Source organism: Pseudomonas sp. URMO17WK12:I9 (assembly GCF_900230165.1).
Taxonomy (GTDB): Bacteria; Pseudomonadota; Gammaproteobacteria; order Pseudomonadales; family Pseudomonadaceae; genus Aquipseudomonas; species Aquipseudomonas fulva.
The window spans coordinates 229,275-284,839 of the sequence record NZ_OCMQ01000002.1; the positions used below are offsets into that span (position 1 = coordinate 229,275).

54 protein-coding genes (1 of these 54 only partly in view) are annotated in these 55,565 nt (G+C 61.2%); 27 read left to right on the forward strand and 27 right to left on the reverse strand.

Annotated elements, in window-relative coordinates; translation table 11 throughout:
• Nucleotides 1-187 carry the end of a monofunctional biosynthetic peptidoglycan transglycosylase gene (mtgA, locus tag CRP40_RS05680; RefSeq protein WP_027913491.1) on the forward strand. Its footprint begins 524 nt before the window's first position, so the window shows 187 of its 711 coding nt (coding positions 525-711); its start codon lies beyond the left edge, outside the window; its stop codon occupies nucleotides 185-187.
• Nucleotides 188-268: 81 nt separating this feature from the next.
• On the opposite strand, the gene rpoH is transcribed toward mtgA, so the two are convergent.
• The 4 genes from rpoH to ftsY form a co-directional block, all read right to left on the reverse strand.
• Entirely contained in the window at nucleotides 269-1,123 is an 855-nt protein-coding gene (rpoH, locus tag CRP40_RS05685; RefSeq protein ID WP_023532728.1) for an RNA polymerase sigma factor RpoH, read from the reverse strand.
• Nucleotides 1,124-1,235: 112 nt separating this feature from the next.
• Nucleotides 1,236-2,264: a permease-like cell division protein FtsX gene (gene ftsX, locus CRP40_RS05690; protein WP_027913490.1), complete on the reverse strand. Its 1,029-nt coding sequence runs from the start codon at nucleotides 2,262-2,264 to the stop codon at nucleotides 1,236-1,238.
• Entirely contained in the window at nucleotides 2,261-2,932 is a 672-nt protein-coding gene (gene ftsE, locus CRP40_RS05695) for a cell division ATP-binding protein FtsE (RefSeq protein ID WP_023532835.1), read from the reverse strand. Before ftsE ends, ftsX begins: the two co-directional genes overlap by 4 nt.
• A 2-nt stretch (nucleotides 2,933-2,934) precedes the next feature.
• Nucleotides 2,935-4,434: a signal recognition particle-docking protein FtsY gene (gene ftsY, locus CRP40_RS05700; RefSeq protein WP_027913489.1), complete on the reverse strand. Its 1,500-nt coding sequence runs from the start codon at nucleotides 4,432-4,434 to the stop codon at nucleotides 2,935-2,937.
• A 230-nt stretch (nucleotides 4,435-4,664) separates the two neighbouring features.
• Between ftsY and CRP40_RS05710 the strand changes: the two genes are divergently transcribed.
• From CRP40_RS05710 to CRP40_RS05735, 6 genes are all read left to right on the forward strand, one after another.
• Nucleotides 4,665-6,020 (forward strand): pitrilysin family protein, encoded by a 1,356-nt coding sequence (locus CRP40_RS05710; protein ID WP_027913488.1) that lies wholly within the window; start codon nucleotides 4,665-4,667, stop codon nucleotides 6,018-6,020.
• Nucleotides 6,013-7,503 (forward strand): pitrilysin family protein, encoded by a 1,491-nt coding sequence (locus CRP40_RS05715; RefSeq protein WP_027913487.1) that lies wholly within the window; start codon nucleotides 6,013-6,015, stop codon nucleotides 7,501-7,503. Before CRP40_RS05710 ends, CRP40_RS05715 begins: the two co-directional genes overlap by 8 nt.
• On the forward strand, nucleotides 7,503-8,105 hold the full coding sequence (rsmD, locus tag CRP40_RS05720; protein WP_027913486.1) for a 16S rRNA (guanine(966)-N(2))-methyltransferase RsmD: 603 nt from the start codon (nucleotides 7,503-7,505) through the stop codon (nucleotides 8,103-8,105). Before CRP40_RS05715 ends, rsmD begins: the two co-directional genes overlap by 1 nt.
• A 70-nt stretch (nucleotides 8,106-8,175) precedes the next feature.
• On the forward strand, nucleotides 8,176-9,519 hold the full coding sequence (locus CRP40_RS05725; protein WP_050587289.1) for a pitrilysin family protein: 1,344 nt from the start codon (nucleotides 8,176-8,178) through the stop codon (nucleotides 9,517-9,519).
• Nucleotides 9,516-10,916 (forward strand): pitrilysin family protein, encoded by a 1,401-nt coding sequence (locus tag CRP40_RS05730; RefSeq protein WP_027913484.1) that lies wholly within the window; start codon nucleotides 9,516-9,518, stop codon nucleotides 10,914-10,916. Before CRP40_RS05725 ends, CRP40_RS05730 begins: the two co-directional genes overlap by 4 nt.
• Nucleotides 10,917-11,003: 87 nt before the next feature.
• Entirely contained in the window at nucleotides 11,004-11,996 is a 993-nt protein-coding gene (locus CRP40_RS05735) for a hydrolase (RefSeq protein WP_027913483.1), read from the forward strand.
• Between the two features lie 8 nt (nucleotides 11,997-12,004).
• Here the strand turns inward: CRP40_RS05735 and CRP40_RS05740 are convergent, their stop codons facing one another.
• Both CRP40_RS05740 and CRP40_RS05745 read right to left on the reverse strand, forming a co-directional pair.
• On the reverse strand, nucleotides 12,005-12,862 hold the full coding sequence (locus CRP40_RS05740) for a sulfurtransferase (protein WP_027913482.1): 858 nt from the start codon (nucleotides 12,860-12,862) through the stop codon (nucleotides 12,005-12,007).
• Between the two features lie 37 nt (nucleotides 12,863-12,899).
• Nucleotides 12,900-13,565, reverse strand: a complete 666-nt coding sequence (locus CRP40_RS05745; RefSeq protein ID WP_027913481.1) for a TetR/AcrR family transcriptional regulator — start codon at nucleotides 13,563-13,565, stop codon at nucleotides 12,900-12,902.
• 199 nt (nucleotides 13,566-13,764) lie between these two features.
• Between CRP40_RS05745 and coaD the strand changes: the two genes are divergently transcribed.
• Nucleotides 13,765-14,244: a pantetheine-phosphate adenylyltransferase gene (coaD, locus tag CRP40_RS05750; protein ID WP_023532462.1), complete on the forward strand. Its 480-nt coding sequence runs from the start codon at nucleotides 13,765-13,767 to the stop codon at nucleotides 14,242-14,244.
• A 109-nt stretch (nucleotides 14,245-14,353) separates the two neighbouring features.
• Nucleotides 14,354-14,605, forward strand: coding sequence for a YfhL family 4Fe-4S dicluster ferredoxin (locus tag CRP40_RS05755; protein ID WP_023532594.1), 252 nt, complete (start codon nucleotides 14,354-14,356; stop codon nucleotides 14,603-14,605).
• A gap of 68 nt (nucleotides 14,606-14,673) precedes the next feature.
• On the opposite strand, the gene mutM is transcribed toward CRP40_RS05755, so the two are convergent.
• Nucleotides 14,674-15,486: a bifunctional DNA-formamidopyrimidine glycosylase/DNA-(apurinic or apyrimidinic site) lyase gene (gene mutM / locus CRP40_RS05760; RefSeq protein WP_027913480.1), complete on the reverse strand. Its 813-nt coding sequence runs from the start codon at nucleotides 15,484-15,486 to the stop codon at nucleotides 14,674-14,676.
• Between the two features lie 3 nt (nucleotides 15,487-15,489).
• Nucleotides 15,490-16,308: an HDOD domain-containing protein gene (locus CRP40_RS05765; protein ID WP_173645904.1), complete on the reverse strand. Its 819-nt coding sequence runs from the start codon at nucleotides 16,306-16,308 to the stop codon at nucleotides 15,490-15,492.
• Nucleotides 16,309-16,498: 190 nt separating this feature from the next.
• Between CRP40_RS05765 and CRP40_RS05770 the strand changes: the two genes are divergently transcribed.
• The 6 genes from CRP40_RS05770 to CRP40_RS05790 all read left to right on the forward strand — a co-directional run bounded on the left by CRP40_RS05770 (nucleotide 16,499) and on the right by CRP40_RS05790 (nucleotide 21,823).
• A complete protein-coding gene (locus CRP40_RS05770) occupies nucleotides 16,499-17,035 on the forward strand; it encodes a type 1 glutamine amidotransferase domain-containing protein (protein WP_027913479.1) in 537 nt (178 codons plus the stop codon).
• Nucleotides 17,036-17,101: 66 nt separating this feature from the next.
• A complete protein-coding gene (locus tag CRP40_RS05775) occupies nucleotides 17,102-18,298 on the forward strand; it encodes a class I SAM-dependent rRNA methyltransferase (protein ID WP_027913478.1) in 1,197 nt (398 codons plus the stop codon).
• Between the two features lie 109 nt (nucleotides 18,299-18,407).
• A complete protein-coding gene (locus CRP40_RS21905; RefSeq protein ID WP_155952739.1) occupies nucleotides 18,408-18,551 on the forward strand; it encodes a hypothetical protein in 144 nt (47 codons plus the stop codon).
• Between the two features lie 54 nt (nucleotides 18,552-18,605).
• Nucleotides 18,606-19,685, forward strand: coding sequence for a SagB/ThcOx family dehydrogenase (locus CRP40_RS05780; RefSeq protein WP_027913477.1), 1,080 nt, complete (start codon nucleotides 18,606-18,608; stop codon nucleotides 19,683-19,685).
• On the forward strand, nucleotides 19,675-20,616 hold the full coding sequence (locus CRP40_RS05785) for a diiron oxygenase (RefSeq protein ID WP_081728176.1): 942 nt from the start codon (nucleotides 19,675-19,677) through the stop codon (nucleotides 20,614-20,616). Before CRP40_RS05780 ends, CRP40_RS05785 begins: the two co-directional genes overlap by 11 nt.
• Nucleotides 20,609-21,823: an MFS transporter gene (locus CRP40_RS05790; RefSeq protein ID WP_027913476.1), complete on the forward strand. Its 1,215-nt coding sequence runs from the start codon at nucleotides 20,609-20,611 to the stop codon at nucleotides 21,821-21,823. The genes CRP40_RS05785 and CRP40_RS05790 overlap by 8 nt, the downstream gene beginning before the upstream one ends.
• 166 nt (nucleotides 21,824-21,989) lie before the next feature.
• On the opposite strand, the gene CRP40_RS05795 is transcribed toward CRP40_RS05790, so the two are convergent.
• Complete coding sequence (locus tag CRP40_RS05795) at nucleotides 21,990-22,646, reverse strand: magnesium transporter (protein WP_081728175.1); 657 nt, start codon at nucleotides 22,644-22,646, stop codon at nucleotides 21,990-21,992.
• Nucleotides 22,647-23,120: 474 nt separating this feature from the next.
• On the opposite strand from CRP40_RS05795, the gene ilvD reads away from it, so the two are divergent.
• Nucleotides 23,121-24,962 (forward strand): dihydroxy-acid dehydratase, encoded by a 1,842-nt coding sequence (ilvD, locus tag CRP40_RS05800; protein WP_027913475.1) that lies wholly within the window; start codon nucleotides 23,121-23,123, stop codon nucleotides 24,960-24,962.
• Between the two features lie 95 nt (nucleotides 24,963-25,057).
• Here ilvD and CRP40_RS05805 read toward each other — a convergent pair whose 3' ends face one another.
• Complete coding sequence (locus CRP40_RS05805; RefSeq protein ID WP_027913474.1) at nucleotides 25,058-26,113, reverse strand: phosphorylcholine phosphatase; 1,056 nt, start codon at nucleotides 26,111-26,113, stop codon at nucleotides 25,058-25,060.
• Between the two features lie 241 nt (nucleotides 26,114-26,354).
• Here CRP40_RS05805 and CRP40_RS05810 point away from each other — a divergent pair, with 241 nt between their 5' ends.
• Nucleotides 26,355-27,746, forward strand: coding sequence for an L-cystine transporter (locus CRP40_RS05810; RefSeq protein ID WP_023532302.1), 1,392 nt, complete (start codon nucleotides 26,355-26,357; stop codon nucleotides 27,744-27,746).
• A 49-nt stretch (nucleotides 27,747-27,795) separates the two neighbouring features.
• Here CRP40_RS05810 and CRP40_RS05815 read toward each other — a convergent pair whose 3' ends face one another.
• On the reverse strand, nucleotides 27,796-28,311 hold the full coding sequence (locus CRP40_RS05815; RefSeq protein ID WP_027913473.1) for a dihydrofolate reductase: 516 nt from the start codon (nucleotides 28,309-28,311) through the stop codon (nucleotides 27,796-27,798).
• A gap of 54 nt (nucleotides 28,312-28,365) precedes the next feature.
• Between CRP40_RS05815 and CRP40_RS05820 the strand changes: the two genes are divergently transcribed.
• Together CRP40_RS05820 and CRP40_RS05825 are read left to right on the forward strand one after the other, a co-directional pair.
• The gene (locus tag CRP40_RS05820) at nucleotides 28,366-29,757 is read left to right on the forward strand and encodes a DUF2868 domain-containing protein (RefSeq protein WP_033694879.1); all 1,392 of its coding nucleotides are present in this window, start codon (nucleotides 28,366-28,368) and stop codon (nucleotides 29,755-29,757) included.
• Complete coding sequence (locus tag CRP40_RS05825) at nucleotides 29,750-31,114, forward strand: GTPase/DUF3482 domain-containing protein (protein WP_027913471.1); 1,365 nt, start codon at nucleotides 29,750-29,752, stop codon at nucleotides 31,112-31,114. Before CRP40_RS05820 ends, CRP40_RS05825 begins: the two co-directional genes overlap by 8 nt.
• Before the next feature lie 21 nt (nucleotides 31,115-31,135).
• Here CRP40_RS05825 and CRP40_RS05830 read toward each other — a convergent pair whose 3' ends face one another.
• Nucleotides 31,136-33,394 carry a heavy metal translocating P-type ATPase gene (locus tag CRP40_RS05830; RefSeq protein ID WP_027913470.1) on the reverse strand — a complete coding sequence of 753 codons (2,259 nt, stop codon included), beginning with the start codon at nucleotides 33,392-33,394 and terminating at the stop codon, nucleotides 31,136-31,138.
• Between the two features lie 80 nt (nucleotides 33,395-33,474).
• Here CRP40_RS05830 and cadR point away from each other — a divergent pair, with 80 nt between their 5' ends.
• Nucleotides 33,475-33,918, forward strand: a complete 444-nt coding sequence (gene cadR, locus CRP40_RS05835) for a Cd(II)/Pb(II)-responsive transcriptional regulator (protein ID WP_027913469.1) — start codon at nucleotides 33,475-33,477, stop codon at nucleotides 33,916-33,918.
• Nucleotides 33,919-34,062: 144 nt separating this feature from the next.
• Here the strand turns inward: cadR and CRP40_RS05840 are convergent, their stop codons facing one another.
• Genes CRP40_RS05840 through CRP40_RS05850 form a run of 3 tightly spaced genes read right to left on the reverse strand, consistent with a single transcriptional unit; the run spans nucleotide 34,063 to nucleotide 36,690 of the window.
• On the reverse strand, nucleotides 34,063-35,034 hold the full coding sequence (locus CRP40_RS05840; protein WP_027913468.1) for a thymidylate synthase: 972 nt from the start codon (nucleotides 35,032-35,034) through the stop codon (nucleotides 34,063-34,065).
• 50 nt (nucleotides 35,035-35,084) lie between these two features.
• Nucleotides 35,085-35,891, reverse strand: a complete 807-nt coding sequence (gene lgt / locus CRP40_RS05845; protein WP_027913467.1) for a prolipoprotein diacylglyceryl transferase — start codon at nucleotides 35,889-35,891, stop codon at nucleotides 35,085-35,087.
• Nucleotides 35,892-35,907: 16 nt separating this feature from the next.
• The gene (locus tag CRP40_RS05850) at nucleotides 35,908-36,690 is read right to left on the reverse strand and encodes a sulfite exporter TauE/SafE family protein (protein WP_027913466.1); all 783 of its coding nucleotides are present in this window, start codon (nucleotides 36,688-36,690) and stop codon (nucleotides 35,908-35,910) included.
• Between the two features lie 127 nt (nucleotides 36,691-36,817).
• Between CRP40_RS05850 and CRP40_RS05855 the strand changes: the two genes are divergently transcribed.
• The gene (locus CRP40_RS05855) at nucleotides 36,818-37,564 is read left to right on the forward strand and encodes an NRDE family protein (RefSeq protein WP_027913465.1); all 747 of its coding nucleotides are present in this window, start codon (nucleotides 36,818-36,820) and stop codon (nucleotides 37,562-37,564) included.
• 57 nt (nucleotides 37,565-37,621) lie between these two features.
• Here CRP40_RS05855 and ptsP read toward each other — a convergent pair whose 3' ends face one another.
• The 4 genes from ptsP to ilvA form a co-directional block, all read right to left on the reverse strand.
• Nucleotides 37,622-39,901 (reverse strand): phosphoenolpyruvate--protein phosphotransferase, encoded by a 2,280-nt coding sequence (gene ptsP, locus CRP40_RS05860; protein ID WP_027913464.1) that lies wholly within the window; start codon nucleotides 39,899-39,901, stop codon nucleotides 37,622-37,624.
• Between the two features lie 22 nt (nucleotides 39,902-39,923).
• Nucleotides 39,924-40,403: an RNA pyrophosphohydrolase gene (locus CRP40_RS05865; protein WP_023532670.1), complete on the reverse strand. Its 480-nt coding sequence runs from the start codon at nucleotides 40,401-40,403 to the stop codon at nucleotides 39,924-39,926.
• Between the two features lie 150 nt (nucleotides 40,404-40,553).
• Entirely contained in the window at nucleotides 40,554-40,979 is a 426-nt protein-coding gene (locus tag CRP40_RS05870; RefSeq protein WP_027913463.1) for a DUF2269 family protein, read from the reverse strand.
• A gap of 114 nt (nucleotides 40,980-41,093) precedes the next feature.
• Nucleotides 41,094-42,608 (reverse strand): threonine ammonia-lyase, biosynthetic, encoded by a 1,515-nt coding sequence (ilvA, locus tag CRP40_RS05875; protein WP_027913462.1) that lies wholly within the window; start codon nucleotides 42,606-42,608, stop codon nucleotides 41,094-41,096.
• Nucleotides 42,609-42,741: 133 nt separating this feature from the next.
• Here ilvA and rpiA point away from each other — a divergent pair, with 133 nt between their 5' ends.
• A complete protein-coding gene (rpiA, locus tag CRP40_RS05880; protein WP_023532306.1) occupies nucleotides 42,742-43,416 on the forward strand; it encodes a ribose-5-phosphate isomerase RpiA in 675 nt (224 codons plus the stop codon).
• A gap of 63 nt (nucleotides 43,417-43,479) precedes the next feature.
• Here rpiA and CRP40_RS05885 read toward each other — a convergent pair whose 3' ends face one another.
• From CRP40_RS05885 to CRP40_RS05900, 4 genes are all read right to left on the reverse strand, one after another.
• Complete coding sequence (locus tag CRP40_RS05885) at nucleotides 43,480-44,382, reverse strand: SdiA-regulated domain-containing protein (RefSeq protein ID WP_027913461.1); 903 nt, start codon at nucleotides 44,380-44,382, stop codon at nucleotides 43,480-43,482.
• Between the two features lie 85 nt (nucleotides 44,383-44,467).
• Entirely contained in the window at nucleotides 44,468-45,382 is a 915-nt protein-coding gene (locus CRP40_RS05890) for an SdiA-regulated domain-containing protein (protein WP_027913460.1), read from the reverse strand.
• A 162-nt stretch (nucleotides 45,383-45,544) separates the two neighbouring features.
• Nucleotides 45,545-46,210: a fumarylacetoacetate hydrolase family protein gene (locus tag CRP40_RS05895; protein ID WP_027913459.1), complete on the reverse strand. Its 666-nt coding sequence runs from the start codon at nucleotides 46,208-46,210 to the stop codon at nucleotides 45,545-45,547.
• A 24-nt stretch (nucleotides 46,211-46,234) separates the two neighbouring features.
• The gene (locus CRP40_RS05900) at nucleotides 46,235-47,632 is read right to left on the reverse strand and encodes an FAD-binding oxidoreductase (protein WP_027913458.1); all 1,398 of its coding nucleotides are present in this window, start codon (nucleotides 47,630-47,632) and stop codon (nucleotides 46,235-46,237) included.
• Between the two features lie 171 nt (nucleotides 47,633-47,803).
• On the opposite strand from CRP40_RS05900, the gene serA reads away from it, so the two are divergent.
• A complete protein-coding gene (gene serA / locus CRP40_RS05905; protein WP_023532441.1) occupies nucleotides 47,804-49,033 on the forward strand; it encodes a phosphoglycerate dehydrogenase in 1,230 nt (409 codons plus the stop codon).
• Between the two features lie 203 nt (nucleotides 49,034-49,236).
• Nucleotides 49,237-49,725, forward strand: a complete 489-nt coding sequence (locus CRP40_RS05910; protein WP_027913457.1) for a transporter substrate-binding domain-containing protein — start codon at nucleotides 49,237-49,239, stop codon at nucleotides 49,723-49,725.
• A gap of 47 nt (nucleotides 49,726-49,772) precedes the next feature.
• On the opposite strand, the gene CRP40_RS05915 is transcribed toward CRP40_RS05910, so the two are convergent.
• On the reverse strand, nucleotides 49,773-50,396 hold the full coding sequence (locus CRP40_RS05915; protein ID WP_027913456.1) for a 2OG-Fe(II) oxygenase: 624 nt from the start codon (nucleotides 50,394-50,396) through the stop codon (nucleotides 49,773-49,775).
• Nucleotides 50,397-50,516: 120 nt separating this feature from the next.
• Between CRP40_RS05915 and CRP40_RS05920 the strand changes: the two genes are divergently transcribed.
• Nucleotides 50,517-51,269: a DUF2059 domain-containing protein gene (locus CRP40_RS05920; RefSeq protein WP_027913455.1), complete on the forward strand. Its 753-nt coding sequence runs from the start codon at nucleotides 50,517-50,519 to the stop codon at nucleotides 51,267-51,269.
• Here CRP40_RS05920 and CRP40_RS05925 read toward each other — a convergent pair whose 3' ends face one another.
• Complete coding sequence (locus CRP40_RS05925) at nucleotides 51,270-52,196, reverse strand: alpha/beta hydrolase (RefSeq protein WP_027913454.1); 927 nt, start codon at nucleotides 52,194-52,196, stop codon at nucleotides 51,270-51,272.
• A 123-nt stretch (nucleotides 52,197-52,319) separates the two neighbouring features.
• On the opposite strand from CRP40_RS05925, the gene CRP40_RS05930 reads away from it, so the two are divergent.
• Entirely contained in the window at nucleotides 52,320-52,889 is a 570-nt protein-coding gene (locus tag CRP40_RS05930) for a DUF6436 domain-containing protein (protein ID WP_027913453.1), read from the forward strand.
• Here CRP40_RS05930 and CRP40_RS05935 read toward each other — a convergent pair.
• A complete protein-coding gene (locus CRP40_RS05935) occupies nucleotides 52,868-53,434 on the reverse strand; it encodes a sugar O-acetyltransferase (RefSeq protein WP_027913452.1) in 567 nt (188 codons plus the stop codon). The genes CRP40_RS05930 and CRP40_RS05935 overlap by 22 nt on opposite strands.
• A gap of 250 nt (nucleotides 53,435-53,684) precedes the next feature.
• On the opposite strand from CRP40_RS05935, the gene CRP40_RS05940 reads away from it, so the two are divergent.
• Nucleotides 53,685-54,503, forward strand: coding sequence for an alpha/beta hydrolase (locus CRP40_RS05940; protein WP_027913451.1), 819 nt, complete (start codon nucleotides 53,685-53,687; stop codon nucleotides 54,501-54,503).
• 126 nt (nucleotides 54,504-54,629) lie between these two features.
• On the opposite strand, the gene CRP40_RS05945 is transcribed toward CRP40_RS05940, so the two are convergent.
• A complete protein-coding gene (locus CRP40_RS05945) occupies nucleotides 54,630-55,415 on the reverse strand; it encodes a MetQ/NlpA family ABC transporter substrate-binding protein (RefSeq protein WP_027913450.1) in 786 nt (261 codons plus the stop codon).
• Nucleotides 55,416-55,565: the final 150 nt, after the last annotated feature.

The window sequence follows — 55,565 nt, forward strand, 5'->3', positions numbered from 1 at the left end:
GGAAGCCAGTCAACTCAGCCGGCAGCAAGCCGCACAACTGGCCGCCGTGCTGCCCAGCCCCCTCAAGTGGAATGCTGGCAAGCCAAGCACCTACGTGGCCAGCCGCGCGAGCTGGATTCGCCGCCAGATGAGCCAGCTGGGCGGGCCCAGCTACCTGATGCAACTGGACACATCACGCAGGCCCTGAGCCTGTCACCGCATACAGAGCAGGCATGAAAAAGCCGCTGTCCCCTTGCAGGGCAGCGGCTTTTTGTCGAACAGAGAACGATCAGGCAGCGATCAAGGCCTTGACCTTGTTCATCGCGTTCTTCTCCAGCTGGCGAATACGCTCGGCCGACACGCTGTATTTCTCGGCCAGCTCATGCAGGGTGGCTTTCTCTTCGGCCAACCAGCGCTGGTACAGAATATCCCGGCTACGGTCATCCAGGCCCTGCAGGGCTTCATGAAGGTTGCTGGTGGAGTTGTCGCTCCAGTCTGCGTCTTCAAGTTGTACCGCCGGGTCGTAACGGTGGTCTTCCAGGTAATGCGCTGGCGACTGGAAGGCACTGTCGTCGTCGGCTTCGGCCGCCGGATCGAACGCCATGTCGTGACCGCTCAGACGGCTTTCCATCTCGCGTACTTCACGAGGCTCGACCCCCAGGCTTTCGGCAACCCGATGCACTTCGTCGTTGTTCAACCAGGCCAGACGCTTTTTCTGGCTGCGCAGGTTGAAGAACAGCTTGCGCTGGGCCTTGGTGGTCGCCACCTTGACGATGCGCCAGTTGCGCAGGATGAACTCGTGGATTTCGGCCTTGATCCAGTGCACGGCGAACGACACCAGGCGCACGCCCATTTCCGGGTTGAATCGCTTGACGGCCTTCATCAGGCCGACGTTGCCTTCCTGGATCAGGTCGGCCTGGGCCAGCCCATAACCGGCATAGCTGCGGGCGATGTGCACGACGAACCGCAGGTGGGCCATTACCATTTGCCGAGCAGCTTCGAGGTCCTGCTCGTAATAGAGACGCTCAGCCAGATCCCGCTCCTGCTCGACAGTCAGCAGCGGGATGCTGTTGACCGTATGCACGTAGGACTCCAGGTTTGCACCGGGTACCAGGGCATACGCAGGTTGCAACGATGTGGTCATTAAAGAACCTCCGACTTACTGAACTCGCGCTTTTCAGGCGCTGCCTACATAGACCTGGGGCCCAGGTACAAGTTCCAACGGGCGCGCCCAGGCCAATGCTGGCAAATAAAAACTATCGCGGCGCCAGCTCGTTCAAGTGGCGGGCGACTGCAATCCATGCACCGATATACCCCAACAGCACCGCTCCGATCAAGAGCGAAAGACCATCGGAGGCCGGTACGCCACCCAAGGCAAAATCGCTGCCATACAGACCAGAAAGGCTCACCACGGCCTCGTTCAGCCACCCTAGGCCAAACGCCAGGATAGCCCAGGCCAACAGGCCCGCACCCAGGCCGTACAAGGCCCCCATGTACAGGAAAGGCCGGCGTACGTAGGCATCGGTGCCCCCCACCAGCTTGATCACCTCGATCTCGACACGGCGGTTCTCGATATGTAGACGAATTGTGTTACCAATTACTAAGAGCAGCGCGGAAATCAGCATGACGGCCAGCCCGAATACGAACCGGTCCCCAAGCTTGAGGATGGCCGCCAGTCGCTCGACCCATACCAGGTCCAGCTGCGCCACATCGACGCGCGGCAACTCGGACAGGCGCTGACGCAGCGCTTCCAGAGCCGGCTTGTCGACTTCGGTCGGGGTCACCACGACCACGCCGGGCAGTGGGTTGTCGGGCAACTCTCGCAGCGCCTCGCCGAGGCCCGATTGCTGCTGGAACTCCTGCAGTGCCTGCTCGCGACTCACATACTGCGCCTCTGCTACGCCCGGCATGCCCTTGATTTCATCGCGCAACGCCTCGCCGTCACGACTGTTGGCATCGAGCTTGAGGTACAGGGAGATTTGCGCGGCGCGCTGCCAGGACCCGCCCAATTGCTCGACGTTCTTGAGCAGCAATGACAGCCCCATGGGCATGCTCAGCGCCACGGCCATCACCATGCAGGTGAAGAAGCTGCCAATGGGTTGCTTGCCCAGTCGCCGCAAGCTGTCCGCCAGGCTGGCGCGATGGCTTTCAAGCCAGGCGTGCATAAGGGTACGCAGGTCCGGGCCGTCATCGTCGGCGCCTGCACCACGCTTCTTGGCAGGCTGGGGGTCGGCAGGCTTGGGCGCGACGCGCTCGGAAACTTTTGGTGAACGTGTGGTGCTCATTGTCCGGCCTCCCCGTCGCCGATCAAACGGCCGCGCTGCAAGGTCAACATGCGGTGACGCATGCGCGCGATCAGGGCCAGGTCGTGGCTGGCGATCAAGACCGTTGTGCCCAGTCGGTTGATGTCTTCGAAAACACCCATGATCTCTGCGGCCAGGCGCGGGTCGAGGTTGCCGGTTGGCTCGTCGGCCAGCAGCAAGGCTGGCTGGTGCACGATGGCGCGGGCGATACCCACGCGCTGCTGTTGGCCGGTCGACAAGTCGGCAGGGTACAACTCACCTTTGTCGACCAGAGACACCCGCTCCAGCGCCGAGTCCACGCGCTTGGCGATCTCGGCCTTGGACAAGCCCAGTATCTGCAGGGGCAAGGCAATGTTGTTGAAGACCGTGCGGTCGAACAGCAACTGGTGGTTCTGGAACACCACGCCTATCTGGCGGCGCAGGAACGGGATCTGCGAATTGCTGATCTGACCCAGGTCCTGCCCGGCCAGCATCAGTTTGCCGCTGGTAGGACGCTCCATGGCCAGCAGCAGGCGCAGCAGCGTACTTTTACCTGCACCCGAATGCCCGGTGACGAACAGGAATTCGCCCCGACGCGCCCGGAAACTCAGCTCGTGCAGCCCCACATGGCCGTTGGGGTAGCGCTTGGCAACCTGTTCGAATCGAATCATGGTCAGTCTCGCTCGGCGAACAGGGCCTTGACGAACGGCTCGGCTTCAAAGGTGCGCAGGTCATCGATCCCCTCACCGACACCGATGAACCGGATAGGCAGCTTGAATTGCTTGGCCAGGGCGAAGATGACACCACCCTTGGCGGTACCGTCGAGCTTGGTGAGCGCAAGGCCGGTCAGCTCCACGCTCTGGTGGAAATACTTGGCCTGGCTGATGGCGTTCTGGCCGGTACCGGCGTCGAGCACCAGCAGCACTTCGTGCGGCGCATCGGGATCGAGCTTGCCGATGACGCGGCGGACCTTCTTCAGCTCCTCCATCAGGTTGTCCTTGGTGTGCAGGCGCCCGGCAGTGTCGGCGATCAGCACATCCACGCCCCTGGCCTTGGCTGCCTGCACCGCGTCGAAGATCACCGAGGCGGAATCGGCGCCGGTGTGCTGCGCGATCACCGGGATGCGGTTACGCTCACCCCACACCTGCAACTGCTCGACCGCTGCGGCCCGGAAGGTATCGCCTGCAGCCAGCATCACTTTCTTGCCTTCCATCTGCAGCTTCTTGGCCAGCTTGCCGATGGTGGTGGTCTTGCCGGCGCCATTGACGCCTACCACCAGGATCACATAAGGCTTGTTCTGCGCCGCCACGACCATCGGCTGCTCGACAGGCCTGAGCAACGCGGCCAGCTCTTCCTGCAAGGACTTGTACAGCGCGTCGGCGTCGGCCAGCTGCTTGCGGGCCACCTTCTGCGTCAGGTTCTGAACGATGGTGGACGTGGCCTCCACGCCGACGTCAGCGGTCAGCAGGCGGGTCTCGATCTCGTCGAGCAAATCGTCATCGATGACTTTCTTGCCCAGGAACAGGCTGGCCATGCCTTCGCCAATGCTGGCGCTGGTCTTGGACAACCCCTGCTTGAGGCGGGCGAAAAAGCCTGCTTTCACAGGCTCGGATTGAGCGGCTTCGACGGACGGGGCAGCCTCGGTCTCGATGTGCAAATCGACCTTGGCCGGCTCTGCAACGGGCTGGACTGCCGGCGCAGGCGCCGGGCGATCCGGAATCACTGGTGGCGCCTTGGCTTGCAGATCGGGCACCAGCGCCACGGGTTCTTCTGCAACCGGCAGCACCAGGTTGCTCACGGGGGCAGGAACTTCCACTTCAGGCACAGCAGCAGGCGTTGGTGCAGGTGCAGGTGCAGGCACGTGCGGTGCAGGGTCGGCGACCGGCGCGGGTGCCACGGGCACAGCGACCTCGGGCAAGGGCGCAGGCGTCACCTGAACTGGGGGTGTCGGCTCCGCAGTCGGCGCTACGGCCGGGGCAGCTTGCTCGGGCAGCGGTGCAGGCCCATCCGTTTGATCGGGTGTCGCTGGCGCGGGCGCTTGGACAGCAGGGGATTTTTCCGTCGGCACGTCCGCTTGCGCAGGTGGCTGCGGCTTCTTGCGGAACCAGCCGAACAGGCCTTTCTTCTCGCCAGCCTCGGCCGGCGCTTTTTTGTCGTCGTTGGAACCAAACATGGAAGACGGCTATCTCAGGGTAGCGATGGCCCGCTAGGGCGCATCAGGAATTCTTTCTACGCAGAACAGACTATCTAGAAGCCGGCTGGTTCATGCGCAACGTTTTGTCTTGATGTCCTGCAGGCCAGAACGGCGACAGGCATGGTCGCCAGGCAACCGGATCAGTATCCTAGCACCTCCTGGCCTGCCGACGCTAAACCCAGCGGGCCGCCGAACAGGTTAAACACCGTATGAATGCTCTAGCCCGCCGCGCCGCTGGCCTGTTGCTCGGCACGCTGTGCCTCCCGCTTGCGGCCTTCGCCGCCGATGTGCAACCCACTCACGAATTCATCCTGGATAACGGCCTCAAAGTGGTCGTGCGCGAAGACCATCGCGCCCCGGTGGTGGTCTCGCAGATCTGGTACAAGGTCGGCTCCAGCTACGAGACGCCTGGCCAGACCGGCCTTTCGCATGCGCTCGAGCACATGATGTTCAAGGGCAGTGCCAAGGTCGGCCCTGGCGAAGCCTCGCGCATCCTGCGGGATTTGGGCGCCGAAGAGAACGCGTTCACCAGCGACGACTACACCGCCTACTATCAGGTGCTGGCGCGCGATCGCTTGCCGGTCGCCTTCGAGCTGGAGGCCGATCGCCTGGCCAGCCTGCGTCTGCCGGCCGACGAGTTCAGCCGTGAAATCGAGGTCATCAAGGAAGAGCGCCGCCTGCGCACCGACGACCAGCCCAATGCCAAGGCGTTCGAGCTGTTTCGTGCCATGGCCTACCCGGCCAGCGGCTACCACACCCCAACCATCGGCTGGATGGCTGACCTGGAGCGCATGAAAGTCGAGGAGCTGCGCCACTGGTACACCTCGTGGTACGCACCCAACAACGCCACGCTCGTGGTGGTGGGCGATGTTACCGCCGACGAAGTCAAGGGCCTGGCCCAGAAGTACTTCGGCGCTATTCCTCGCCGGGACACACCTGCGGCCAAGCTGCCGCTGGAGCTGGCAGAGCCCGGCCAGCGACAGCTGACCCTGCACGTGCGCACCCAGCTGCCGAGCCTGATCTACGGCTTCAACGTACCTGGCCTGCCCACGGCCCAGGACCCTCGCACGGTGCATGCCTTGCGCCTGATCTCGGCCTTGCTTGATGGCGGCTACAGTGCACGCATGCCCGCACGACTGGAGCGCGGGCAGGAGCTGGTGGCCGGGGCCTCGTCCAGCTACAACGCCTTCACGCGCGGCGACAGCCTGTTCCTGATTTCAGCCACGCCCAACGTGCAGAAACAAAAAACCCTGGCAGACGTGGAAAAGGGCATCTGGCAACTGCTGGATGAACTCAAGACCACACCGCCGACGGCAGAAGAGCTCGAGCGCGTGCGCGCCCAGGTCATCGCCGGGCTGGTGTATGACCGCGACTCGATCAGCAGCCAGGCAACCACCATCGGCCAGCTGGAAACCGTCGGCCTGTCCTGGAAGTTGATCGACAGCGAGCTGGACGAACTCAAGCGCGTTACCCCTCAGGACATCCAGCAAGCTGCCCGTACCTATTTCACCCGCGAACGCCTGAGCGTTGCCCATGTACTGCCCGAGGAGTCCGCTCATGAGTGACCGTCGCTTGCATCGTCCCCACTGGCTGGCTACGGGTATCTGTACCTGGGCATTGACGGCTGCGCTGGCCGTACCGGCACTGGCCGAGGACGCTGCCAAGGCTGGCAATGCACAAGCCCGGCAGGCCAACACGCTACAGTCCCTGGCCGAGCTTGACGGCAAGGCGCCCACCACCCGCCAGCTGAACATCCAGCACTGGAATACGGCTGAAGGCGCGCGGGTGCTGTTCGTCGAGGCCCGCGAGCTCCCGATGTTCGACCTGCGCGTGACCTTCGCCGCCGGCAGCAGCCAGGACGGTGACACACCAGGCCTGGCGGCCCTGACCAACGCCATGCTCAACGAAGGCGTAAAGGGCAAGGATGTGACTGCCATCGCCCAAGGCTTCGAGGGCCTTGGGGCGGATTTCGGCAACGGCTCGTACCGCGACATGGCCGTCGCTTCGCTACGTAGCCTCAGTGCCAAGGACAAGCGCGAACCGGCCTTGAAGCTGTTTACCGAGGTCACAGGCAAGCCCACCTTCCCGGACGAGGCGCTCAAACGGCTCAAGAACCAGATGCTGGCCGGCTTCGAGTACGATAAGCAGAACCCCGGCAAGCTTGCAGGCAAGACGCTGTTCACCCACCTGTACGGCGAACACCCTTATGCGCATCCCAGCGATGGGACACCGCAAAGCATCACCGGCATTACCCTTGAGCAGTTGCGTGCGTTTCATGCCAAGGCTTACACACCGGGCAATGCCGTCATTGCACTGGTGGGCGACCTGAACCGCAGCGAAGCCGAGGCAATTGCCGCGCAGGTTTCAGCCGGCCTGCCCAAAGGCCCGGCCTTGCCTGCCCCAGCCCAGCCGACAGCGCCCAAGGCAGGCTTCACCCACATCGAGTTTCCGTCCCAACAGACACACCTGATGCTCGCAGAGCTGGGTATCGATCGCCAGGACAAGGATTGGCCAGCCTTGTCACTGGGCAATCAGATCCTCGGTGGCGGCGCGTTCGGCACGCGGCTGATGAGTGAGGTGCGTGAAAAGCGCGGTCTGACCTACGGTGTCTATTCGGCCTTCAGCCCGATGCAAGTGCGCGGCCCGTTCATGATCAACCTGCAAACCCGCGCCGAACTCAGCGAAGGGACATTGAAGCTGGTTCAGGGTATTCTGGCCGACTATCTGCGCAGCGGCCCTACCCAGCAGGAACTGGACGATGCCAAGCGCGAGCTGGCTGGAAGCTTCCCGCTTTCCAATGCGAGCAATGCCAGCATCGTCGGGCAACTGGGCGCCATCGGCTTCTACAACCTGCCATTGAGCTGGCTGGAAGACTTCATGCAGCAGTCCCAGGCCCTGACCGTCGAACAGGTCAAGGACGCCATGAACAAGCATTTGTCCGCCGACAAGCTGGTCATCGTCACAGTCGGTCCGAAGGTGCCGCAGAAGCCACTGCCAGCCCCTACTGACAAACCCTCCGGGCAACCGCTCGGGGTACCGGAGCACTAATGCCAAGATCCAACCCTCCCGCCCGCCAGCAACCGGGCCAGAGCAAGGGCCAGGGCCACCTGCGCATCATCGCGGGCCAATGGCGCAGCCGTCGTCTGGCCGTGCCCGATGGTGAGGGCTTGCGCCCTACACCTGACCGGGTACGCGAGACGGTTTTCAACTGGCTGGCCCCCTATATTGAGGGCGCGCACGTGCTCGACGCCTTCACCGGCAGCGGGGCGTTGGTACTGGAGGCCCTGTCTCGCGGGGCCGAGGATGCCGTGGCACTGGACAGCAATTCTGCCGCCATCGCCAACCTCAAGCACAACCTCGAGATCCTGCGCTGTCCACGGGGGCAGATCCTTCAGACCGATGCCTTGCGCTATCTGCAAGGCCCTGCCAAAAAGCAATTCGACCTGGTATTCCTGGACCCACCTTTTCATCAGCAGTTGCTGGCAGACACCTGCAACCTGCTCGAACAGAACCAGTGGCTGAGCGAGCAAGCGTGGGTATATACCGAGAGCGAAGCGGCTCCGTCGACCTTGCAGCTACCTGCCAACTGGCGACTGCACCGGGAGAAGAAAACCGGACAGGTGCATTACGCACTTTGGCAACGGGGCTAACTATTTAGCGCAGCTGGCGCCCCACGTTGACTGATGCTGCTCGGGTCTCTAGCCATCCGAGCACCTCAGCATGACCGTATCGCTCTCCGCGCCTTCACTGGCCGATGATGTCTCGGCGGCGCTTGCCTCTCTTGCAGGCGCCAGCCCCTCCCCTGTGCAGCATTTCACGCTTGAAAACGGCCTGTCCGTCTACCTGAGACAGCAGAGCCGAAATGCCCTCGCCGCCGTCCAGCTCTGGTACAACGTCGGTACCCGTCACGAGCCAGCAGGGCAGACTAACCTCTCGCACTTGCTTGAACACGTCATCTTCGAAGGCAGCCGCAAGCTTGAGCCTGGGCAGTACGCGAAAGTCGTTGCCCGCCTTGCGGGACAGGCCAATGCCAGTACTCTCCTCGATGCCACCTCTTTCGACATGTTGTTGCCTGCATCGCGCCTGCCCGTTGCGCTCGAACTGTTGGCAGATGCCATGGACACGGCCACATTCGGGTTGCCCGAGTTGGCACGAGGCGCCAAGGCGATCGCTGACGAACGACGCCTGAAAGTAGACGCCCAGCCCATCCAGCAAGCCTACGACCGTCACTTGGCCCTGGCTCACGGCAGCAGCCCGTATGCGACCCCAAGCTTCGGTTCGGCGATAGATCTACAGAACATCGACCTGCCAACGCTGCGGCAGTGGTACACCACCCGCTACCGGCCTAACAACGCCACGCTCGTCGTGGTGGGCAACGTGGAACTGGAAACGTTGAAACAGCAGGTCGAAACGTACTTCGCGCACCTGGAGCGCGGTCAGCTGCCAGACTCGCCTTTTCCCCGCTCAGACGCTCCAATGGCGGAACGCAGCCAGGCCGTTAGCTTGCCCGGCCTTAGCCATGGCCTGCTGATGTCCTTCAACGTCCCCAGTTGTGCCACAGCCAACGATGCACTCACGAGCAAAACCCTCGAGCTGATCTGTGAAGTGCTGGCCGAGGGCTCCAGCGCTTGGCTGTATGCCGAACTTGTCAGGGGACGGGGCCTGCTGACAGGCGTTGCCGCAACCTATGACCCCCTTGTACGTGGCGACACCGTAATCACCTTCTCAGCCTACGTGAACACACTGAATGCGACCCTCGAACAAGCTACTGAAGCGACTTATGAGCAGATAGCACGCTTGCAAACCGAAGCCTTGTCGGCTGAACAGTTGCAGCAGATAAAGCTGCGACTGCTCGCCCGCCAGCTTTTCTCTCTCGACAGCGCAACGGCCCAAGCTTCGCAAATCGGCGCCATGGCCGCGACAGGGCAACCAGCAAGCCTGATCGACGGACATGCGCGCCTGATATCGATCATCGACAGTGCTCAGGTGCAGCAGGTAGCGCGCACTTATCTGGGGCGTGAGCGGCTGACCACCACCTCTCTTCTACCAGGAGCGCAAGCATGAACGACGATCAGATACGCCAACCAGCACCTGTGCTGTGCCAAGGGCCTGCCATCGATACGGCGCGGCAAGCGATGGCAAGGCTGAGCTCGACCCAGCGTGTCGAACTCGACCAGCCTCCTGCACTCCTGGCCACGGCTGAGCGGTGGGAGACGGCGCAAGGCACGAAGGTCAGTTTCATGGCTACGCATGATCGCCCCATGATTGATCTGGTGCTGCGATTCCGGGCAGGTAGCGCACTTGATGGCGATCACCCAGGGCTGGCCGCGCTGACGCTCTACAGCCTTGATCAGGGCACGGCAACCCTGAGCGCGGCGCAATTTGCCGAGCAAATGGCTGCAAGGGGCGCCATCGTGGGACGCTCGTTGAGCGAAGAAAAAGCCACGATCACGCTAAGGTGCCTGAGCACACCCGGTTTGCTGCGAGCAGTTTCGCAAACGCTGGCGCAGATGCTGGCTCGCCCTGCGTTTCGCCCAGAGGACGTTACGAAGATACGTGATCGAATAGCGCTCTACCAAGGCCGGCAAAAACTCAATCCGCTGGCACGCCTGATCAATACAACCACCGGTCATGTTTTCAGCGGCCATCCGTACGCGTCGCACGCCGATGCTGGGATCATCGGCCCCTTGACCACTGACCAAGTGCGGGCTTTTCATGCAAAGGCCTACTCGGCCAATAACCTCGACATAGGGCTGGTCGGCGACCTTAGCCGGGACGACGCAGAGCAACTGGTCAATGACCTGACACGTGATTTGCCGCAGCAGTGGGCAGCGCAGCCGCCGTCCATGCTGGCTGAGCAGTCGCCGCTGTCACACCATATCACGCACCCTGGCAGTGCAACTCAGGCAATGCTGACAGTGGCCGTTCCTGTGCTACCCAGCGACCCGGTCTATGCTGCACTGGAGTTGCTGACCGAGATTCTGGGCGGCAACCACGAAGCGCGCTTGCCTCAGGAACTGCGCCATTTGCGAGGGCTGACCTACACGGTCACCACCAAACTCAGGCACTTGGATGCTGGAACACTGCTGCACATACACTGGGACGTCGCCCCCCAACACCGGGAAGCTTCACATGCACTGGTCGCAGGGATGCTGGACTGCCTGCACACACGTGGGCCAACTCAGGTCGAGTGCGACATGGCCGTCAATCAGATCGCTGCCCGGCTGCACCGCCAACTGGCCGACAGCGCACATCTGGCAGCGACATTGGCCACGCACAGCCATCAGGGCTTGCCCGCCGATTACCTGACCACCCATCTGGACAGGCTTGCTTCATTGACCCCTGCATACCTTCGTGAAGTGGCGCAGGTGTGGTGGCGAAAGGCACCTCAGGTATTCGTCACCCTCGGCCCCGACGCTGAGCAGTCCCCCTTGCCTGCGCCGGAGCCAGCCCAGCGATAGGCGAGCACGGGGTAAGGCGAGTCAGTGAAGGCTGATACAAGCGCTGTTTCATGGCACTCTAGCCGGGCACATCACGAGTTGCCCAGCATGCCAAGTTCCAGCGCCCTGTTTCATCCTGCCAAAGGCCTTTCCAACCCTCACCTGCAAACATTGTGGGGACCGCTGTGGCGCAAGACGCCGACGCTGCAACGCGAGCGCGAACGCATCTGGCTGGCGGACGGGGACTTCATCGACCTTGACTGGCATGGCCCGCACCAGCCCCATGCGCCGCTGGTGCTGGTGCTTCACGGGTTGACGGGGTCATCGGGCTCACCCTATGTCAAAGGCTTGCAACAGGCGCTGGACGCACTGGGCTGGGCGAGCGTCGCGGCGAACTGGCGGGGCTGCTCTGGGGAACCGAACCTGCTGCCCCGCAGCTACCATTCCGGCGCCAGTGAGGACCTGGCTGAGATCGTCAGTCACCTGTGTGCCAAAAGGCCGCTGGCGCCCCTGTACGCGGTGGGCTACTCCCTGGGAGGCAATGTCCTGCTCAAATACCTGGGCGAACAGGGTGACAACAGCCGGTTGCAGGCGGCAGTCGCCGTTTCCGTGCCTTTTCGCCTGGATCAGTGTGCCGATCGTATCGGCCTGGGGTTTTCGAAGGTGTACCAGGCGCATTTCATGCGCGAGATGCTGGCCTATGTGCAGGTCAAGCAGCGCCTGTTCAAAGACCATGGTCACCCAGAACGGCTGGCAATCCTGGAGCAGCTCGGTCCACTGCATGGCTTGCGCACGTTCTGGGATTTCGATGCCAAGGTCACTGCACCGCTGAACGGTTTTCAGGATGTGCACGACTATTATCGCCGCGCTTCAAGTGGCTTCTACCTGAGCCATAACCGTACCCGGACCCTGATCATCCAGGCCAGCGACGACCCCTTCGTCTCGCCTCTGAGCGTGCCGACGGCAGATGAGCTGGCCCCAGGGACCGAGCTTGAGCTGCACGCTCAGGGTGGCCATGTCGGGTTCGTCGACGGCAGCCTGCGAAAACCGGGCTATTACCTGGAGCGCCGAATTCCGCAATGGTTACGCGAAGGCCTGTAGTGGAGGGCCTACTGGTCGCCCGTTGCCACTGCATGCTTAGGGCGGGTGATCCACTCACTCCATGAGCCTGCATACAGTTTGCCGAGCGGGTAACCGGCCAATGCCAGCGCGAACAGGTTATGACACGCCGTTACCCCTGAACCGCAGTACGCAACCAGATGCTCAGGCGCGCGTCCCTGCAGCTGCTGCTCGAAACGTTGCCGGAGTTGCTCGGGCGGAAGAAACCGGCCGTCGCTGCCAAGGTTCTCGGTGAAGGCGGCGCAGCGTGCGCCAGGGATGTGTCCTGCCACTGGGTCGATGGGTTCCATGTCGCCACGAAAACGTGGCAATGCGCGCGCATCCAGCAGGGTCAGGTCTGAGCTGCCCAGGCGCTGAACCAGGCTTTCGGCATCGATCAGCATGGCCTCATCGGGCTGGCCGCTGAAGTTGCCTTCGCGCCGGGCCGGGGGATCCAGGCTCAATGGCAGGTGCGCGGCGTGCCAGGCGGTCAGGCCGCCGTCCAGGATTGCAACGCCACTGCGTTTGCCCAGCCAGGCCAGCAGCCACCAGCCTCGCGCCGCATAGGCACCGGTACCGTCGTCGTACAGCACCACGTCGCTCTCGTTATCTACGCCCCATTCGCGCAGGCGCGCTACCAGCTTTTCTGGATCAGGCAGCGGGTGTCGCCCTGTCACACCCTTGCTGACCGGGCCGCTGAAGTCTCGCTCAAGGTCGGCAAAGTGCGCCCCTTCGATGTGACCCAAGGCGTAACTGCGCTGACCGTAATCCACATCCTCAAGGGCGAAACGACAGTCGAGAATGACAAGGCCGGGTGAATCCAGCCGCTCGGCCGACTGCTGCGGGGTGATCAACTGCGCAAGTGACATGACAATCTCCTGATCGATGTAATCCCGGGCCCGGGCGCTAGTGCTCAAGCGCCTGAATGAACGGTACGTGAAACTCGCTGCACAAGGCCTGCACGGCATTGCGCGCAGGCTCGGTGACGAACCCCAGCTCAAGGGCCAGCACCTGATAGACGCCCCGCTTGAACGCTTCTTCACCCAGGTGCGTTGCATGCTCCCGGGTCGTGCTGAGAAAGCGCACCCACGAGGTGAGCACGATCCAGGCATTGATGGTCAGCGACTCCTGCTGCGCGGGGTTCATCGCCAGAATACCCGCCTCGACGAAGCCGCGGTAAATGGCCTTGCCCTGACGCATGCAGCGTGCGGAGAAGCGCCGATAACGGGCTGCCAGCTCAGCATCGCTGCCCAGCAGATGCTCTAGGTCCCGGTGCAGGAAACGGTAGTTCCACATGGCAGCCAGCAGCGCCTGCAAGTAGAACCGCTTGTCCTGCACCGCCAGCGGGCGCCCCTGCGGCGGACGCAGAAAACTGTCTACGTGCGTTTCGTACTGGCTGAACAAAACCGCGATGATCGCCTGCTTGTTGGGGAAGTGGTAATAGAGATTGCCTGGCGAGATGCCCAGGTGCGCCGCGATATGGTTGGTGCTGACGCTGCGTTCGCCCGACTGATTGAACAGCTCAAGGCTGCTCTGAACGATTCTCTCGCGGGTCTTGATGGGCCGGGCCATGTCCAGCATCCTGTCTACGGAGCAGTGAAAACCGCCATGGTACGAGGTATTGCCAAGGCGTTGCACCGTATCAAAGCGCCGTGCTCTCGCACCATTGGCTGGCCCAAAGTATAGTGCCTTGGCCGGCCGCATGACTTGGCCGGGCGCAGTCGCTGCGCTACCATCCGACTCCCCAACGCACTCCAGCCAGGATGACGCGATGAACCGAGTGTTGTACCCGGGTACTTTCGACCCCATTACCAAAGGCCATGGCGATCTGGTCGAGCGCGCCTCGCGGCTGTTCGACACCGTGATCATTGCAGTGGCCGCCAGCCCCAAGAAAAACCCTTTGTTCCCGCTGGAACAACGCGTGGAGCTGGCCCGTGAGGTCACCAGGCACCTGCCCAATGTCGAAGTCATCGGCTTTTCCTCGTTGCTGGCGCATTTTGCCAAGGAGCAAGGTGCCAATGTGTTCCTTCGGGGTTTGCGTGCAGTGTCGGACTTCGAATACGAGTTCCAGCTGGCGAACATGAACCGTCAACTGGCACCCGACGTCGAGAGCCTGTTTCTCACGCCGTCGGAGCGGTACTCGTTCATCTCGTCGACCCTGGTCCGCGAAATAGCCGCACTGGGGGGCGATATCAGCAAATTCGTGCACCCGGCCGTGGCCGATGCGCTGACTGAACGCTTCAAGAAGTAAAGCCGCTGTTCCAGATCGTCGCGCCTGCGTGCACTGCAGGCGCGAATGCGGCACAATTGTGCCCATTGCGTTGAACATGCCCGGGCGCTGAGCCCCGGCCGGAGCCCCCATGTCCCTGATCATCACCGACGATTGCATCAACTGCGACGTCTGCGAACCCGAGTGCCCCAACGAGGCCATCTCCCAAGGCGAAGAGATCTACGTGATCGACCCCAACCTGTGCACCCAGTGCGTGGGTCATTACGACGAGCCGCAGTGCCAGCAGGTCTGCCCGGTCGACTGCATCCCACTGGATGAGGCGCACCCGGAAAGCGAAGAGCAACTGATGGCCAAGTACCTCAAGATCACTGGCAAGGCCTGACGCTGCCGGCCGTCGGCATCCTCGCGCATCGGCCTCTCCATGGCGATCATCCCGAAGCGCGCACGGCCTCAGCGTTGGCAGCGCGGGCAGAACACACTGGCGCGTTGCCCAAGCTTCACATCCCGCAACTCGGTGCCACACACCTTGCAGGGCAAGCCGCCGCGCCCGTAGGCGAACAGTGTCTGCTGGAAGTACCCTGGCTGGCCATCACCGCCGATGAAATCGCGCAGCGTGGTGCCGCCCAGTTCGATGGCGGCCGCCAGCACGCGTTTGATCTCGATGGCCAGCTTCAGGTATCGCGCCCGCGAGATGCCACCGGCCGCTCGGCGCGGATCGATGCCGGCAGCGAACAGTGCTTCGGTCGCATAGATGTTGCCCACCCCAACGACCACGGCGTTGTCCATGATGAAGGGCTTGACCGCCATCGAACGGCCTCGGGACAGCTGGAACAATCGCTCACCGTCAAACAGCTCGGTCAGCGGTTCGGGGCCGAGCCGCAGCAGCAATTGATGGTTGAGCGGGTCCTGGCTCCAGAGCATGGCGCCAAAGCGGCGCGGGTCGGTATAGCGCAGCATCAGACCGGATTCGAGCTCGATGTCCACGTGCTCATGCTTGCCAGCCGGCAAGCCCGCCTCCACCAGCCGTAGATTGCCCGACATGCCCAAGTGGCTGATCAGGGTGCCCACTTCGGCATTGATCAGCAGGTACTTGGCCCGGCGTTCGACCGTGACGATGCGCTGCCCGGAGAGCCGCACGTCCAGGTCTTCCGGGATCGGCCAGCGCAAGCGGCGGTCACGCACGACCACGCGGCTGACGCGCTGACCTTCGACGTGCGGTGCAATACCGCGCCGGGTGGTCTCTACCTCGGGTAACTCAGGCATGTATCAGTGCCCACCTAGTTCTCGGATGTTCTGTTTGAGGTTGTCGAAGTCGTATTCCGACAAGCCTATGTAATCGAGCACCAGCGGCCCCACTACGTTCCATTCCTGATCCACCGACTGGTTGCCCAATACCCGGTAGGAGGCACAGATATGCTCGGCCATCTTGAGCACCGCCAACAGGTTTTTCATCTGGCTCTGGTTGTTGCGGGCGCTGTCATCGCGAAACACCGCCAGCGCGTTGTGGTGGTTGGCGATGGCCCCGGTCAGGTGTTCGGGCAAGCGCCAGGACTTGGCCGTGAAATAGCCGACGACGGCATGATTGGTGTTGAAGGCGCGGTTCTCCGTGTCCACGACGCGGGTCTGCTCGTCGGTTTTTGCATAGGCTTCTTCGAGCACATCCATGTACGTGGGGAAGCGCTTTAGCATCAGCGGAACGCCGCAGTCGTGGAACAAGCCGAGGGTATAGGCTTCGTCGGCAGGCTGAATACCCGTGCGCTTGGCCAGCGTCAGGCAGGTCATCGCCACATCCTGCGCGGTATCCCAGAACCGGTTGAGCGTGACGATGGTTTCATCGCTCATTTCGCCCTTGATCGACTGCGCGTTGATCAAGTTGATGATCGAACGACTACCCAGCAAGTTCACCGCACGCTGGATCGAGCCTATCTTGTTGGACAGGCCAAAGTGCGCCGAGTTGACCAGCTTGAGCAAGGCGCCCGACAACCCAGGGTCCTGTGCGATCAGTTTGGCGATGGTTTCCAGGTCCGGATCAGGCATGTACTGCTCGAACTGCAAATCGACCATGATCTGCGGCTGCGGCGGGATGGTGATGCCTTGCAAGGCTTGCTGGATCTGTTCGGCGGTGAGTTCTTGGGACATGCGTGCACACTCGTATGGGACTGCCAATTCTACCGCGATGCACCCCACAGAACTAACCGCTGGATCAGTGAACTTGAACTTTCACAAGCGCGGACGGGCCTGTTTATCATATTCATCGAGTAAAGGAGCAAGGCCCATGGGTACTGAATTGAACGGCAAGCGCGTGGCCATCCTGGTGACTGATGGCTTCGAACAGGTGGAATTGACAGGCCCGCGTGACGCCCTGCAGCAGGCAGGTGCGCAGGTGCACGTGCTGAGCGAAAAGCAAGGCACGGTGCGCGGCTGGAACCACGACGAGCCCGCGGACGAGTTCAAGGTCGACGGCACCTTCGACAGCGCCAGCGAGCTTTATGATGCCGTGGTCCTGCCAGGCGGCGTACAGAACTCGGACACCATTCGCCTGGTTGAAGGCGCCCAGAAAATCGTCAAAAGCCATGACGCAGCCGGCAAACCGATTGCCGTGATCTGCCACGGCGGCTGGCTGCTGATTTCGAGCGGCTTGACCCAGGGCAAGCGCATGACCAGCTTCAAGACCCTGAAGGATGACCTGCGCAACGCTGGCGCCGAGTGGGTCGACGAAGAAGTGGTGGTTGACGGGAACCTGATCAGCAGCCGGCAGCCCGATGACATCCCTGCCTTCAACAAGGCACTGATCCAGGCCCTGTCGTCCTGACCGCTGGCGCTCAGCAATAAGGCTGGGTAGGGGTTATACTCCCGCTCTTTTTTCCGGAGCGACGTCATGTCCCTGCCCAGTCTTCGCCTTAAAGCTAATGCCGACCGCCGCCTGCGCGCAGGCCACCTGTGGGTCTACAGCAACGAAGTGGACGTTGCCGCCACCCCGCTTCAAGGCTTGCAGGCCGGTCAGCAGGCCGTGCTCGAAGCCGCCAACGGCAAACCACTGGGCATCGTTGCCCTGAGCCCCAATAACCTGATCTGCGCCCGTCTGCTGTCACGCGACGTTAAACTGCCGCTGGACAAATCGCTGCTGGTGCACCGCCTGAACGTGGCCTTGTCCCTGCGCGAGCGCCTGTTCGACAAGCCGTGCTACCGACTTGTCTATGGCGATTCCGATTGGCTGCCGGGGCTGGTCGTCGATCGCTTCTTCGACATTCTGGTGGTGCAACTGGCATCGGCAACCATGGAAGCGCACAAGGATGAGGTCATCGCGGCGCTGGTCCAGGTGCTCAAGCCAAGCGGCATCCTGTTCAAGAACGATTCGGCAGCCCGCGATGCCGAAGGCCTGCAGCGCTATGTGGAAACCGTCTACGGTGAAGTCCCGGATTGGGTACCGCTGGAAGAAAACGGTGTCCGTTTCGAAGCCCCGGTCCGTGAAGGCCAGAAAACCGGCTGGTTCTATGACCACCGCATGAACCGTGCACGCCTGGCCCCCTATGTTCAGGGCAAGCGCGTACTCGACCTGTTCAGCTACATCGGCGGTTGGGGCGTGCAGGCAGGTGCCTTCGGCGCCAGCGAAGTGTTCTGCGTCGATGCCTCGGGCTTTGCCTTGGATGGCGTTGAACGCAACGCCCAGCTCAACGGTATCGGTGACAAGCTGACCTGCATCGAGGGCGACGTCTTCGAAGCCTTGCGCGAACTCAAGGCAGCCGAGGAACGCTTCGACGTGATCATTGCCGACCCGCCCGCCTTCATCAAGCGCAAGAAAGACCTGAAGAACGGCGAGGCTGCCTACCGCAGGCTCAACGAGCAGGCCATGCGCATGCTGAACAAGGACGGCATTCTGGTCAGTGCTTCCTGCTCGATGCACCTCCCCGAAGACGACCTGCACAACATCCTGCTGACCAGTGCCCGTCACCTGGACCGCAACATGCAGTTGCTCGAGCGCGGTGGTCAGGGCCCTGACCATCCGGTGCACCCGGCGATTGGTGAAACCCGCTACATCAAGAGCATTACCTGCCGGTTGCTGCCTAACAGTTGACACTATGAACCTCTAAAAAAACCGGCGAAAGCCGGTTTTTTTTGGTGGACTGTTTCAAATGTATAATCCTAAGTAACTTTTCCCACAGCCACATCGGAAGTTTCTCAGCATGAACAAGATTGCACATATTGACCTACCTGCCAGGCTCGAAAGTGTCGCAATCCCGCGACAAACAGGAGAAAAAATAATGAAAGAAGTTCAACTGGAATCCAAAAAGGCTGAAAACCTCAATCACATTGTAGCGCCAAAATAATGGGAGGGGCCATGGCGCAGTCTATTACTGCGCCCTGGCTTAAGGAGAGAAAATATGAAAATCAGCCCGTATTTTTTTATTTTTCCTCATGATTCCAATCTGGTGCTTTGGAATTTCAAGAATCACAAGCAGTACATTGTGAATCAAGCATTTCTCAGACGAATTCATGCACTCACCTTAGATATTTCACGATACGACCCCACTCACGCCTTGGACACAAAACTTCATGAGCTCGGTGTCATCATCGAAAGCTTCGAGAAACCTGATCCTTGGGGCTGGGACATGCTGTCGTGGATCTTCCACATCGGTACAAAAGACATCCCTTGCACTGACATTCCAAAAGACAGTAGCGCTTGGGCCAAAGCATACATAGCTCATTGTAATGATGCGTTATCCAGGCCACTGCCCTCCCCGAATCAGCAAAAGCAGGCTCAGCACTGCATTAAGCTAAATCCTCCAGTAGGAGGCGAGCTTGACCTATATCGAAAGCGACAAACCTGCCGCGCCTTTAACGATAGTCCAGTCAAGATTGACATCGTCAGTATGGCCTTATTTTATTGCTTGGGCTTCCTCAAAGAACGCGATTGCCTTGCAGAATCAATGATACCTGAGCCTTTTCGGAAAAGGCGCTGTTGCCCCTCAGGCGGTGGCCTCAACGCTACGGAAGGTTATCTATATGCGCAAAACGTAGAAGGCCTCGAAAGCGGGCTCTACTACTATGACCCTGAGCACCATCGGTTGGATCTTCGCAGTAAAGGGACCTATGAACTAGGCCCCCTTTTAGGCGGCCAGCATTTCGCAGACGAACTTGCATTCGGGTTGTTCCTAACCTCTCGACTCGATAAGTTGTGGTGGAAATACACGCATTCCCGCGCGTACCGCATGGCCTTAATTGAAATCGGGCACGTCTCACAGATGTTTCTAAATGTCTGCACCCAAGCTGAATTGGGCACTTGGCTAACCGGGGCATTAACAGACTCGAAAATCGAAGAATTACTAGGCATCGACAGAACTACCGAGGAAGTCTTCTTCTTTGTCGGCGCGGGTCACGGCACAGGAAGAATACAGCCGGTTGTTTTAGAAGAATTCCTAGCAAACGGCCAGACCACAGCGAGTGACAACAATGAAACGTAACGTCACAAAACCTCATCTTTCTAGATCATTCGAAAATTGGCACTGTCAGAGCAGCGTTAGAGCATCCCCATATAATTATGTGCTTTCGCCTGAGGCGTTGGAAAACCTTGAATGTAGAAACTGGTTCCCCCCGTCGCTGTTGCCTTTCTTGCAAAATCGACATATACGCAATAGATCTAACATAAAAGTCAGATTACAAGCGTGCTACCTCGTGCATTTTCTTGATTACACCAACGTTCTTGAGCACACGGTCGTGAATGCGGCCATCGAAACTATAGCTCATAACAAGCTAAGCGTAAGCTTTGATTCCGACATCAAAGTCATGGCGCACATGATCTATACGGACGAGGGGTATCACGCTTTATTTTCGGCATTAATCGCTGACCAAATTGCTCACCACTTTGATGCACCGCGACTACCCTCAACAAGGCTGGAAGAACTAAACTCATTCCTTAAAGAGACGCACACTGCTTATAGGTCACTCCTTAAATTTGTAATTGGTTTCGTTTCAGAAACCGTCATTGCTAACGAACTACGCAATTTGAGCAAGCACCATCTCGTGGCCACAGTAGAGCGGATGTTCAAAGATCATCTACGCGATGAAGCAAAGCATGCTCTTTATTTTTCGTATTGCTTTACATGGCTCTGGCCCAAACTCGAAGAGCGGGAGAAAGATTTCGTGGTTCGCGCACTGGCAAGGGTGATACAGATTTTTTGCTCATTTGATGAACGATGGCTTATTGGCAACCTCCTGCAATGTGGCCTGCCACTCAGTTCACATCCCTGTATCGTCCGGGATTGTCAACACTGGTCGATCAATCGCTTAATACTGGCTGGATCAGAAACAGTCATCGCCATAAGGAAGGCGGGAATATTAGACATCCCTAAATACAGAGATGCATTAGAAAAAGCAGGCCTTACACATGGGTGAAACTGAAAAAAACGCCATTCAACATTCACCCATAGCGTTAACAGGTTTTTTGTTGCTGATCACTATGCTAGGGGTCTTTCCGATTGATGTCATCTTACCTTCGTTCCAACCGATAGCTAAACATCTAGATACGGGTCCTAACAATATCGCGCTATCAGTGGGTTATTTTGTACTGGCCATGGCCTTCTCGCAACTGGTCATCGGCCCACTGTCAGATAAACTTGGAAGGAAACGACTTCTAATTTGGGGACTGTGGGTGGCATCGATCGGTGCTTTAGGATGCCTACTGACCGAACGATACGCGCTGTTCGTCGCCTTCAGAGTAATCCAGGCTTTAGGGTGCGGCTGCTTTGTTCTCACACAACCGCTTGTACAAGATTTTTTTGATAATACGCGGAGAAACGCTGCCAGGATCGTCCAAATTACCGCAAGCGGATTGTTTATCTCCGTGTCACCGTTGATTGGCAGTTGGCTGCAAAGTCATTTTAGCTGGCAAAGCAGCTTTGTAGTATTTATCGCCTTGACGGGAATGACGTTATTTGCCGCCCAATCGCTACTTGAAAAAGACAGTACTGAATCGTCACACAGCCCCTCTATCGTGCAATCTTACGCTAAACTGATGCTGGATAAACTGTTTATTCGCTACTCCATTCTCGCCGCACTGGGCTTCGCCTGCCACTTCTCCTTCATTGTGGCCTCACCGTTATTGTTTATAAAAATCCTGCATTTCACGCCTTATCAGTTCTCAGTGGCATTCATATTTTATGGCATGGCTTATGTTATAGGGGGTGTGGCCGCAACGCTCATCAACCGTCGTGCAAGTTCGTTAGCACAGCTCTTTTTAGGTGTAGGCCTAATTGCTGTAGCTGGCGCCTTCATCTTCGTATGGCATTGGATTAAACAACCATCAGCCCTGTCCCTGCTGCTTCCGATGGTGCTCAGCACAGCCGGCACATGCCTGTGTCGCTGCGCCGCGACTACCTGCGCTTTGGAGTGCCGACCGAACGAAGCGGGCGCATCCTCCGCCTTACTGAGCGCGCTGGTTTTCGCCGTAGGCGCAATCGCCAGCGGCTTCGTAAGTCTCTTGCACGAAAACTTGCCTGTCGGGCTGGGTGCTGTTTTTCTACTTGTCGCTCTCACTTCTCTGTGCCTGATAGGCATGATCCGTAGATTAAGCGATGGAAGCGGGGCTCAGACCTCTTCATGAGCACGCTTAAAGGTAGCGCCTGGAAACTTTATTCCAAATGACAAGTAAGCGTGTTTTGCTTCAAGGCCCACGGCTACGCTTTAAATGGCGTGCCGCTCAACGCAACGCTGAACAGCGTTGGCGGTAAGCTGAGCGGCATCAAGCACGACCTAGTCGGTTGCCTTGTTCAAAGCCCAAGCACCTGGGTCGCGATCCCGAAGTACACCAATACGCCTGCTGCGTCGGCAATCGAGGTGATCAGCGGCCCGCTGGCCGTGGCAGGGTCCAGCTTGAGCCGGCTCAGCAGAAACGGCAGGCTCATGCCGATCAGGCTGCCGACCAGCACGATCACCACCATGCTGCTGGCCACGATCAAGGCGATCTGCGGGCCGCCCCGCAGCAGCCCAAGCGATGCCACGGCCACCGCCATGGTGCAGCCCAGCAGCAGCGCGACGCCAAATTCACGGCCCAGCATTCTTCCCCAGTCGCTCAGCGTGACCTCGCCTGTGGCCAGACCTCTGACCATGAGAGTAGCCGACTGCGAGCCGGCATTGCCGCCGCTGTCCACCAGCAGTGGCAGAAAGAATACCAGCGCGATGTGCGCGGCAATCGTTTCTTCGAAGGCCGCGATGCCGGCCCCTGAGAACAGGTTGCCGAACACCAGCAGCACCAGCCACAGCACACGCTTGCGGTACAGCAACCCGAGGGTCGCATGCCGCAGGTCACCGATGGTGTTGGTGAGGGAGGCGCCTTTGTGAAAGCTTTCGGTGGTTTGCCGCCGTTGCGTATCGAGCGCAGCGTCTACGGCACAAACAGCGGTGTTTTTATCGATAGGGTTTTGCATGAAGTTCTCCAGGCGCCGACCAGGCGCCTGCAGGCTTCAGCCTCGCAGACTCAAGCCCTAGGCAGCCCTGGCGGCGCCGCGCTCAGTGCCAGATTGCAGTTCATGGTGAACCGGTAACTGGGAAGGTCCATTGAGGGTCATCTCGTCAAGCCGCACATGCGGCGGCCGAATGATAATGGCAAGTCAGGTGCAGGTCAGCCTCACACGGATCGTTTCAGACGGTTCCTACAACTTCGGGTTTTGCCCAAAAACGCCACCTGGGCACATCGTCATGCCTTCCCGGCGCCAGCGGTGTAGAATCGGGCTATTCATCGCCAGTCATCCCCCGGCGGGTTTATGAGCTCTGGCCAAGCACGCGGCGATCCCGCGCGGTCTTCGGCCCCATCCGTGCCAGTGGCAACCGGCCTGCGGTACAGAGGACAAGAGAAGCTCACTCCCCTTTCTGTGACCTGATTAAGCCGCCAGGAGTGTTTCATGCCTGATTATCGTTCCAAGACTTCCACCCACGGCCGCAACATGGCAGGTGCACGCGCCCTGTGGCGTGCCACCGGCATGAAGGACGAAGACTTCAAGAAGCCGATCATCGCCATCGCCAACTCCTTCACCCAGTTCGTGCCGGGCCATGTGCACCTCAAGGACCTGGGCCAGTTGGTCGCTCGCGAGATCGAGCGCGCCGGTGGCGTGGCCAAGGAATTCAACACCATCGCGGTCGATGACGGCATCGCCATGGGCCACGACGGCATGCTGTACTCGCTGCCCAGCCGTGAAATCATCGCCGACGCGGTGGAGTACATGGTCAACGCGCACTGTGCCGATGCCATCGTCTGCATCTCCAACTGCGACAAGATCACCCCCGGCATGCTGATGGCCGCCTTGCGCCTGAACATTCCGGTGATCTTCGTCTCCGGCGGCCCGATGGAAGCTGGCAAGACCAAGCTGGCCAGCCATGGCCTGGACCTGGTCGATGCCATGGTCATCGCCGCCGACAGCACGGCCTCCGACGAAAAGGTCGCCGAATACGAGCGTAGCGCCTGTCCTACCTGCGGCTCGTGCTCGGGCATGTTCACCGCCAACTCGATGAACTGCCTGACCGAGGCGTTGGGCCTGGCCCTGCCGGGCAACGGCTCCACCCTGGCTACCCATTCGGACCGCGAGCAATTGTTCCTGACCGCCGGCCGCACCATCGTCGAGCTGTGCAAGCGTTACTACGGCGAGAACGACGCATCGGTCCTGCCGCGCAGCATCGCCAACTTCAAGGCGTTCGAGAACGCCATGATGCTGGACATCGCCATGGGTGGCTCGACCAATACCATCCTGCACCTGCTGGCGGCGGCGCAGGAAGGCGAAGTGGCGTTCGACCTGCGCGACATCGATCGCCTGTCGCGCAAGGTGCCGCAACTGTGCAAGGTGGCGCCCAACATCCAGAAGTACCACATGGAGGACGTGCACCGCGCTGGCGGTATCTTCAGCATCCTGGGTTCGCTGGCCCGTGGCGGCCTGCTGCACACCGACCTGCCTACCGTGCACAGCCGCAGCATGGAAGAAGCCATCGCCAAGTGGGACATCACCCAGACCGACGACGAAGCAGTCCACACCTTCTTCAAGGCGGGCCCGGCCGGCATCCCGACCCAGACCGCGTTCAGCCAGTCGACGCGTTGGGAAACCCTGGATGACGACCGCGAGAACGGCTGCATCCGCAGCTTCGAGCACGCGTATTCACAAGAGGGTGGCCTGGCCGTGCTGTACGGCAACATCGCCCTGGACGGCTGCGTGGTGAAAACCGCCGGTGTCGACGAATCGATCCACGTGTTCGAAGGCACGGCCAAGATCTTCGAAAGCCAGGATAGCGCCGTGCGTGGCATCCTCGCCGACGAAGTAAAAGCCGGCGACATCGTGATCATCCGCTACGAAGGCCCGAAAGGTGGCCCGGGCATGCAGGAAATGCTCTATCCCACGTCGTACCTCAAGTCCAAGGGCCTGGGCAAAGCGTGCGCCCTGCTCACCGACGGCCGCTTCTCGGGGGGCACCTCGGGCCTGTCCATTGGCCATGCCTCGCCGGAAGCCGCCGCAGGCGGCGCCATCGGCCTGGTACGCGACGGCGACAAGGTCCTGATCGATATACCCAACCGCTCGATCAACCTGCTGGTCAGCGATGACGAGCTGGCCGAGCGCCGCGCCGAGCAGGACAAGAAGGGCTGGAAACCGGCTGAAGTACGCCCGCGCAAGGTGACGACAGCTTTGAAGGCCTACGCCCTGCTGGCGACCAGTGCCGACAAAGGTGCCGTGCGCAACAAGGCGATGCTCGAAGGGCTGTGATACTCGTCCAGCTGTACAAGAACCGGCGCCTTGAGCGCCGGTTTTTTTTGCCGAAACGGCGATGGGGCTTATACAGCATGGAACCACGGCCTGCATCATTGAATCTGTTCAGGCGTCACGATCACCCAGTTCTTGTCTGCCGTCACCGGCAACCCTTCCTTGGCCTGGGCAGCTGCCTGGCTGGCGATCATCCCCTCGAGCTGCTCCATGTACTTGGGCTTGCGGTTTATCCACAGGTGGATACCGCCCTTGCCGACATCCACGCCATGAAACTGCATGTAGCCATCACTGGTCGGGGTATCGCCGCCCACCAGCACGGGCTTTTTCCATTCATCAATGTAGGTCAGGATCGCCGCTTGCTTGCCCGCCATCCACGTGGCTGGTGTCCACAGGTAAGGGGTCAGTTCAAGCCCTTCGTTAGCCTTGGCATCGTAGTGCCCAGCGCTGATCTGCTTGCGTGCCGTTGTCAATTGTCCCGTGGCGCGATCCTTGAGCAACAGGCTGACTCCAATCACGTTCTGCGGTTTCACGTTGTAGCCGTACTTGGGGTCGGAGGCGACCATGCGCACCAGCTCTTCGGAAGCGGCTGATACCACGTAGACCTCGATGCCGTTCTCCATCAACTTGTTGTACAGCTCGGCCTGGCCCTTGAAGACCTTGGGCGGCTGCACTTCGATGGCCTTGACCTGACCCCCTTCGTAATAGGTGCTGGACACAGGCTTGCCAGACGCCATGAGTTCATCCACCTGTACTTTCAGTTCCTTGAGGGTGAAGCCGGAAAACACTTGCGCCACCCAGGGGTAGCAGACCATGTCGTCGATCTCGCACAGTCGGTAGTAGTAGCTGAACAGGCTCTCCTTGTGCTCGGCGCTGTCCTTGAAGGGGATGAGTTTCAGCGAAGGGTCCAGCTTGTCGCGGCTCAGCAGCCCTTTGTTCTCCATGAAGGGCAGCAAGGCCTCTTCCAGGTCATAGCGATAGCTGGTGTTGTCCATGTCGAACACCGCGTAGTTACCTTTGTGGGCATTGGCGGTGATCATGCGGTCGAGCTGTTTGGCGGCTTCAGCTGGCCAATGATCAAGCTCGGTAGCGAAGGTTTTCAGGCTCAACAGCAGGGATAGGCCAATGGCAGCGGTTTTGAGCGCAACGTTCATGTACGAATCTCCTGAGACGACTGACAGACGCTAGTCGAGTGAGACCCGTCGGTCACGCTCGATTGCGACCTTTATGCCCCCGTAAACGCCGTGTTCATTGCAATCCGCGACGTCTCGATATTCCATTTACGACTATACAAATTCCATTTGGGTATAAATTCCTTTGTTTTCAGGCTGTTAGCATTTCCACTCGCAATCGCACATAGAGGCGGCGACTCATCCTCTCGTTTCCGGAGCTTTAATGAACCTGCCACTGCTGCTTAACCTGCTGGCGTTCCTGGCCTTGTTGCTGGGGCTGGCGCAGACCCGTCATACCGATTGGAGCCTGGCCAAGAAAGTGCTGCTGGGCCTGGCACTGGGCGTGGGCTTCGGCCTGGTACTGCACACGATCTATGGCGCAGGGCACCCCGTGCTCAAGACCACCATCACCTGGCTGGACCTGGTCGGCAACGGCTACGTAGGCCTGTTGCAGATGATCGTCATGCCGCTGATTTTCGCCTCCATCCTCAGTGCCGTGGCGCGTCTTCACAATGCTTCTTCCCTGGGGCGCATCAGCGTCCTGAGCATCGGCACGCTGCTGCTGACCACGGCGATCGCTGCCCTGATCGGCATCCTGCTGACCAACCTCTTTGGCCTCAGTGCCGAAGGCTTGGTGGCAGGCGCCCAGGAGAGCGCACGCATGCAGGTGATCCACAGCGACTATGCAGGCAAGGTCGCCGACCTCAACATCCCGCAACTGCTGCTCTCGTTCATCCCCAGCAACCCGGTCGGCGACCTGGCGCGGGCCAAGCCGACATCGATCATCAGCGTGGTCATCTTTGCCGTTTTCGTCGGCCTGGCCGCCTTGCAGTTGATCAGGGACGACGCCGAGAAGGGTCAGCGTGCACTGTCGGCCATCGATACCCTGCAAGCCTGGGTAATGCGTCTGGTGCGCGTGGTCATGAAACTCACCCCTTACGGCGTGCTGGCGTTGATGACCAAGGTGGTGGCCAGCTCGAACATGGAAGACATCCTCAAGCTGGGCAGCTTCGTGGTCGTGTCCTACCTGGGCCTGGCGCTGATGTTCGTGGTTCACGCGCTCATCCTGGCGGCAATCGGGGTCAGCCCGCTGCGCTTCTTCCGCAAGGTGTGGCCGGTGCTGACCTTCGCCTTCACCAGCCGTTCGAGCGCTGCCAGTATCCCGCTGAACATCGAGGCCCAGACGCGCCGGCTGGGCGTGCCGCAGTCGATCGCCAGCTTCAGCGCCTCGTTCGGGACCACCATCGGCCAGAATGGCTGTGCCGGGCTCTATCCTGCCATGCTGGCAGTGATGGTCGCGCCAGCGGTTGGCATCGATACCTTCGACCCGCTGTGGATCGCCACCTTGGTGGCCATCGTCACGCTCAGTTCAGCCGGGGTGGCCGGGGTTGGCGGCGGCGCCACCTTCGCCGCGCTGATCGTGCTGCCGGCCATGGGCTTGCCGGTGGAGCTGGTGGCACTGCTGATTTCGGTAGAGCCGTTGATCGACATGGGCCGTACGGCGTTGAACGTGAACGGTTCGATGACGGCAGGCGTGGTAACCAGCCAGCTGCTCAAGGAAACCGACAAGCAGGTACTGGCCGATGATGAACACGCAGAATTGAGCCATACCTGAGTGCAGATGGGGCCGCACAGCGCGGCTCCCTTCCTGGCGCAACAGGCGTTCAGGCCTTGTCCCACACCTCGAAGTGATACAGCGGCTTGCCTTCCTCAGCCTGCGCCTGGCTGGACGTGAGCGTCCACTGCTTGCGATCGAAATCCGGGAACCAGGCATCGCCCAGCGGCGACAGCTCGACCCGCGTCACGTACAGGCGGCTGACGAGCCCTTGCTCCAGCGCCTGCCCGTAGAGCTGCGCACCACCGATCAGCATCAGTTCGTCGACACCTTGCTCGCGCGCCCACTGATCGGCCCGCACCAGCGCCTCTTCCAGTGAAGCGAAAACCTCGGCACCGGCCAGTTCCAGCCCGGGCTGCCTGCTGACCACGATGTTCAACCGCCCAGGCAGCGGCCTTCCCAGCGAGTCCCAGGTCTTGCGGCCCATGATGATGGGCTTGCCCAAGGTGGTGGCCTTGAAGTACTTGAAGTCCCCCGGCAAATGCCAGGGCATGGAATTGTCGATGCCTATCACGCGGTTTTCGGCGCAGGCCACGATCAGGCTCAGGGGCAGTAATGTGTTCATGCCAGCGAGAATAGCACCGCACGGGTGAGTTATGCTGCTGCCACGACCTGTGCAATGGAAGACCCTGTGACTGCACCTTCTTTGCTGGACAAGCGCTGGCTCACCGAGGCGATACGCCTGCGCGAGGAACATGCCGGCCCCCTCGAGGATCAGGAAGCCAACCGCCGTGCTCGCCAGCAAGGCGGCAGCCTGGCCTTGCGCATCGAGACCCGTGCGCTGCTGTTGGCCGAACGCGACGGCATGACCGCCGCGTTGTGGCGCTGGAAGCAAGGGGCGCGCCTGGCGCTGTTGGCGATGCTGGTGATGGCGGTGCTCAGTGGCGGGGGCCTGGCGTTGGCCGCCCTGGGTGACGGGCAGCGGCCGGTGAATGTCTTCTGGGCGCTGGGCAGCCTGCTGGGGCTGAACCTGGTCATGCTGCTGGGCTGGCTGATCGGCTTGTTCCTGAGCGGTGAGCACGGCGCGCTGCTGGGGCGGCTTTGGCTGTGGTTGAGCGAACGCTTGGCCCGCGACGCCCGTGCCGCCCACCTGGCGCCGGCCTTGCTAGTGCTGCTGGGGCGCCAACGCCTGGGCCGTTGGTTGCTGGGTTTGCTGGTCCACAGCCTGTGGCTGGTGGCCATGCTGAGCGCGGTAGGTGTGCTGCTGACATTGCTGGCCACCCGGCGCTATGGCTTCGTCTGGGAAACCACGTTGTTGGCGGCCGAACCCTTCATCGCCATGACCCAGGCCCTGGGCGCCCTGCCCGCGCTGCTGGGCTTTGCGGTGCCTGACCCGGCCATGATCCGTGCCAGCGGCGACACCGCGCCGGCCCTGGCCATGACGCGCCAGGCATGGGCCAGCTGGCTGCTGGGCGTGGTGTTGGTCTATGGCGTGCTGCCGCGCCTGCTCTTGGCCGGCGTGTGCCTGTGGCGCTGGCGGCAAGGGCGCGAACATTTGGCGCTGGACACGAACCTGCCAGGCTACATGCCGCTGCGCGAGAGGCTGATGCCCAACAGCGAGCGCCTGGGCGTCCAAGACGATGCACCCGACACACTGCCGCAGTTCAAGGCCGAGCCGTCACTCATCGAAAATGCCGGCGCACTGCTGGTTGGCGTCGAGCTGGACGATCAGCGCCCCTGGCCGCCGTCATTGCCCGCCAACGTCGCCGATGCCGGCGTACTGGACAGCCGGGAGTCGCGGCATCGTCTGCTCGAACAACTGGGGCGTTTTCCACCCGCACGCCTGGCCATTGCCCTTGACCCTGAGCGCTCGCCGGATCGCGGCAGCCTGGCCTTGCTCGCCGAGCTGGCGCGCAATGCCGGAAGTACGCGCATCTGGCTGTTGCCTGCCGCCGCTGATCAGCCTCGCGATGAGCGGCGCCTGAATGACTGGTGTGAAGCCCTGGATCGCCTGGGGCTTCCCTATGCCGACACCCTACCGCTGGCCTGGTTGGAGCACGCTCATGACTGAGCCCTTGAAGCTGGCCGTGGTAGGCCACACCAACGTGGGCAAGACCTCGCTGCTACGCACCCTCACGCGCGACGTCGGTTTCGGGGAGGTCTCGCATCGTCCCAGCACCACACGCCATGTGGAAGGCGCTCGCTTGTCCGTGGACGGGCAGCCTCTGCTGGAGCTCTACGACACACCGGGACTGGAAGACGCAATTGCCCTGCTCGACTACCTCGAACGCCTTGAGCGCCCTGGCGAGCGCCTGGATGGCCCGGCGCGGCTGGAGCGGTTTCTTCAGGGCAGCGAGGCCCGCCAGCGCTTCGAGCAGGAGGCCAAGGTGCTGCGCCAGCTGCTGGCCAGCGACGCCGGGCTCTATGTCATCGACGCCCGCGAGCCGGTGCTGGCCAAGTACCGTGACGAACTCGACGTGCTGGCAAGCTGCGGCAAGCCACTTCTACCGGTGCTTAACTTCGTTTCCAGCCATCCGCATCGCGAACCGCAGTGGCGTGAAGCACTCGCCCGGCTTGGGCTTCATGCATTGGTGAAATTCGACAGCGTGGCCCCGCCAGAAGATGGCGAGCGCCGCCTGTACGAGAGCCTGGCCCTGCTGCTGGAGGAGGCGCGCCCCAGCTTGCAGCGCCTGATCGACGATCAGCAGGCCCAACGGGTAGCTCGTCAGCAAGGCGGCAAGCGTCTGATCGCCGAATTGCTGCTGGACTGCGCCGCTTGTCGGCGCAGCGTGGAAGGTGAACCGTCTGCCCAGGCACAGGCCATCGAGGCGCTTCACCAGGCCGTGCGCCAGCGTGAACAGCGCTGCGTGGAGGCCCTGCTCAAGCTCTATGCGTTCCGGCGCGACGATGCGCACGCCAGTGACCTGCCGTTGCTGGACGGGCGCTGGGGAGACGATCTGTTCAATCCTGAGACCCTGAAGCAGCTTGGGGTGCGGGTAGGCGGCGGAGTGGCGGCAGGCGCGGCGGCCGGTGCCGGGGTGGACCTGCTGGCAGGTGGGCTGACCCTGGGGGTCGCAGCATTGGCCGGGGCCATCGCCGGCGGTGCCCTGCAGACGGCTCGCGGCTATGGCGCGCGCCTGATGGGCAAGCTCAAGGGCAAACGCGAGCTCACCGTCGACGATACCGTCCTGCGCTTGCTGGCCCTGCGTCAGCAACAACTGATGGTGGCACTGGACCACCGTGGGCATGCCGCTCAGGACAGTATTCGCCTGGGCCAGCTGGATGAAAAGACCTGGCGTCAGGGCAAGCTGCCCGAACCGCTGGTGCGGGCTCGCGCGCATCCACAATGGTCCAAGCTCAATCCCGGTGCTAAACCGAACCAGGCCCAGCGCCAGGAGCAGCTCGAAGCGCTGGTGCAGCAGCTCTAGGCCTGGCCTTTGAGTCGGCGGTCACTTGCGCAACAAGCGCAGGCCGTTGAACACCACCAGCAGGCTAACGCCCATGTCGGCGAATACGGCCATCCACATGGTGGCCAGCCCGGCGAACGTTATGCCCAGGAAGATCGCCTTGATCGCCAAGGCCAGCACGATGTTTTGCTTGAGGATCGCTGCGGTATGCCGCGACAGCCTGATGAACGCAGGGATCTTGCGCAAGTCGTCGTCCATCAGCGCCACATCGGCCGTTTCGATGGCGGTATCGGTGCCAGCCGCCGCCATGGCGAAGCCGATTTCGGCCCGGGCCAGCGCTGGTGCATCGTTGATGCCGTCCCCGACCATGCCAACGCGATGACCTTGGTCGTACAGCGCCTGGATACTACTGAGCTTGTCGGCTGGCAGAAGGTTACCTTCGGCCCGATCAATGCCTACTGTACGCGCGATAGCCGCAGCGGTGTGCGGGTTGTCGCCGGTCAGCATGGCCGTCTGGATGCCCAGCGCATGAAGCTCGGCAATGGCTTGCCGGCTGCTTTCCTTGACGGTATCGGCCACTGCAAACAATGCCAGGGGGCCTGATGCGTTGAGCAGCAACACCACTGTCTTGCCCTGCTGTTCCAAGGCATCCAGCTGGGCCTCCAGTTCTGGTGAACACAATCCCAGCTCCTCGACCAGACGATGGTTGCCCAGATGCAACACCTCACCCTCAAGGTTGCCACGCACGCCACGGCCCGCCAGCGCGGTGAAATCCCGGACCTCAAGGTGGGGCAGGTCGTTGTCCTGGCCGAACTGGGCTATCGCTCGGGACACGGGGTGATCGGAGCGTGCACCCAGGCTCGATGCCAGGGCCTGCGCACGATGCTCGAACGCCGGTTGCAGGGCTTTGAAGTCTGTCTGGACCGGCTTGCCGTGGGTGATCGTGCCGGTCTTGTCCAGGGCCAGGAAGTCCAGGTGGCGCCCGCCCTCGAGGTACACCCCGCCCTTGATCAGGATGCCTTTGCGCGCTGCCGCCGCCAGGCCACTGACGATGGTGACGGGGGTCGAGATCACCAGTGCACAGGGGCATGCCACTACCAGCAGCACAAGCGCGCGATACACCCAGTCGAACCACGTGCCGTTCAGCAGGAGCGGCGGGATGATCGCCACGGCCAACGCCAGGGCCAGCACTGCCGGCGTATAGATCCGCGAAAACCGGTCGACGAAGCGCTGGGTTGGCGCCCGCGCCCCTTGCGCCTGCTCGACGGCCTTGATGATGCGCGCCAGCGTGGACTGACCAGCTACTGCGGTGGCTTGGATTTCCAGTGCGCCTGCCTGGTTGATGGTACCGGCGAAGACCTTGTCGCCCTGGACCTTCTCCACCGGCAGGCTTTCACCCGTGATCGGTGACTGATCGACGCTGGACTGCCCGCTGATCACTTGGCCATCGAGCCCGATCCGCTCGCCTGGCCGTACTCGCATCGTTGCGCCGACAGCGACTTCACGCACGTCCACTTCGCGCCACTGGCCATCGGCCTGTTGCACGGTTGCCATGTCCGGCGCCAGCTGCATGAGCCCGCCAATGGCATTGCGTGCACGGTCCAGCGAGCGGGCCTCGATCAGTTCGGCCACGGTAAAGAGCACCATCACCATGGCTGCTTCCGGCCATTGGCCGATCAGCAGCGCACCGGTGACCGCGATGCTCATCAGGGCATTGATGTTGAGGTTTCGGTTATTTAGCGCGATCCAGCCTTTCTTGTAGGTACCCAGACCACAACCCAGGATCGCCGCCAGTGCCAGCGCGGCCACCACCCACTGCGGTGCGAGCTGGGCGAAGTGCACGACTTCGGCGCCCAGGGCTGCCAGACCGGACAGCGCAAGTGGCCACCAAGCCTGTCTGGGCGGCGGCGCTGGCGCGGCAGCGCTATCGGCATCCCCCACGAGCGGCTCGGCTTTCATCCCCAGGCTGTCGATGGCCCGTTCGATGTCGGACGTGCCATCGAGCGTGTGCCTGACCCCAAGAACGCGGCTGATGAGGTTGAACTCCAGGGCCTCGATGCCGGCCATCTTACCCAGCTTGTCCTGGATCAGCGTCTGCTCGGTCGGGCAATCCATGGCTTCGATCCGAAAACGGCTGAGCAGAGCCTGCTTGCTGGGCCGGGACGTCAACTGCACATGAGCAGGCGCCGCCTGCGTGCTGCAACAGGCATGACCCTGATCGCCATGGCCCACGCCGTCATGGGCATGGTCATGATTGTGCTCATGATGATGCGAGTGTTCGGGGCTGACAGACTTGTTCATGGGTCATCCTTATTGAGCCTGTTGCCAAGTGAACACCCTGTAGCCACTATAGGGTCAAGCGAATGCCTGGAGTTTCCAACATGAAGATCGGCGACCTTGCCAAGGCGACGGACTGCGCTGTCGAGACCATTCGTTATTACGAACGCGAGAAGCTTCTGCCAGAGCCTGCGCGCAGCGAGGGCAACTACCGGATGTATACGCAAGCGCATGTCGAGCGCCTGACATTCATCCGCAACTGCCGCACGCTGGACATGACGCTGGATGAAATCCGCAGCCTGCTGCAGCTGCGTGACAGCCCCCAGGCCTCGTGCGGCAGCGTGAATGCCTTGATCGACGAGCATATCGAGCACGTCCAGGCCCGGCTCGATGGATTGGTGGCGTTACAGGCGCAACTGATGGATTTGCGAAGACGGTGTAGCGAAGAAGGCGCGCAATGCGCGATTTTGCAGCAGCTGGAAACCAACGGCGCGGTGACGGTGCCGGATATCGAGCATTCACATGTTGGACGTAGCCATGGGCATTAGTGGGCGTGACCAGCCTGTCGGTCACCCTGCCAGAACAACTGTCTTGCGCCGCATCTGAAGGCTAGCGAATTTCGGGGCGGCCTTGCCGGGGCGCCGGCAAGACCGCTCCCGGGATCGTTCACCGGGGGTATGAAGGCGCCACCTTCAAACCGCCATCGGAGCCGTCATCGGGGCATGATGTTCATACCCTTCGAGCCAGAAATCACTCGGCTCGATCTGTTCAAGCCACTGCGGCTCGTACTTGCCCGTCTCGGCGAACGCCGGCACCCGATCGCTGATCACCAGCTTCGGCGCTTCCAGCGGCTCGCGCTTGAGCTGCTCGTTGAGCATGTCCAGATGGTTCTCGTACACATGGGCATCGCCGATGAAATAGGTGAACCAGCGCGGGGTATAGCCGGTCAGCCGACCGAACAGCGCCAGCAATGCCGCCCCTTCGGTGAGGTTGAATGGCGTACCCAGGCCAAGATCGTTGGAACGGATATAAAGCGTCAGCGAGAGCTCGCGCGTTGTCACGTTGGGGTGGAACTGGTACAGCAGATGGCAAGGCGGCAAGGCCATTTCATCGAGCTGGGCGCAGTTCCAGCCATGGAACAGGATGCGCCGGCTGCCAGGGTCGTTTGCGATGGTGTCCAGGCACTGACGGACCTGATCGATGGCTTTGTACAGGATGACAAACGCCACGCCATCCTCTTCATCCTGGGCAATCTGACGGAACCCGGCCTTCTCCGCCATCTCGATCGCGGCTCGATTGCTCAGGGGGATGCGCTTGTAGCCCGGCCACTGCCGCCACTGGACCCCGTAGATCTCGCCCAGGTCGTCATGGCCCTGGCGGAACGGGTTGGCCAACCACTGGGCGTTTTCGTTGGCGTTCTGGTCCCAGACCTTGCAACCCAACTCACGGAATTGGCCGGCGTTGCGAACCCCGCGCAGGAAACCTACCATTTCGCCGATCGCCGACTTGAACGCCAGCTTGCGCGTGGTGATGGCGGGGAACCCCTTCTGCAGGTCGAAGCGCAGCATCGCCCCTGGCAGGCTGATGGTGCGGATGCCGGTACGGTTTTCCTGCAACGTGCCGTTTTCGATAACGTCGCGGACCAGGTCCAGATACTGTTTCATGGCTTACCTGTAGCTAGACGGCAGGGGGATCGCCCCTGCCGGGAGAGTGATCAGGCGGGTGTCGCCGTAGGCTTGCGATTATAAGCCCACCAGATGAGCGCAAGGCCAGCCACGATCATGGGGATGCACAGAATCTGACCCATGGTCAGCCATCCCCAGGCCAGGTAACCGAGCTGGGCATCCGGAACTCTCACGAACTCGACGATGAAACGGAAAATACCGTAGAACAACGCGAACATTCCGGAAACGGCCATGGTGGGCCGAGGTTTGCGCGAGTACAGCCAGAGAATCACGAACAGCGCCACGCCTTCGAGGGCGAACTGATACAGCTGCGAAGGGTGGCGCGGCAACTGGGCCGGGTCGCTGAACGGTGGGAAGACCATCGCCCATGGCACATCGGTCGGCTTGCCCCACAGCTCGGCATTGATGAAATTGCCGATACGCCCGGCACCCAGGCCGATCGGCACCAGCGGGGCGACGAAGTCCATGAGTTCGAAGAACGACTTGTTGTGGCGCTTGCCGAACCACAATGCAGCGAGCATCACGCCAATGAAACCGCCGTGGAACGACATGCCGCCTTTCCAGACCTCGAAGATCAGCGTCGGGTTGGCCAGGTACGCGTGCAGATCGTAGAACAGCACATAGCCCAGCCGCCCTCCCACGATCACCCCCATCGACAGCCAGAAGACCAGGTCGGAGAGCTTTTCGCGGCTCCAGGTAGGGTCGAACCGGTTGAGGCGGCGGGTGGCCAGCAACCAGGCCCCGCCAATGCCGATCAGGTACATCAGGCCGTACCAATGGATTTTCAGCGGTCCGATGGCCAGTGCCACGGGGTCTATCTGCGGGTAAGGCAGCATTTAACATCCTCTCGATTCAAATCAGAAAGCTCAGGCCTACACAGAACAACAGGGCCGCAAACAGGCGCTTCAACAGGCGCGGTGACAGTCTGTGAGCCAACCGCGCCCCGTAACGTGCGAAAAACATGCTGGTCACGGCGATGCCGACCATCGCCGGCAGGTAGACGTAACCCACGCTGTGCGGCGGCAATTGAGGTTCATGCCAGCCCAGCACCATGAACCCCACTGCACTGGCGAACGCAATGGGCAGGCCACACGCTGACGACGTTGCCACGGCCTGCTGCATGGGCAGGCTGCGCCAGGTCAGGAAGGGCACGGTCAGCGAGCCGCCGCCGATGCCAAAAATGGCCGAGGCCCAGCCGATCACGCCCCCCGCTGCCACCCGTGCAGCCTTGCCGGGCACACCGCGGCTGGCCTTGGGCTTGAGGTCCAGTGCCATCTGCGCGGCAATCACCAAGGCAAAGACGCCGATGATCTTCTGCAGCATGGGCCCCTGGATCAGCGACGCCGTCTTGGCCCCGACACCGGCACCCAGCAGGATCCCCAGGGTCATCCAGGCAAAGATCGGCCATTGCACCGCGCCTTTGCGGTGATGCTCGAGCACGGCGTTGATGGAGGTGAAGACGATGGAGGCCAGGGAGGTGCCTACCGCAAGGTGCGTCAACACCGAAGCGTCAAAGCCCTGCAACGTGAAGCTGACCACGAGCACAGGCACGATGATGATGCCCCCGCCCACGCCAAACAGGCCAGCCAGCACCCCCGCACATGCACCCAAGACCAGATAGAGCACGAATTCCATTCGGCTTCCCCGAGAAATCAATCCGGCATGGTAACGGAAGCTGGGTTCGCGGCTCTAGTGAAGTCTGTGTCAGGTTGGATCTGCCGCGCTGCCTGGGTACAGTGGAAGAAAACACAGGACCGGAAAAATGTGCCTGATCGTGTTCGCCTGGCGGCCAGGGCATGCCCTGCCGTTGATCGTGGCAGCCAACCGTGATGAATTCTATGCCCGCCCTACCCTGGCGTTGGCACCGTGGGAAGACGCACCGCAGGTGTACGCGGGCAGAGACCTGGAGGCTGGCGGGACTTGGCTGGGAGTCGGCCCACAGGGAAGGTTCGCCGCGTTGACCAATATCCGTGACCCCAGACAGTCACTGGGATCGCATTCGCGTGGCGAGTTGGTGGCCGCTTTTCTGAAGGGTGAGCAAACCGTAGAAACTTATCTGAATCAGGTGGCAAGCCGAGCCGACCAGTATTCAGGCTTCAACCTGCTCATTGGCGATCAGCATGCTCTGGGGTACGTCAATGCCAGGGAAGCAGTGCCACGTCTGCTTGAGGCGGGCGTGTACGGGCTTTCCAATGCGCAGCTTGATACCCCGTGGCCGAAGCTGGTCAAGGCGCGCAGCCGCCTGGCGGAGTTGTTGGAAAAACCAGCCCCTGACCGACTATTGGGACTGTTGGCAGATGACGAGCCTGTGGTCGACGCCCTGTTGCCGGAAACAGGCGTGGGCCTGGCCACCGAGAAACTGTTGTCGAGCGCGTTCATCGCCAGTCAGCACTACGGCACACGCGCCAGTACCGTGCTGATTGTCGATAATCGAGGCCAAAGGCAGTTCATCGAACGCAGCTTCGGCCCGTTCGGATCCCTTCTCGGGGAGGTGAAACTCTCGGTTTGATCACCCAGGCCGACCTTGTATGCAGGTCAACTCACTAGGCGCCGGTACACATGGCGCTCAGAGCGGCTTGTTGGCCCCGGGCCCGATCATTCGTGCAAGCCCCAGGTTCTTCAGCGCCAGCTGCAGCGAGCTGTGGATGACCTGCGGGTTGTCATGGCTCAGCGCCTCTTGCAGCAGCTCTTTAGCCTTGCTCATGTTCACCTGGCGCAGCATCCACTTCACCTTCGGCAGGTTGGTGGCGTTCATCGACAGGCTGTCGAAGCCCATGGCCATGAGCAGGATGGCAGCTGCCGGGTCGCCCGCCATTTCGCCGCAGATACTTACCGGTTTGCCTTCGGCATGAGCATCGCGGACCACGGTGTTGACCGCCTGCAGCACGGCTGGATGCAGGTAATCGTAGAGGTCGGCTACCCGAGGATTGTTACGGTCCACAGCCAGCAGGTACTGGGTCAGGTCATTGGACCCCACTGACAGGAAGTCCACCTGTCGCGCCAGTTCACGGGTCTGGTACACCGCGGCCGGGATTTCCACCATCACGCCCACCGGCGGCATCGGTACATCGGTGCCTTCGTCGCGCACCTCGCCCCAGGCACGGTGAATCAGGTGCAGCGCTTCCTCGAGTTCTTGAACGCCGGAAATCATCGGCAGCAGAATCCGCAGGTTGTTCAAGCCTTCGCTGGCCTTGAGCATGGCCCGCGTCTGCACCAGGAAAATCTCGGGATGATCGAGCGTGACGCGAATGCCACGCCAGCCCAGGAAGGGGTTTTCTTCCTTGATCGGAAAGTAGGACAGCGCCTTGTCGCCGCCGATGTCCAGTGTGCGCATGGTCACGGGCAGTGGATGGAAAGCCGCCAGCTGTTCGCGGTAAATCGCCAACTGCTCTTTTTCGCTGGGGAAGCGCTGGTTGATCATGAACGGCACTTCGGTGCGGTACAGGCCTACCCCTTCGGCGCCACGCTGCTGGGCGCGAGCGACATCGGCCAGTAGACCGGTATTGACCCACAGCGGCATGCGGTGGCCGTCAGGGGTCACGCAGGGCAGCTCGCGCAAGGCGTCCAGGCCCTGTGCCAGCTGGCGCTCTTCCTCGACCACGTCGCTGTACTGTTTGCGCAGCACATCGCTTGGGTTGGTAAAGACCTCCCCTTTGTAGCCATCGACGATCAGCTCGATGCCATCGACCTTCGAATAAGGCAGGTCGACCAGGCCCATCACGGTCGGAATACCCATGGCGCGGGCCAGAATGGCCACGTGCGAGTTGCCCGAGCCCAATACCGAGACCAGGCCCACCAGCTTGCCTTCGGGCACTTCGCCCAGCATGGCCGGGGTCAGCTCTTCGCTGACCAGAATGGTGTTGTCGGCATACACCAGCGACTGCGAGCGGGCCTGTTGCAGGTAGGCGAGCAAGCGTCGGCCCAGGTCCTTGACGTCGGAGGCCCGCTCGCGCAGGTAATCGTCGTCCATCAGTTCGAAGCGGTTGACGTGCTCGCCCACCACCTGGCGCAGGGCGCCCTGCGCCCATTGGCCGGTCTTGATGACCTCCCGCACCTCGCCGCCCAGGGCAGCGTCCTCGAGCATCATCAGGTAGACATCGAACAACGCCCGCTCTTCGGGGCGCAGTTGGGTGGCCAGCTTGGCCGACAGCTTGCGCATGTCGGCGCGCACACCTTCGAGGGCCGCATGGAACAGGTGCAGTTCGGCGTCGATGTCCTCGACCGTCTTGTCCGGGACCACTTCCAGGTCGGCCGGTGGCAGCATCACCACCGCCCGCCCTACGGCAGCACCAGGCGAGCCAGGCACACCAACGAACCGCGCCTCCTGAATACCCTTGCCCTGGCGACCCAGGCCGCGAATCGAGCCAGTGGCCTCGGCATGGGCGATCACCCCCGCCAATTGCGCACTCATGGTCACCAGGAAGGCCTCTTCGCCTTCGTCGAACTGGCGACGCTCGCGCTGCTGAATGACCAGGACCCCCACCACGCGGCGGTGGTGGATGATCGGGGCGCCCAGGAAGGAAGCGAAGCGTTCCTCGCCGGTCTCGGCGAAGTACCTGTAACGCGGGTGTGCGGCGGCATCTTCGAGGTTCAGGGGTTCTTCGCGGGTGCCCACCAGCCCGACCAGGCCTTCGTTGGGGGCCATGCTGACCTTGCCGATCGAACGCTTGTTCAGCCCCTCGGTGGCCATCAATACGAACCGGTTGGTTTCCGGGTCCAGCAGGTAGACCGAACAGACCTGGCTGGCCATGGCCTCTTTGACACGCAAGACAATGATCCCCAACGCCGACTTGAGATCTTTGGCGGAGTTTACTTCCTGGACGATCTTGCGCAGCGTATTGAGCATGGCTCGGGGTCGAACTCCGTCGTCAGTCGCGCGTCAGAAGACGCGGTGCTAGCTCTTTCAGGGCGCGCCGATAGACCTCGCGCTTGAATGTCACAACCTGGCCCAGCGGGTACCAGTAGCTCACCCAGCGCCAGCCATCGAACTCCGGCTTGCCGGTCAGGTCCATACGCACCCGTTGTTCATTGCTGATCAGACGCAGCAGGAACCACTTCTGTTTCTGGCCGATGCACAACGGTTGGCTGTGGGTGCGCACCAGTCGCTGGGGTAAACGATAACGCAACCAACCACGGGTGCAGGCAAGAATTTCCACATCATCGCGTTCAAGGCCAACTTCTTCGTTCAGCTCGCGGTACAGGGCGTCTTCTGGCGTCTCGTCAGGGTTGATACCGCCCTGTGGAAATTGCCAGGCATCCTGGTTGATCCGTCGAGCCCATAGCACCTGCCCGGCATCATTCGTGAGAATGATCCCGACATTGGGGCGAAAACCATCCGGGTCGATCACGGCAGCAACCTCGCAAACGCATGTCACCGCATTGTTCCACAAAGCCTGCGAGCGCAGCAACGCGCCTGCGGTGCTTATATACCGTCAGCGCTATGCAAGTCTGTGAACCAGGCTTTGCCGACAGGCAATCGGTGGATACCTTGGCGAGGATCAGACGGGCTTGGCGCCCATCAATCCGGCGATGGACAGCAGGCACACGGCACTGAACACGGCCAACGCCAGTGTTAGCCGAGCACCCTGTGCAGGTGTCCTGCGCAGCCGATTCAGGCGCACCGCAAGCCATACCCAGGCCAACGCGCCCACGGTATACAGCGCACTCGACGCCAGTAGCCAGGTCTGACCCAGCGGCCAACCCACCAGGTGCACCAGCCACCAACCGGTGAACGGCATGCTGATCAGGCTGATACCCATCACCAACCAGACGAAGACCAGAGGCCGCTGCATCAACCTGCCATACACCGTCCCGCCACCCTGCCGGCGGGCGCGCATCGTCCAGATCGCCAAGCCCAGAGCACCCAGCAACAACAATGCGGTGCCGATCACGTGCAAGGCTTTGAGGGTGTTGAGGTGTTCCATGTCACTCGTCCTGGGCTGGTTGCGTTACAGGGGGCTGCGAGCGAGCAAGGCCGCCAGGCTGCGCCGCCTGTTCACTGCGAAGCGGCGCCCCCCCGTGGGTAAGAGCTTAGCCGTTCAGCCAAGGAACAACGTGTAGGCCGGGTTCTGGGTTTCATCCCAGTAGGGATAGCCAATCTGCGCCAGCGCGGCCGGCACAAGGTGGCGCTCGTCCTCAGGGACCTGCAGCCCCGCCACCACACGGCCATCTGCCGCGCCATGGTTACGGTAGTGGAACATCGAGATGTTCCAGCGCCCGCCCAGCTTGTCGAGGAAGTTGAACAGTGCCCCTGGCCGCTCGGGGAATTCGAAACGCAGCACCATTTCATCGCTCGCCCCGGCCGAGTGCCCGCCCACCATGTGGCGAATGTGCAATTTGGCCAGCTCATTGTCGGTAAGGTCCGTGACCGGGAAGCCCTGGTCGATCAACTGCTGCACCAATGCCGCGCGGGGGTCGTTTTCCGGATGGGTCTGCACGCCCACGAAGATGTGCGCTTCATCGGAGGTGTGTTTGCGGTAGTTGAATTCGGTGATCTGACGCTTGCCCACCGCTTCGCAGAAGGCCTTGAAGCTACCGGGGCGCTCCGGGATGGTGACCGCGATGATAGCTTCGCGCTTTTCACCCAGCTCTGCCCGCTCCGCGACATGGCGCAGGCGGTCGAAATTGACGTTCGCCCCGGAATCGATGGCGACGAGGGTCTGGCCGCTGACCCCGTACATCTCCACGTAACGCTTGATACCCGCCACCCCCAGTGCCCCCGCAGGCTCGGTGATCGAACGGGTATCGTCGTAGATGTCCTTGATCGCCGCGCAGATTTCGTCGGTGCTGACGGTGATGACTTCGTCCACGTACTGGCGGCAGATGTCGAAGGTATGCTGGCCAATCTGGGCCACCGCCACGCCGTCGGCAAACAACCCTACCTGCGGCAGCACCACCCGCTCACCAGCGGCCATGGCGGCCTGCAGGCAATTGGAGTCGTCCGGTTCAACGCCAATCACCTTGATTTCGGGGCGCAGGTACTTCACGTAGGCGGCGATGCCGGCGATCAGACCGCCGCCGCCGACCGGCACGAAAATGGCGTCCAGCCGACCAGGGTGCTGGCGCAGGATTTCCATGGCCACGGTGCCCTGGCCCGCGATGGTGTGCGGATCATCGTAGGGATGGATGTAGACGAAGCCTTTTTCATCGACCAGTTTCAGCGAATACGCCAATGCCTCGGGGAACGAGTCACCGTGAAGGACCACTTTGCCGCCGCGCGAGCGCACACCTTCGATCTTGATTTCAGGTGTGGTCTTGGGCATCACGATGGTGGCCTTGATGCCCATTTCCCGCGCAGCAAGGGCCAGCCCCTGGGCATGGTTGCCTGCCGACGCGGTGACCACACCGCGAGCCAGCTCTTCTGCGGTCAACTGCGCCAGCTTGTTGTAGGCCCCGCGGATCTTGAACGAGAACACCGGCTGCAGGTCCTCGCGCTTGAGCAGAATCTGGTTGCCCAGGCGTTTGCTCAACTGCCCGGCGCTGTGCAAGGGGGTTTCGACGGCAACGTCATAGACGCGCGAGGTGAGGATCTTCTTGACGTACTGTTCGAGCATCGGGAAAGCATCACTGGCCGCGGGACAAGGGCTCGGAGTCTACCCCAGCGTTATGTCGGACGACCACAGCCAAGCCGCGCTTGCCGTTATACTGGTCGCCTTTACATCCGCCCTGCCCCCTCTCGGAGCCCGCATGACCCAGGACCAACTCAAACAGGCCGTTGCCCAGGCTGCCGTCGACTTCATTCTGCCCAAGCTCGATGACAAAAGCGTCGTTGGCGTTGGCACCGGTTCGACCGCCAATTTCTTCATCGACGCCCTGGCGCAGCACAAGACGGCCTTCGACGGCGCGGTCGCCAGCTCCGAAGCCACGGCCCAGCGTCTCAAGGGGCATGGCATCCCGGTCTACGAGCTCAACAGCGTCAGCGAGCTGGAGTTCTATGTGGACGGCGCCGATGAAAGCGACGAGCACCTGAACCTGATCAAGGGGGGTGGCGCGGCCCTGACTCGGGAAAAGATCGTTGCCGCCGTGGCCAAGACGTTCATCTGCATCGCCGATGGCAGCAAGCTGGTACCGGTTCTGGGCAACTTCCCGTTGCCGGTGGAGGTGATCCCGATGGCGCGCAGCCACGTCGCTCGCCAGTTGGTCAAGCTGGGCGGTGACCCGGTCTACCGTGAGGGCGTGGTCACGGACAACGGCAACGTGATCCTCGACGTGTATAACCTGCAGATCACCAACCCGGTGGAGCTGGAAGCCCAGATCAATGCCATCGTGGGCGTGGTCACCAATGGCCTGTTCGCCGCACGGCCTGCCGACCTGCTGCTGTTGGGCACTGCCGACGGCGTGAAGAGCCTGAAGGCCGAGTAACCATACAAGCCGGCATGCCCGGGTACGGTTGCGCCGTCCGGGGCTTGCCGAGCGCCGATATGGTCATGGCGCCGGCTGCTTGAATACGTAGAACAGGTTCGGCTCACTGACCATGTAAATGGTCCCGGTCTCGTCCATCGCAATGCCCTCCGCCTGCGGGACTGTCGCTTTGAGCCCCTGGAACCCCTTGCGCAATGACAAGGTGCTCAGTGGCCGCCCTTGCACATCCAGCTCCAGGACCAGGCGTGATTCATCCGACAGCGCCAGCAGGTGCCCACTGCGCTCGTCGAACTGCAGGCTCGACAGGTCGCGCACGAACAGGCGCGAATCGCGCTTTCGGTCCTGGACAACGTTCACGGCATAGGGTTGTTGCGGATCGTCATGAGGAAACCCGTGCACTTCATAGATGAGCATCGGGTCGCGCTCCTTGGCCACGAACAGCCGCTTGCCCACCGAGTCGAAGGCCAGCCCCTCGAAACCCTTGTTACCGTTGAGGCCGATGCCCAAGGTCAATTGCTCGGCCTGAGTAGCGTCCAGGGACAAGGTGTCGTCGGTGAGCCGCACACGGATCAGCCGCTGCTGGCGCTCGTCGGTAATCACGTAGCTGTTGGGACCGATGTACTCCACCGCCTCGGGATCACCGAAACCGTGCAACGCGATGCGCCGCAGGATTCGCCCGTCCAGCGACAGCTCGATCAGCTCCGAGCGGGCGTTGGTCACGGTGAACAGGCTCTTGCGGTCAGGGTCGTAGGTCAGCGCCGAGACATCGTCATCCAGCCCTTCGATCGGCCGCCCTTCGACCACCACCTGATAGCGATTCAAGCCAATGCTTTGCTCCGCCGGCTGCCACCACGTGGTGAGGTTGAACCAGGCACGTTCGAACAGACGAAATTCCTGCCCGACCCAGCCCAGCAACAGCAGACCTAGAACGACAGGAACCAGTGACAGACGCAGATAACGGTGCATGAAGGCAGACTCGACGAAGGATGGCGAATCTAACCACAAACAACTGAAATAAAGCTTAATGCCATCATGTAAATAGCAGAAAAACCTAGCCTTTGGTAAAGCGGTAGAACAATGCCGGTTCGCTGACCATGTACAGGGTGCCCTGGTCATCCATTGCCACACCTTCGGCCCGAGGAATGGTGTGCTGCAGGCCATTGAAGCCCCCCAGCAACGTCATGAAGCTGACCTGCTCACCCTGCTCGTCCAGTTCCAGCAGCATGTTGGAGTCGGCAGACAGCGCCAGCAGGTGCCCCGTTCGCGGGTCAATGCCCAACGCCGACAGGTTTCGCAGGTCGAGCGAATCACTGGGCAGCGGCGTTTTCTCGCCCGTCAGTTGGCCTTGCCCATTGGACTTCCATTCGTAAAGGCGCGGCGGCCGCTCCTCGCCGATGACCAGCCGCTGCTTCGACGCATCCCACACCACGGCCTCATAGCCCTTGTTTCCGTTTGGCGACTCCCCTAGGTCGTGGCTGAGGAAGTCCGCATGGTTGAGCACGGTAGTGGTGGCATCGACTTTCACCACCGTCAGGTCATGCAGCCGCTCGTCCGTGATTGCCAGGTAGCCGCCGTCCATGACCGTGACGCCTTCCGGGTTTGCCCAGCCATTAAGGGGAATGTTGCGCAGTACGTCGCCGTCCAGGTTCAGCTCGGTGAGGAAGGGTTGCTTGCCCATGACGGCGAATAGCGTACGCGTACTGGGGTTGTACGCGAGGTCCGATGCCTCGTAGTCGGCCATTGCCGGCAAGGGCTTGGCATCGATATCCACCGTGTAGTCCGGCAGCCACACGCTTTCACTGCGCTCGGCCGTGCTTTCGAAACCTTCCTTGATCCACAATGCTGCCCGATCGTCCCAATGCATGGCGAAGGCCACGCCATAGGTAATCACCACGCCCACGGCCAAGCCGAACGGCCAGCGCAGGTAGAACGGGCGCTTGAAGGAGGCAGGGGCGTTTGATTGCATCGAGGCGTCCTGGGGAAAGAAGCAAAGGTCTGCGCATTATCCAGAAGACGTGTGAAAAAACAGTCAACCCGCCCGGGCATTCGCAGATGACGCGGAGGTGGGCCGCCTGACCGCTGCCGTGGCCAAGGCGGATCATCCGCGAAAAGCCGAGTGGGTAGCGGCTTAGAGCACCCGGCTCTCGAAGCGGCTAATCCCTGGCAGCTCCAGAACCACGTCATCGCCCACGTTGAAGGGGCCTACGCCTGCTGGGGTGCCGGTCAGGATGACGTCGCCGGCCTGCAGCGAAAACTGCGCAGCCATGTGCTGGATCATCGGCACGATCGGGTTGAGCATCATTGCACTGGAGCCGTCCTGGCGGACTTCGCCGTTTACCGTCAGGCGCACCGGGATGGCCGTGATGTCTTCGAAGCTGGCGGCAGACACGAAGGGCGGCAACACGCAGGCGCCGTCGAAACACTTGGCCAACTCCCAAGGTAAGCCCTTTTCCTTGAGCTTGGCCTGCACGTCCCGCAGGGTCAGGTCCAAGGCCGGCGCGAAGCCGGAAATGGCATCGAGCACCTCTTCCTGGCTCGGCCGCGTGGACAGTGACTTGCCCAGCAATACCGCGATTTCCACCTCGTAATGCACCGACCCGCGGTCGGCAGGAATCTTGAACCCGCCCTCGGCCGGCACCACGCAACTGCCCGGTTTGATGAACAGGAGGGGTTCGGTCGGAATGGGATTGTCCAGCTCCTTGGCATGTTCGGCGTAGTTACGCCCGATGCATACCACCTTGCCCAGTGGAAAATGAATGCGCGTGCCGTCTGCATACTGGTGCTGGTAGTTCATGGCCACTCCTCTGGATACCGCTTTTTATTCAGGTGCGAAGATCTTACCCGGATTCATGATGCCCGCAGGGTCGAACACCGCCTTGATCGCCTTCATGCAGGCGATTTCTTCAGGGGAACGGCTGTAGCCCAGGTAGTCGCGCTTGGTCATGCCCACACCGTGCTCGGCGGAGATCGAACCGTCGTAGCGCTGGACGATCTCGAACACCCACTTATTGACCTCGGTGCAGGATGCGAAGAAGTCATCCTTGCTCATGTGCTCGGGTTTGAGGATGTTCAGGTGCAGGTTGCCGTCGCCGATATGCCCGTACCAGATCACCTCGTAGTGCGGGTAATGCGCCTGGACGACGGCGTCGATGTCGCGCAGGAAGGCCGGCACTTTCGAGACGGTCACGGAAATGTCGTTTTTATACGGCGTCCAGTGCGAAATGGTTTCGGACAGGTATTCGCGTAGCTTCCACAAATTCTTCAGCTGCGTCTGGCTCTGGCTCATCACGCCATCGAGCACCCAACCTTGCTCGACACAGTGTTCGAAGGTGGCCAAGGCTTCGTTGGCCACCGCTTCGGTGCCGGCCTCGAACTCCAGCAAGGCATAGAACGAGCATGGCGTTTCGAAGGGCGCAGGCACGTCACCGCGCGCCAGGATCTTGGCCAGGCCCTTGTCGGAGAAAAACTCGAACGCCGTCAGGTCCAATTTGCCCTGAAACGCGTGAAGTACCGGCATGATCGAGTCGAAATCAGGCGTGCCCAACACCATGGCGGTGAGGTTGCGCGGTGCACGGTCCAGGCGCAGGGTGGCCTCGACCACGAACCCCAGCGTACCTTCGGCGCCAATGAACAGCTGGCGCAGGTCGTAGCCGGTGGCGTTCTTGATCAGGCCCTTGTTCAATTCCAGCAACTCACCGCTGCCGGTGACCACCTTGAGGCCCGCGACCCAGTTGCGGGTCATGCCGTAGCGGATCACCTTGATGCCACCGGCATTGGTACCGATGTTACCGCCTATCTGGCTGGAGCCACTGGAGGCAAAGTCCACTGGGTAATACAGGCCCTGCTCCTCGGCGAACGCCTGTACCTGCTGGGTAATGACCCCTGGCTGGCAGACCACGGTGCGGTCGAAGGCGTTGAAATCCAGGATGCGGTTCATGTAATCGAAGGCGACGACCACCTCCCCGCTGGCGGCCACGGCGCCCGCGGACAATCCGGTACGCCCCCCGGAAGGCACGAGCGCCACACGATGGGCATTGGCCCAGCGCACGATGGCCTGCACCTGTTCGATCGTCCGGGGCAGGACGATGGCGCTGGGCGCAGGCGGGTAATGGCGCGTCCAGTCCTTGCCATAGGCTTGCAGGGACTCGGGGTCGGTCAACACCTTGCCGGGGTCGACCAGGGTCATCAACTCATCCAATGCAGCGGGCTGGGTCATCGCCTGAACTCTCGCTTTATTCATGGTCACCCTGAGCACTCTTCACCTGTCGGGATAAGCTCAGATTGTGTCGCGTATGCTAGCATAGCGCCCCCGCTGTTCATGCTAGAGCTGCCCACGGGCGCCTGGCATCACCCTCGCCACTTTTCTCCGGGATACAGGTTTACGCAGATGAGCAAGACTTCTCTCGACAAGAGCAAGATCCGGTTCCTTCTTCTTGAAGGTGTACACCAGAACGCGGTCGATACCCTGACGGCTGCCGGCTACACCAACATCGAATACCTCACTGGTTCGTTGCCCGAAGCAGAGTTGAAGGAAAAGATCGCCGACGCCCATTTCATCGGCATCCGCTCACGCACCCAGTTGACCGAAGAAATCTTCGACTGCGCCAAGAAACTGGTCGCCGTCGGTTGCTTCTGCATCGGTACCAACCAGGTTGACCTGGAAGCGGCCCGTCAGCGCGGTATCGCGGTGTTCAACGCGCCGTACTCCAACACCCGTTCGGTAGCCGAGCTGGTACTGGCCGAAGCCATTCTGCTGCTGCGCGGCATTCCGGAAAAAAATGCCTCGTGCCATCGTGGCGGCTGGATCAAGAGCGCAGCCAACTCCTTCGAGATTCGCGGCAAGAAACTGGGCATCGTCGGTTACGGCTCCATCGGTACCCAACTGTCTGTACTGGCCGAAAGCCTGGGCATGCAGGTGTACTTCTTCGATCCGCTGACCAAGCTGCCGCTGGGCAATGCTGTCCAGGTGACCAACCTGCACGAATTGCTCGGCTTGGCCGATATCGTCTCGCTGCATGTGCCTGAGCTGCCATCCACCCAGTGGATGATCGGCGAGAAGGAAATCCGAGCGATGAAGAAGGGCTCCATCCTGATCAACGCTGCCCGCGGTACCGTGGTCGAACTTGATCACCTGGCCGCAGCCATCAAGGACAAGCACCTGATCGGCGCTGCCATCGACGTGTTCCCGGTCGAGCCACGCTCCAACGATGAAGAGTTCGAAAGCCCGCTGCGCGGCCTGGACAACGTGATCCTGACGCCGCACATCGGCGGTTCCACTGCCGAGGCTCAGGCCAACATCGGCCTGGAAGTGGCCGAAAAGCTGGTCAAGTACAGCGACAACGGGACCTCCGTGTCGTCGGTCAACTTCCCGGAAGTGGCCCTGCCTGCTCACCCTGGCAAGCACCGCCTGCTGCACATCCACGAAAACATCCCGGGTGTTCTCAGCGAAATCAACAAGGTATTTGCCGAAAACGGCATTAACATCTCGGGTCAGTTCCTGCAGACCAACGAGAAAGTGGGCTATGTGGTGATCGACGTCGACGCCGAATACTCGGACCTTGCGCAGGAGAAGCTGCAACAGGTCAAGGGCACCATCCGCTCGCGCGTACTGTTCTAACACGCGGCCAGCGTGAATCAAGGGAGGCCCAGGTGGCCTCCCTTTTCGTTATGGGGCCACCACAGCGGCGGACGGGGAGCACAAAAAAACCAGGCGGCACGTCAAACGATGCCGCGACTTCAGGGTCATAGGCTGCGCTCGACCATGGCGAGGAATAAAGCCGTGGCGACGGTTATTCATTCGCTAAACGAAAAGGGGCATTCATGCGTTCGACCATAGGGGTACTGCTGGCAGTACTGATCAGCCCATTGGCTCAGGCAGAGCTGATGGACGAAATCGCCGATCGCGGTGAACTGCGCATCGCTGTGCAGAGTGACAACGCACCATACGCCTTCAAGCAGGATGACCACCTGACAGGGTTCGATGTGGAGTTCGGCCAGGCCCTGGCCTCGGAGCTCGACCTGCGCGTGGAGTTCGTCGAAGCACCCGAGGCGCAAACCCTGCCCGGCGTTGAAAGTGGTAAATACGACATCGCGTTGCTGCCTGTCACGGCAATACCGCAAGGCGATAGCCCGCTCGACACCAGCCAGCCTTTTGGCAAGCAACAGCTGGTGGTGCCGTTCCAGAAGGACAACCCAGCCTTCGAAAGCGCCGTGAACAACGCGCTGCAACGCCTGAAGGACAGCGGGCGTACGGCCGAACTGGAACACAAGTGGCTTGCCGACGAGCAGCAGGCCGCAGCGACTCGGTAGCGTGCCGCAGTCAACCGTGGCAGGTGCTGATCAGCATGCTCGCCCGCTCAGAAGGGATCATTGCCACGGCGCCTGAACCAGCCAGTCAATGACAGGCGCTCGCGACCGGCCGGCAGCACCTCATGAGGGACTTCGCCGGACAGGAAGACCACCAGGCACCCCGCGACGGGCTGAACATCGTGCTCCACCCCATCGGCCAGGAACATGCGCAACTGTCCACCGTCTGCGGGCGTCCAGTCATCGTTCAGGTAGAACACGGCCGAAACCATGCGCCGGTCGTCATCGCGAAAACGGTCCAAATGCCGTTTGTAGAAAGCGCCGGGTGGGTAAAGCGCAAAGTGGCATTCGAAGTCTTCCAGGCCCAGGAAGAGCCCTTGGTTGATTGCCAGGCGCAGTTGGTCCATGGCTGCCAGGTACTGGTCGCAGGCGTGCGCCTGGCCTGGATCGATCCACTGGATCTGATCCCCACGGATGGCCTCGCGCACCTCTTGGGAAGGCCCCCGTCCAATCCCTGCGGGGTTGAGCTCCCCTTCGGCATAACGGCGTCGGCATTCGTTTGCCAGCGCGCCGACCAGGTCCGCCGGCAGAAACAGTGCCTGCTGGGACCAGCCATGGGTGGCCAAATCGTCGACGACGGCCGCAAGCATTGGGTGTTGGGGGGAAATGTGCATGGCGCATCATATCCATTCGCCCCGTCGGCGCACAGCGCCACTTGGCTGAGAAGCGCGTGGATATCTCGACAAACCGGCGCTGCCCCACAGACAATAGCCCTCTGCCGACAGGAGTCCTGAATGCGCCGTCTGTTTTCCCTGATTCTGCTGATGAGCTGCACGTTGCCTGTCTGGGCAGATAGCCTGGATCAGCTGTACAAGACCGCTGGCTGGCCCGAGCAACGCGCCCATTTCACCGACGCCTTGAACGCCGCCCAGCAGCGCTACCGCAACAGCTTGCCACCTGCCGTTTACCAGGCGCTGGTGAGCAACAGCAACCAGCGCTTCCAGGCCCAGGCCGTGGACCGCCGTGCACTGGCGCAACTGCGCTCGGCACTGCCCAATCCATCACCGGCGCTGGCCTTTTTCCAGTCGCCGCTAGGGCGCAAGATCGTCGCGGCCGAATTGCGGGCTACCCGCAAGGATGAGTTGGCCAAGAACGCCGATGGGCTCCCGAAGATTCAGGCCAGCGATGATCGCATGCTGATCATTGGGCACCTGGCCCAGGCGCTACCCGCCCGTGAGGCAGGGGCCGAGGTGAGCCTTGCCATTGCCGGCATGGCTGCCGACAGCCTGAGCTCGATGATTCCGGGGTTGTTGGGCGGTGGGCAGGCCCAAGGTCTGCTCGACGGCCAGCGCCAACGCCTTATGAAGCAGATCGGCCAGGACCTGAACAACACCCTGCTGTATGTATACCGTGACCTCACGGACGCAGAACTCGAAGCGTTTGCAACCTTTGCCGAATCCAACGACGGCAAAGCCTACTATCGAGCTGCGCTGGCAGCCATTCGCGCCGGCCTGGCGGTTGGCCAAAGTACCGGCGAGCTGAATTGATCAACCCAAGTGCTGGTCGATGAAGTCGAAATAGCGCTGTCGAATGGCAGGCAGTTCGTTGGCAAGATGATGTCGGGCCCCGGGTAGCATCATGACCTGCGGCTGCGCGAACTTAGCCCTCAGCACCTGAAGGTTGTAAGGCCAGTCGACCGTGCCATCGGCCTCTCCTTGCACAATCAAGGGCTGCCGGGTACTGACGGGCGCCGCCTCGATGCGTGTGATCCAATCGATCAGTGCGCCAACCCATGCCGTTGGTAATCGCCTGGGCTGAAGCGGATCAGCTTCAAGAAACGGTAGAAACGCAGGGTCTGTGCTGTTTTCGGTGAAACGCCGCTCGATGCCGTTCACGAAGTGGCGCAACACGTGATAGCTGAGCTTCGACCAGCGCCAGGCACAGGGGCGTACCAATGGGGCAAGCAGCAATACCTGCCCATCGATGGGGCTTGTCTGTGGGTTGTGCAGCAGGTGATCCACGGCAATGGCCCCACCTGTGCTCTGCCCGCACAGGTGCCATGGATGAGGCAGCTGCAAGCTGCGCGTCTGTTCGAACAGGCACTCAAGTACCTGCTGGTAGATCGCGAAATCATCGATGCTGGCGCGTTCGCCGCTAGACAGGCCGTGGCCGGGTAAATCGCAGCTGACAACGGCATAACCGCGCTTCAATGCCCATGCCACCAGATGCCTGTACAAGCCCATGTGGTCGTAGTACCCGTGCAACAGCAGCAAGGTAGCCTTGGGCTGCTGTGGACACCACACCTGCGCAACCACCTCGAATCCGGCAACCGCAAACTGCCCAAGCCAGCTGTGGACAGGCAGATCGAGCCCATAGAAGCGTTGGTAGGCCTTCGCATGGGTGCACAGCGGCTTACGCGCATTCAGCGGGGCCAGGCTTGTGCGCAGGAGGTCTGGATGGAAGCTTGCAGGCATTTTGGTGGGTCCGGCGTGAAGCAAGTATTGACCTGAGATATTCAGCTCATCGACGCGCCGTGGCAAGCTGGCCGTACCAGCAACCCACCTCCCACTGCCCGTGGGAGCAGCAATCGGCCTTTCATGAACCTGCGAACTCTCAAATGGCTGAGCATGATGCTCGGCGTCGTGGCCGGGACGGTCATCATCTGGCAGGCGTACACGACCTTCCAGGTCCGCTATTTACGCCCGTTCGACAACCAGGCCACGTTGTTCGACGGCTCGCACTTACAGCTACCTACCGAACTGGCCGGCCCCGGACCCGTGCGGGTCGTGCATTTCTGGGACCCAGCCTGCCCGTGTAACGTTGGCAACCAACAGCACCTGGCCGACCTGATGAAGCAGTTCACGAACCGGGGCGTCAGCTTTCACGTCTTGCACAAACCCGGCACACGGGGCTATCTGCCGGACGACCTTGCTGCGCTGGAACCACTAAGCAACCTGCCTGGCAGTGAACATATGCCAGCGTCGCCCGCGGTAGCCATCTGGGATCGCCAAGGGCACCTGGCCTACTTCGGCCCGTACAGCGAAGGCGCGGTATGCAACGCTGCCAACAGCTTCATCGAGCCCATACTCACCGCGCTGCTCGACGGCCGCCCTGTCAGCGCCTCCAACACCCTGGCGATCGGCTGTTACTGCCCCTGGGCAGACTGATGTATGCGAGCAGGGTTGCCCACCACCGTCGCCCCTGCCGGAACATCCCGGGTAACGACACTGCCTGCGCCGACCACTGCATCATCACCGATGCACACCCCTGGAAGAATGATGGCACCGCCACCAATCCACACGTTATTGCCAATGCTGACCGGCCGCCCACTCTCAAGGCCCGTGCGCCGCAGCTGCGGGTCGAGCGGGTGGTCGGCCGTGTAGATCTGCACATTGGGGCCGATCTGGCAGTCCTCGCCGATGTGCACAGGCAGTACGTCAAGGATCACGCAATTGAAGTTCATGAACGTATTGCGGCCCACGCTGATGTTGTATCCATAGTCGCAATAGAAAGGGGCACGCAGCACCACACCCTCACCCGCATGGCCGAGGTGCCCTGCCAGCAATGCATGCCGCGCCTGGGCCGTCAGCTCCACGTTGTTGTTGTAGCGGTGCATCCAGTGTTTGTTGGCCGCCTGTTCGGCTTGCAACTCGGGGCACGTGGCGTGATACAGCTCGCCTGTCAGCATTTTCTGTTTTTCGCTTTTGGACATGGAAACTCCTGGCGGCTCGTTATGCTACTGATCGTCAGACCTCACGATGAACCAGACTTCCCAACGCGTCGCATGAAAGCGGCGTGCTGCTCAACCCCGCAGCGGCTGTGCAGCGCGCTATCAGAACCCGCCGATGGCAACGCGTTTGCCAAAGGATACGTTCTGGTGTGCATCCACTAATCAGACAAGCGCATGTAACGAGCAGGCCTACGCGCTTACTGCATGCATTTTTTCTCAAGAGAAATGACCTATGCATAAAAGATTCATGGAAATCGATGGCGCACGGCTGAGCTACATCGACCAGGGCCAAGGTTTTCCAGTGCTCCTTGGCCACAGCTATTTGTGGTCAGCTGACATGTGGAGTGAGCAGCTCGACGCGCTGTCCCGGCATTTTCGAGTCATCATTCCAGAGCTCTGGGGGCACGGCGACTCCGATGCTCCGCCGGTTACGACCAGAACCACCTCTGATCTGGCGCGTCAGCACATTCAATTGCTCGACAAGCTGGGGATTGAACGCTGCCACCTGGTGGGGCTATCGGTCGGGGGGATGTGGGGGGCACTGCTGGCCGCCGAGCATCCCGAGCGGGTTGACCGCCTGGTGCTGATGGATACCTACCTGGGCGCAGAGCCGGACGCCACCAAACGCAAGTATTTCGCCTTGTTGGATGCTGCGTCTGCCGCAGGTGCGTTCGACGATGAGCTGCTGGACGTCATCGTACCCATCTTCTTTCATCCCGGCGGCCATACAGTGCCAGCACTGCGTGAACGGTTTCGAGCAACATTGAAGGCCACGTCCGCCAACACTATCCGCGACAGCTATGACCCAATGGGCCGCATCATATTCGGCCGACCGGACGCACTGGCGCAATTAGGGGGCCTTTGTAGCGAACGAACCATCGTGGTGTGTGGCGACCAGGACATCCCCAGGCCACCGGCTGAAGCCAACGAGATGGCGCAGATCATCAATTGCCTGGCCGCTCAGATCCCCGTTGCGGGGCATATCTCGTGCCTGGAAAACCCTGAGGTGGTGAACCAGTTTCTCTTGAATTGGCTACCGCGACACTGCTGAAGCCTGCTGGCCTGTTTCAAGCAGCTGACCATTCTTGCAACGCGGTAACCTGAGCCCAATAGGGTTGGGCTCAGGTGGAGACGCCCTCAGGTCGCGATTGGAAACGACCCGAAGGCAGCCGGTGCATCAGAATGCAGGCAGCACGGCACCTTGGTATTTCTTGGCGATGAATGCCTTCACTTCAGGGCTGGTCAAGGCTTTGGCCAGCTTCTGAATGGCATCGCTGTCCTTGTTGTCAGGACGCGCCACGAGGAAGTTGACGTAAGGCGAGTCGCTGCCTTCGATGACCAAGGCATCCTTGGCAGGATTCAGGCCGGCTTCCAGCGCGTAGTTGGTATTGATCATGTCCAGGTCGACCTGATCCAGCACGCGCGGCAACATGGCCGACTCCAGCTCGCGAAACTTCAGGTTTTTCGGGTTCTCGGCGATGTCTTTCGGGGTGGCCAGGGCGTTCTTCGGGTCCTTGAGGGTGATCAGCCCCGCCTTCTGCAAGAGCAGCAGTGCGCGGCCGCTGTTGCTGCCCTCGTTAGGAATGGCAACGGTTGAGCCTTCCTTGAGCTCATCCAGGCTTTTGACCTTCTTCGAGTAGCCACCAAACGGCTCGACATGCACGCCGATCACGGTCTCAAGGTGCGTACCCTTGCCCTCGTTGAAGCTCTGCAGGTACGGGAGGGTCTGGAAGTAGTTGGCATCCAGACGCTTCTGATCAACCTGCACGTTGGGTTGCACGTAGTCGGTGAATACCTTGATCTGCAAGTCGACACCTTCTTTGGCCAACGTCGGCTTGATCAGCTCCAAGATCTCGGCATGGGGCACCGGCGTTGCGGCAACCACCAGTTTTTCGGCGGCGGCGACCAGGCCGCTAAAGGACAGGGCGGCAGCCAGGGCAGTGGTCAGCAGGGTCTTCTTCATGGTGATCCTTGTTCTGCATCTGAGCCATCGAAGATGGCAAATGGGGCGCCCAACGCAATGCGATGACGGGCGTGAAGCGGACAATACCGATAATTTTTATTCCCGAACAATATCTTTTATTTCGTTGCTTATTCCAAAACCAAAATGCCA

Excerpts from the sequence above, each read along its gene's own strand:
- rpoH (WP_023532728.1), bottom strand. The coding sequence starts at position 1,123 with ATGACCACATCGTTGCAACCTGCGTATGCCCTGGTACCCGGTGCAAAC.
- ftsX (WP_027913490.1), bottom strand. The coding sequence starts at position 2,264 with ATGAGCACCACACGTTCACCAAAAGTTTCCGAGCGCGTCGCGCCCAAG.
- ftsE (WP_023532835.1), bottom strand. The coding sequence starts at position 2,932 with ATGATTCGATTCGAACAGGTTGCCAAGCGCTACCCCAACGGCCATGTG.
- ftsY (WP_027913489.1), bottom strand. The coding sequence starts at position 4,434 with ATGTTTGGTTCCAACGACGACAAAAAAGCGCCGGCCGAGGCTGGCGAG.
- CRP40_RS05710 (WP_027913488.1), top strand. The coding sequence starts at position 4,665 with ATGAATGCTCTAGCCCGCCGCGCCGCTGGCCTGTTGCTCGGCACGCTG.
- CRP40_RS05715 (WP_027913487.1), top strand. The coding sequence starts at position 6,013 with ATGAGTGACCGTCGCTTGCATCGTCCCCACTGGCTGGCTACGGGTATC.
- rsmD (WP_027913486.1), top strand. The coding sequence starts at position 7,503 with ATGCCAAGATCCAACCCTCCCGCCCGCCAGCAACCGGGCCAGAGCAAG.
- CRP40_RS05725 (WP_050587289.1), top strand. The coding sequence starts at position 8,176 with ATGACCGTATCGCTCTCCGCGCCTTCACTGGCCGATGATGTCTCGGCG.
- CRP40_RS05730 (WP_027913484.1), top strand. The coding sequence starts at position 9,516 with ATGAACGACGATCAGATACGCCAACCAGCACCTGTGCTGTGCCAAGGG.
- CRP40_RS05735 (WP_027913483.1), top strand. The coding sequence starts at position 11,004 with ATGCCAAGTTCCAGCGCCCTGTTTCATCCTGCCAAAGGCCTTTCCAAC.
- CRP40_RS05740 (WP_027913482.1), bottom strand. The coding sequence starts at position 12,862 with ATGTCACTTGCGCAGTTGATCACCCCGCAGCAGTCGGCCGAGCGGCTG.
- CRP40_RS05745 (WP_027913481.1), bottom strand. The coding sequence starts at position 13,565 with ATGGCCCGGCCCATCAAGACCCGCGAGAGAATCGTTCAGAGCAGCCTT.
- coaD (WP_023532462.1), top strand. The coding sequence starts at position 13,765 with ATGAACCGAGTGTTGTACCCGGGTACTTTCGACCCCATTACCAAAGGC.
- CRP40_RS05755 (WP_023532594.1), top strand. The coding sequence starts at position 14,354 with ATGTCCCTGATCATCACCGACGATTGCATCAACTGCGACGTCTGCGAA.
- mutM (WP_027913480.1), bottom strand. The coding sequence starts at position 15,486 with ATGCCTGAGTTACCCGAGGTAGAGACCACCCGGCGCGGTATTGCACCG.
- CRP40_RS05770 (WP_027913479.1), top strand. The coding sequence starts at position 16,499 with ATGGGTACTGAATTGAACGGCAAGCGCGTGGCCATCCTGGTGACTGAT.
- CRP40_RS05775 (WP_027913478.1), top strand. The coding sequence starts at position 17,102 with ATGTCCCTGCCCAGTCTTCGCCTTAAAGCTAATGCCGACCGCCGCCTG.
- CRP40_RS21905 (WP_155952739.1), top strand. The coding sequence starts at position 18,408 with ATGAACAAGATTGCACATATTGACCTACCTGCCAGGCTCGAAAGTGTC.
- CRP40_RS05780 (WP_027913477.1), top strand. The coding sequence starts at position 18,606 with ATGAAAATCAGCCCGTATTTTTTTATTTTTCCTCATGATTCCAATCTG.
- CRP40_RS05785 (WP_081728176.1), top strand. The coding sequence starts at position 19,675 with ATGAAACGTAACGTCACAAAACCTCATCTTTCTAGATCATTCGAAAAT.
- CRP40_RS05790 (WP_027913476.1), top strand. The coding sequence starts at position 20,609 with ATGGGTGAAACTGAAAAAAACGCCATTCAACATTCACCCATAGCGTTA.
- CRP40_RS05795 (WP_081728175.1), bottom strand. The coding sequence starts at position 22,646 with ATGCAAAACCCTATCGATAAAAACACCGCTGTTTGTGCCGTAGACGCT.
- ilvD (WP_027913475.1), top strand. The coding sequence starts at position 23,121 with ATGCCTGATTATCGTTCCAAGACTTCCACCCACGGCCGCAACATGGCA.
- CRP40_RS05805 (WP_027913474.1), bottom strand. The coding sequence starts at position 26,113 with ATGAACGTTGCGCTCAAAACCGCTGCCATTGGCCTATCCCTGCTGTTG.
- CRP40_RS05810 (WP_023532302.1), top strand. The coding sequence starts at position 26,355 with ATGAACCTGCCACTGCTGCTTAACCTGCTGGCGTTCCTGGCCTTGTTG.
- CRP40_RS05815 (WP_027913473.1), bottom strand. The coding sequence starts at position 28,311 with ATGAACACATTACTGCCCCTGAGCCTGATCGTGGCCTGCGCCGAAAAC.
- CRP40_RS05820 (WP_033694879.1), top strand. The coding sequence starts at position 28,366 with ATGGAAGACCCTGTGACTGCACCTTCTTTGCTGGACAAGCGCTGGCTC.
- CRP40_RS05825 (WP_027913471.1), top strand. The coding sequence starts at position 29,750 with ATGACTGAGCCCTTGAAGCTGGCCGTGGTAGGCCACACCAACGTGGGC.
- CRP40_RS05830 (WP_027913470.1), bottom strand. The coding sequence starts at position 33,394 with ATGAACAAGTCTGTCAGCCCCGAACACTCGCATCATCATGAGCACAAT.
- cadR (WP_027913469.1), top strand. The coding sequence starts at position 33,475 with ATGAAGATCGGCGACCTTGCCAAGGCGACGGACTGCGCTGTCGAGACC.
- CRP40_RS05840 (WP_027913468.1), bottom strand. The coding sequence starts at position 35,034 with ATGAAACAGTATCTGGACCTGGTCCGCGACGTTATCGAAAACGGCACG.
- lgt (WP_027913467.1), bottom strand. The coding sequence starts at position 35,891 with ATGCTGCCTTACCCGCAGATAGACCCCGTGGCACTGGCCATCGGACCG.
- CRP40_RS05850 (WP_027913466.1), bottom strand. The coding sequence starts at position 36,690 with ATGGAATTCGTGCTCTATCTGGTCTTGGGTGCATGTGCGGGGGTGCTG.
- CRP40_RS05855 (WP_027913465.1), top strand. The coding sequence starts at position 36,818 with ATGTGCCTGATCGTGTTCGCCTGGCGGCCAGGGCATGCCCTGCCGTTG.
- ptsP (WP_027913464.1), bottom strand. The coding sequence starts at position 39,901 with ATGCTCAATACGCTGCGCAAGATCGTCCAGGAAGTAAACTCCGCCAAA.
- CRP40_RS05870 (WP_027913463.1), bottom strand. The coding sequence starts at position 40,979 with ATGGAACACCTCAACACCCTCAAAGCCTTGCACGTGATCGGCACCGCA.
- ilvA (WP_027913462.1), bottom strand. The coding sequence starts at position 42,608 with ATGCTCGAACAGTACGTCAAGAAGATCCTCACCTCGCGCGTCTATGAC.
- rpiA (WP_023532306.1), top strand. The coding sequence starts at position 42,742 with ATGACCCAGGACCAACTCAAACAGGCCGTTGCCCAGGCTGCCGTCGAC.
- CRP40_RS05885 (WP_027913461.1), bottom strand. The coding sequence starts at position 44,382 with ATGCACCGTTATCTGCGTCTGTCACTGGTTCCTGTCGTTCTAGGTCTG.
- CRP40_RS05890 (WP_027913460.1), bottom strand. The coding sequence starts at position 45,382 with ATGCAATCAAACGCCCCTGCCTCCTTCAAGCGCCCGTTCTACCTGCGC.
- CRP40_RS05895 (WP_027913459.1), bottom strand. The coding sequence starts at position 46,210 with ATGAACTACCAGCACCAGTATGCAGACGGCACGCGCATTCATTTTCCA.
- CRP40_RS05900 (WP_027913458.1), bottom strand. The coding sequence starts at position 47,632 with ATGACCCAGCCCGCTGCATTGGATGAGTTGATGACCCTGGTCGACCCC.
- serA (WP_023532441.1), top strand. The coding sequence starts at position 47,804 with ATGAGCAAGACTTCTCTCGACAAGAGCAAGATCCGGTTCCTTCTTCTT.
- CRP40_RS05910 (WP_027913457.1), top strand. The coding sequence starts at position 49,237 with ATGCGTTCGACCATAGGGGTACTGCTGGCAGTACTGATCAGCCCATTG.
- CRP40_RS05915 (WP_027913456.1), bottom strand. The coding sequence starts at position 50,396 with ATGCACATTTCCCCCCAACACCCAATGCTTGCGGCCGTCGTCGACGAT.
- CRP40_RS05920 (WP_027913455.1), top strand. The coding sequence starts at position 50,517 with ATGCGCCGTCTGTTTTCCCTGATTCTGCTGATGAGCTGCACGTTGCCT.
- CRP40_RS05925 (WP_027913454.1), bottom strand. The coding sequence starts at position 52,196 with ATGCCTGCAAGCTTCCATCCAGACCTCCTGCGCACAAGCCTGGCCCCG.
- CRP40_RS05930 (WP_027913453.1), top strand. The coding sequence starts at position 52,320 with ATGAACCTGCGAACTCTCAAATGGCTGAGCATGATGCTCGGCGTCGTG.
- CRP40_RS05935 (WP_027913452.1), bottom strand. The coding sequence starts at position 53,434 with ATGTCCAAAAGCGAAAAACAGAAAATGCTGACAGGCGAGCTGTATCAC.
- CRP40_RS05940 (WP_027913451.1), top strand. The coding sequence starts at position 53,685 with ATGCATAAAAGATTCATGGAAATCGATGGCGCACGGCTGAGCTACATC.
- CRP40_RS05945 (WP_027913450.1), bottom strand. The coding sequence starts at position 55,415 with ATGAAGAAGACCCTGCTGACCACTGCCCTGGCTGCCGCCCTGTCCTTT.